Origin of the sequence: Brevundimonas sp. NPDC090276, from assembly GCF_044772165.1 — a bacterium.
Taxonomy (GTDB): Bacteria; Pseudomonadota; Alphaproteobacteria; order Caulobacterales; family Caulobacteraceae; genus Brevundimonas.
This window is the reverse complement of the sequence record NZ_JBIVYK010000001.1, coordinates 668387-724193: the sequence shown is the minus strand read 5'-3', so window position 1 is coordinate 724193 and position 55807 is coordinate 668387. Positions and strand designations below refer to the sequence as shown.

53 protein-coding genes and 1 pseudogene (2 of these 54 cut by a window edge) are annotated in these 55807 nt (G+C 67.7%); 24 read left to right on the top strand and 30 right to left on the bottom strand.

Features of this window, described 5'->3' with window-relative positions; all coding sequences use genetic code 11:
* Positions 1–294, top strand: the final stretch of a protein-coding gene (locus ACIQTU_RS03430) for a hypothetical protein (RefSeq protein ID WP_400542338.1). The gene continues 753 nt to the left of window position 1, outside the view; the window shows 294 of its 1047 coding nt (coding positions 754–1047); its start codon lies off the left edge, out of view; it ends in the stop codon at positions 292–294.
* Between the two features lie 19 nt (positions 295–313).
* Here ACIQTU_RS03430 and ACIQTU_RS03425 read toward each other — a convergent pair whose 3' ends face one another.
* The 5 genes from ACIQTU_RS03425 to ACIQTU_RS03405 form a co-directional block, all read right to left on the bottom strand.
* Positions 314–793, bottom strand: coding sequence for a hypothetical protein (locus tag ACIQTU_RS03425; RefSeq protein ID WP_400542335.1), 480 nt, complete (start codon positions 791–793; stop codon positions 314–316).
* 70 nt (positions 794–863) lie between these two features.
* On the bottom strand, positions 864–2042 hold the full coding sequence (locus ACIQTU_RS03420) for a cell wall hydrolase (RefSeq protein WP_400542332.1): 1179 nt from the start codon (positions 2040–2042) through the stop codon (positions 864–866).
* Between the two features lie 100 nt (positions 2043–2142).
* Positions 2143–2622: a Dps family protein gene (locus tag ACIQTU_RS03415; RefSeq protein WP_400542329.1), complete on the bottom strand. Its 480-nt coding sequence runs from the start codon at positions 2620–2622 to the stop codon at positions 2143–2145.
* A gap of 225 nt (positions 2623–2847) precedes the next feature.
* Positions 2848–3210: a DUF6481 family protein gene (locus tag ACIQTU_RS03410; RefSeq protein ID WP_400542326.1), complete on the bottom strand. Its 363-nt coding sequence runs from the start codon at positions 3208–3210 to the stop codon at positions 2848–2850.
* Positions 3211–3444: 234 nt separating this feature from the next.
* A complete protein-coding gene (locus ACIQTU_RS03405; RefSeq protein ID WP_400542323.1) occupies positions 3445–3645 on the bottom strand; it encodes a hypothetical protein in 201 nt (66 codons plus the stop codon).
* 428 nt (positions 3646–4073) lie between these two features.
* Here ACIQTU_RS03405 and ACIQTU_RS03400 point away from each other — a divergent pair, with 428 nt between their 5' ends.
* Entirely contained in the window at positions 4074–5033 is a 960-nt protein-coding gene (locus ACIQTU_RS03400) for a cell wall hydrolase (RefSeq protein ID WP_400542320.1), read from the top strand.
* 21 nt (positions 5034–5054) lie between these two features.
* On the opposite strand, the gene ACIQTU_RS03395 is transcribed toward ACIQTU_RS03400, so the two are convergent.
* The gene (locus ACIQTU_RS03395) at positions 5055–5264 is read right to left on the bottom strand and encodes a hypothetical protein (protein ID WP_400542317.1); all 210 of its coding nucleotides are present in this window, start codon (positions 5262–5264) and stop codon (positions 5055–5057) included.
* Between the two features lie 108 nt (positions 5265–5372).
* Here ACIQTU_RS03395 and ACIQTU_RS03390 point away from each other — a divergent pair, with 108 nt between their 5' ends.
* On the top strand, positions 5373–6536 hold the full coding sequence (locus ACIQTU_RS03390) for an acyltransferase family protein (RefSeq protein WP_400542314.1): 1164 nt from the start codon (positions 5373–5375) through the stop codon (positions 6534–6536).
* Here the strand turns inward: ACIQTU_RS03390 and nadC are convergent.
* The 5 genes from nadC to ACIQTU_RS03365 form a co-directional block, all read right to left on the bottom strand.
* Positions 6490–7302, bottom strand: coding sequence for a carboxylating nicotinate-nucleotide diphosphorylase (nadC, locus tag ACIQTU_RS03385; RefSeq protein ID WP_400543753.1), 813 nt, complete (start codon positions 7300–7302; stop codon positions 6490–6492). The genes ACIQTU_RS03390 and nadC overlap by 47 nt on opposite strands.
* A 62-nt stretch (positions 7303–7364) precedes the next feature.
* Entirely contained in the window at positions 7365–8912 is a 1548-nt protein-coding gene (locus ACIQTU_RS03380) for an L-aspartate oxidase (protein WP_400542311.1), read from the bottom strand.
* A gap of 4 nt (positions 8913–8916) precedes the next feature.
* Positions 8917–9810, bottom strand: coding sequence for a metalloprotease (locus ACIQTU_RS03375; protein ID WP_400542308.1), 894 nt, complete (start codon positions 9808–9810; stop codon positions 8917–8919).
* Between the two features lie 12 nt (positions 9811–9822).
* Positions 9823–10902 (bottom strand): quinolinate synthase NadA, encoded by a 1080-nt coding sequence (nadA, locus tag ACIQTU_RS03370; protein ID WP_400542305.1) that lies wholly within the window; start codon positions 10900–10902, stop codon positions 9823–9825.
* Positions 10903–11019: 117 nt separating this feature from the next.
* Positions 11020–11355 (bottom strand): GIY-YIG nuclease family protein, encoded by a 336-nt coding sequence (locus ACIQTU_RS03365; RefSeq protein ID WP_400542302.1) that lies wholly within the window; start codon positions 11353–11355, stop codon positions 11020–11022.
* Positions 11356–11519: 164 nt separating this feature from the next.
* Between ACIQTU_RS03365 and ilvA the strand changes: the two genes are divergently transcribed.
* Entirely contained in the window at positions 11520–13037 is a 1518-nt protein-coding gene (gene ilvA, locus ACIQTU_RS03360) for a threonine ammonia-lyase, biosynthetic (RefSeq protein ID WP_400542299.1), read from the top strand.
* 3 nt (positions 13038–13040) lie between these two features.
* Here ilvA and ACIQTU_RS03355 read toward each other — a convergent pair whose 3' ends face one another.
* From ACIQTU_RS03355 to ACIQTU_RS03330, 6 genes are all read right to left on the bottom strand, one after another.
* A complete protein-coding gene (locus ACIQTU_RS03355; RefSeq protein ID WP_400542296.1) occupies positions 13041–13442 on the bottom strand; it encodes a host attachment family protein in 402 nt (133 codons plus the stop codon).
* A 37-nt stretch (positions 13443–13479) separates the two neighbouring features.
* Positions 13480–14031 carry a methylated-DNA--[protein]-cysteine S-methyltransferase gene (locus ACIQTU_RS03350; RefSeq protein ID WP_400542293.1) on the bottom strand — a complete coding sequence of 184 codons (552 nt, stop codon included), beginning with the start codon at positions 14029–14031 and terminating at the stop codon, positions 13480–13482.
* The gene (locus tag ACIQTU_RS03345; RefSeq protein ID WP_400542291.1) at positions 14012–15118 is read right to left on the bottom strand and encodes a bifunctional transcriptional activator/DNA repair enzyme AdaA; all 1107 of its coding nucleotides are present in this window, start codon (positions 15116–15118) and stop codon (positions 14012–14014) included. The genes ACIQTU_RS03350 and ACIQTU_RS03345 overlap by 20 nt, the downstream gene beginning before the upstream one ends.
* A gap of 75 nt (positions 15119–15193) precedes the next feature.
* Positions 15194–16321 (bottom strand): hypothetical protein, encoded by a 1128-nt coding sequence (locus ACIQTU_RS03340; protein ID WP_400542288.1) that lies wholly within the window; start codon positions 16319–16321, stop codon positions 15194–15196.
* Positions 16322–16344: 23 nt separating this feature from the next.
* The gene (locus ACIQTU_RS03335; protein WP_369831550.1) at positions 16345–16644 is read right to left on the bottom strand and encodes a PadR family transcriptional regulator; all 300 of its coding nucleotides are present in this window, start codon (positions 16642–16644) and stop codon (positions 16345–16347) included.
* A gap of 328 nt (positions 16645–16972) precedes the next feature.
* A complete protein-coding gene (locus ACIQTU_RS03330; protein ID WP_400542285.1) occupies positions 16973–17497 on the bottom strand; it encodes a helix-turn-helix domain-containing protein in 525 nt (174 codons plus the stop codon).
* Between the two features lie 294 nt (positions 17498–17791).
* Between ACIQTU_RS03330 and ACIQTU_RS03325 the strand changes: the two genes are divergently transcribed.
* Genes ACIQTU_RS03325 through ACIQTU_RS03315 form a run of 3 tightly spaced genes read left to right on the top strand, consistent with a single transcriptional unit; the run spans position 17792 to position 21607 of the window.
* On the top strand, positions 17792–19540 hold the full coding sequence (locus tag ACIQTU_RS03325; protein WP_400542283.1) for a hypothetical protein: 1749 nt from the start codon (positions 17792–17794) through the stop codon (positions 19538–19540).
* Between the two features lie 28 nt (positions 19541–19568).
* Positions 19569–20630: an SDR family NAD(P)-dependent oxidoreductase gene (locus ACIQTU_RS03320; protein WP_400542280.1), complete on the top strand. Its 1062-nt coding sequence runs from the start codon at positions 19569–19571 to the stop codon at positions 20628–20630.
* Between the two features lie 11 nt (positions 20631–20641).
* On the top strand, positions 20642–21607 hold the full coding sequence (locus ACIQTU_RS03315; protein ID WP_400542277.1) for an SDR family NAD(P)-dependent oxidoreductase: 966 nt from the start codon (positions 20642–20644) through the stop codon (positions 21605–21607).
* Positions 21608–21876: 269 nt separating this feature from the next.
* Here the strand turns inward: ACIQTU_RS03315 and ACIQTU_RS03310 are convergent.
* The 4 genes and pseudogenes from ACIQTU_RS03310 to ACIQTU_RS03295 all read right to left on the bottom strand — a co-directional run.
* Positions 21877–22359, bottom strand: a pseudogene (locus tag ACIQTU_RS03310) (TetR/AcrR family transcriptional regulator); the annotation flags it as partial.
* Positions 22360–22516: 157 nt separating this feature from the next.
* Positions 22517–24082, bottom strand: coding sequence for a DHA2 family efflux MFS transporter permease subunit (locus ACIQTU_RS03305; protein ID WP_400542274.1), 1566 nt, complete (start codon positions 24080–24082; stop codon positions 22517–22519).
* 11 nt (positions 24083–24093) lie between these two features.
* Complete coding sequence (locus ACIQTU_RS03300; protein ID WP_400542271.1) at positions 24094–25236, bottom strand: HlyD family efflux transporter periplasmic adaptor subunit; 1143 nt, start codon at positions 25234–25236, stop codon at positions 24094–24096.
* Between the two features lie 13 nt (positions 25237–25249).
* Positions 25250–26689, bottom strand: coding sequence for an efflux transporter outer membrane subunit (locus ACIQTU_RS03295; RefSeq protein WP_400542268.1), 1440 nt, complete (start codon positions 26687–26689; stop codon positions 25250–25252).
* Between the two features lie 113 nt (positions 26690–26802).
* On the opposite strand from ACIQTU_RS03295, the gene ACIQTU_RS03290 reads away from it, so the two are divergent.
* From ACIQTU_RS03290 to ACIQTU_RS03265, 6 genes are all read left to right on the top strand, one after another.
* Positions 26803–27405: a TetR/AcrR family transcriptional regulator gene (locus ACIQTU_RS03290; protein ID WP_400542265.1), complete on the top strand. Its 603-nt coding sequence runs from the start codon at positions 26803–26805 to the stop codon at positions 27403–27405.
* Positions 27406–27534: 129 nt separating this feature from the next.
* Positions 27535–27753: an oxidoreductase gene (locus tag ACIQTU_RS03285; RefSeq protein WP_400542262.1), complete on the top strand. Its 219-nt coding sequence runs from the start codon at positions 27535–27537 to the stop codon at positions 27751–27753.
* A 95-nt stretch (positions 27754–27848) separates the two neighbouring features.
* Positions 27849–29138 (top strand): M20 family metallopeptidase, encoded by a 1290-nt coding sequence (locus tag ACIQTU_RS03280; protein ID WP_400542259.1) that lies wholly within the window; start codon positions 27849–27851, stop codon positions 29136–29138.
* A complete protein-coding gene (locus ACIQTU_RS03275) occupies positions 29135–29782 on the top strand; it encodes a trimeric intracellular cation channel family protein (RefSeq protein WP_400542256.1) in 648 nt (215 codons plus the stop codon). Before ACIQTU_RS03280 ends, ACIQTU_RS03275 begins: the two co-directional genes overlap by 4 nt.
* Before the next feature lie 242 nt (positions 29783–30024).
* Complete coding sequence (locus ACIQTU_RS03270; RefSeq protein ID WP_400542253.1) at positions 30025–32676, top strand: M14 family metallopeptidase; 2652 nt, start codon at positions 30025–30027, stop codon at positions 32674–32676.
* A gap of 13 nt (positions 32677–32689) precedes the next feature.
* Complete coding sequence (locus ACIQTU_RS03265; RefSeq protein WP_400542250.1) at positions 32690–32905, top strand: hypothetical protein; 216 nt, start codon at positions 32690–32692, stop codon at positions 32903–32905.
* Positions 32906–32909: 4 nt separating this feature from the next.
* Here the strand turns inward: ACIQTU_RS03265 and ACIQTU_RS03260 are convergent, their stop codons facing one another.
* From ACIQTU_RS03260 to nhaA, 7 genes are all read right to left on the bottom strand, one after another.
* Positions 32910–34505, bottom strand: coding sequence for a hypothetical protein (locus ACIQTU_RS03260; RefSeq protein ID WP_400542247.1), 1596 nt, complete (start codon positions 34503–34505; stop codon positions 32910–32912).
* 64 nt (positions 34506–34569) lie between these two features.
* Complete coding sequence (locus tag ACIQTU_RS03255) at positions 34570–35814, bottom strand: dicarboxylate/amino acid:cation symporter (RefSeq protein WP_400542244.1); 1245 nt, start codon at positions 35812–35814, stop codon at positions 34570–34572.
* A gap of 74 nt (positions 35815–35888) precedes the next feature.
* On the bottom strand, positions 35889–36818 hold the full coding sequence (locus ACIQTU_RS03250) for a DUF6999 family protein (protein WP_400542241.1): 930 nt from the start codon (positions 36816–36818) through the stop codon (positions 35889–35891).
* Positions 36815–37555 (bottom strand): iron-containing redox enzyme family protein, encoded by a 741-nt coding sequence (locus tag ACIQTU_RS03245; protein ID WP_400542238.1) that lies wholly within the window; start codon positions 37553–37555, stop codon positions 36815–36817. The genes ACIQTU_RS03250 and ACIQTU_RS03245 overlap by 4 nt, the downstream gene beginning before the upstream one ends.
* On the bottom strand, positions 37495–38631 hold the full coding sequence (locus ACIQTU_RS03240) for a beta-ketoacyl-ACP synthase III (RefSeq protein ID WP_400542235.1): 1137 nt from the start codon (positions 38629–38631) through the stop codon (positions 37495–37497). Before ACIQTU_RS03240 ends, ACIQTU_RS03245 begins: the two co-directional genes overlap by 61 nt.
* Before the next feature lie 126 nt (positions 38632–38757).
* Complete coding sequence (locus ACIQTU_RS03235) at positions 38758–41358, bottom strand: TonB-dependent receptor (RefSeq protein WP_400542232.1); 2601 nt, start codon at positions 41356–41358, stop codon at positions 38758–38760.
* Positions 41359–41589: 231 nt separating this feature from the next.
* Positions 41590–42801 (bottom strand): Na+/H+ antiporter NhaA, encoded by a 1212-nt coding sequence (nhaA, locus tag ACIQTU_RS03230; protein ID WP_400542229.1) that lies wholly within the window; start codon positions 42799–42801, stop codon positions 41590–41592.
* Positions 42802–43010: 209 nt separating this feature from the next.
* Between nhaA and ACIQTU_RS03225 the strand changes: the two genes are divergently transcribed.
* The 5 genes from ACIQTU_RS03225 (at position 43011) to ACIQTU_RS03205 (ending at position 48777) form a co-directional block, all read left to right on the top strand.
* The gene (locus tag ACIQTU_RS03225) at positions 43011–44468 is read left to right on the top strand and encodes a protein adenylyltransferase SelO family protein (RefSeq protein ID WP_400542226.1); all 1458 of its coding nucleotides are present in this window, start codon (positions 43011–43013) and stop codon (positions 44466–44468) included.
* Between the two features lie 215 nt (positions 44469–44683).
* Positions 44684–45094: a DoxX family protein gene (locus tag ACIQTU_RS03220; RefSeq protein ID WP_400542223.1), complete on the top strand. Its 411-nt coding sequence runs from the start codon at positions 44684–44686 to the stop codon at positions 45092–45094.
* A gap of 149 nt (positions 45095–45243) precedes the next feature.
* On the top strand, positions 45244–45729 hold the full coding sequence (locus ACIQTU_RS03215) for a MerR family DNA-binding transcriptional regulator (RefSeq protein WP_313103457.1): 486 nt from the start codon (positions 45244–45246) through the stop codon (positions 45727–45729).
* A 2-nt stretch (positions 45730–45731) separates the two neighbouring features.
* Positions 45732–47513, top strand: coding sequence for an acyl-CoA dehydrogenase C-terminal domain-containing protein (locus tag ACIQTU_RS03210; RefSeq protein ID WP_400542219.1), 1782 nt, complete (start codon positions 45732–45734; stop codon positions 47511–47513).
* A gap of 100 nt (positions 47514–47613) precedes the next feature.
* Positions 47614–48777, top strand: a complete 1164-nt coding sequence (locus ACIQTU_RS03205) for an acyl-CoA dehydrogenase family protein (protein ID WP_400542216.1) — start codon at positions 47614–47616, stop codon at positions 48775–48777.
* Between the two features lie 8 nt (positions 48778–48785).
* Here ACIQTU_RS03205 and ACIQTU_RS03200 read toward each other — a convergent pair whose 3' ends face one another.
* Positions 48786–49310, bottom strand: coding sequence for a hypothetical protein (locus ACIQTU_RS03200; RefSeq protein ID WP_400542213.1), 525 nt, complete (start codon positions 49308–49310; stop codon positions 48786–48788).
* A gap of 118 nt (positions 49311–49428) precedes the next feature.
* Here ACIQTU_RS03200 and ACIQTU_RS03195 point away from each other — a divergent pair, with 118 nt between their 5' ends.
* From ACIQTU_RS03195 to ACIQTU_RS03180, 4 genes are all read left to right on the top strand, one after another.
* Positions 49429–50316, top strand: coding sequence for a bestrophin family protein (locus tag ACIQTU_RS03195; RefSeq protein WP_400542210.1), 888 nt, complete (start codon positions 49429–49431; stop codon positions 50314–50316).
* A 43-nt stretch (positions 50317–50359) separates the two neighbouring features.
* Complete coding sequence (locus ACIQTU_RS03190) at positions 50360–51079, top strand: 16S rRNA (uracil(1498)-N(3))-methyltransferase (RefSeq protein WP_400542207.1); 720 nt, start codon at positions 50360–50362, stop codon at positions 51077–51079.
* A 70-nt stretch (positions 51080–51149) separates the two neighbouring features.
* Entirely contained in the window at positions 51150–52511 is a 1362-nt protein-coding gene (locus ACIQTU_RS03185) for a glutamate--cysteine ligase (protein WP_400542204.1), read from the top strand.
* A gap of 69 nt (positions 52512–52580) precedes the next feature.
* Positions 52581–54161, top strand: coding sequence for an ATP-binding protein (locus ACIQTU_RS03180; RefSeq protein ID WP_400542201.1), 1581 nt, complete (start codon positions 52581–52583; stop codon positions 54159–54161).
* On the opposite strand, the gene ACIQTU_RS03175 is transcribed toward ACIQTU_RS03180, so the two are convergent.
* Complete coding sequence (locus ACIQTU_RS03175; RefSeq protein WP_400542198.1) at positions 54158–54949, bottom strand: TSUP family transporter; 792 nt, start codon at positions 54947–54949, stop codon at positions 54158–54160. The genes ACIQTU_RS03180 and ACIQTU_RS03175 overlap by 4 nt on opposite strands.
* A 135-nt stretch (positions 54950–55084) precedes the next feature.
* Here ACIQTU_RS03175 and ACIQTU_RS03170 point away from each other — a divergent pair, with 135 nt between their 5' ends.
* Positions 55085–55297 carry a hypothetical protein gene (locus ACIQTU_RS03170; protein ID WP_400542195.1) on the top strand — a complete coding sequence of 71 codons (213 nt, stop codon included), beginning with the start codon at positions 55085–55087 and terminating at the stop codon, positions 55295–55297.
* A 47-nt stretch (positions 55298–55344) separates the two neighbouring features.
* Positions 55345–55807: the 5' portion of a DUF72 domain-containing protein gene (locus ACIQTU_RS03165; RefSeq protein WP_400542192.1), read on the top strand. The gene runs 287 nt beyond the window's last position; only the first 463 of its 750 coding nucleotides appear in the window; the start codon lies at positions 55345–55347; its stop codon lies beyond the right edge, outside the window.

The following is a 55807-nucleotide window of genomic DNA, read 5'->3' as shown; positions in this document are numbered from 1 at the left end:
CCCGAGGTTGTCTCGTCCAGCGGCGGCGTCGGCGTGGGCGTCAGCTTCACCCCCGCAGGCGCCGGCGCCCGCCCGGCGGCGCTGGAACGCGTCTTCTACATCCAGAGCCGGGTCTTCGCCGACTATCTGATCCAGACCTCCGGCCGCCCGACCATCCTCGCCGACATCGCTGCGGCCCTGGCGGACGGTCGCAGCTTCGAGGCCTGGCTGGCGAACGAGGGCGCGGCGCGCGGCTTGCCGCCCTCGCTCGCGGACTTGCAGAGGGGCTGGATCGACTACGCGCGCCGGCTCTGAAACCAGCGAGCACTCGGTTTCAGGGAAGGGGATGCTCCCAGCAATCGAGCAGTCCGTTCACCATGCCGGAGCCCCATGCCGCGTAGGCGTCTGAGCCGGAAACAGACACGTCCGCGCCGCTGAAGGTCTTGTAGGAGACCGTAACGCCCCAGCCGCCGAGCGCAATGACGTTCAGCGGCAGGGGTTCGTCGCGGACAATGGTGGCGACCGGCGTCGGGGTGATGGGCGGCAATTCGCGAAATGCCAGAGCCGCCGTCTTCAAGGCCGGACAGCCATCCGATGTGATTTCTTCCTGCCCACGCGAGGAGGTCCGTACCGCATGCCAGGTCAGCGACTGCCACGCCTCTCTTGTAAGGGGCGCTCCGAGGGGCCGTGCGAGAGAAATCGCGATCGTCTGATGTGACGCTGCGCCCGGCTGACCTATCGCGACGGTCGCCAGCGCAGCTCTGTCTTCGATCTCCGGCGGAACCATACCCAGGATCAAACTGGCGACAAGCATGTTGTTCCCCCCGCAAGACGCTCTAGGCCGATTTGAGATACAGCGTCCGTCACCTTCACGGCGAGGTCAATCAGGCCGCCGGCTTGCCGACTTCCTCGACGGCCATGGCGGTGACGCCCGGCGGGGGCGGCGTCACAGCAGCGGTCGGCGCCTCGTAGGCCTTCAGCCGCTCGTTGATGGCGGCGATCTCTTCCTTGCTGGCCTGACGGCGGCCGCCCAGGCTGGCGATGCCGACGACGCGGGTCTGGCCGTCGATCTCGACGGTACGCAGCTGGTTCGGGGCAGCGCCGGCCAGGGCCTCTTCGACGCTGTCGGCGGCCAGCAGGATGCGGGGCTGGGCGAAGCGGGCCTCGTCGATGAGCGGCTCGCGGCCCGCCGACCTCTGGACGAAGGCGGCGCTTTCGCCGGGCGCGCCCTTCCAGCGATAGAAGATGTGCGCCCCGACCTGGGTGATCTTGGCCACCGTCGGCGCCCACCAGGGATGGACGTAGTCGGCATGATAATGGGTCGCCGTGCCCACCCGCGTCGCCACATGGCCGGCCAGGGCGCGCTCGGCCACGCGGGCGGCGCGATTCCAGGCCCAGGGAATAGGCGCGCGGCTCAGCGCGCCGTCGCAAGTGAAGCTGAACTGACAGCCGGTGGTCCGCTCGGCGCCCTGATAGACGACGCCGCAGACCGTGGCGGGATAGTTGGGGTCGCGCACCCGGTTCAGCACGACCTGGGCCACGCCCTCCTGCCCCTCGGTCGGCTCCAGCGCCGCCTCGTAATAGACTGCCTGGGTCAGGCAGCGCAGGGCGCGCTTACGATCCGCCTCGGTGGCGGGGCGCAGGTCGAAGGGCCTGGCGGGCTGCAAGGCGCCGAAGGCGTTGGGCATGGCCGCGTTCAACTGCTGAGCGGCGAGGCCCGAGACGCCGGCGTCCAGTGACGGCTTGCCGCCCAGGCTCAGGCTCTCCCACCCCGGCGTCAGACCGTACAGTTCGGGTTGGTTCAGCGCCGGATCGAAGCGCTGCGCGATCGCCAGCTGGCCGGGATCCAGCCGCGCCATGATCAGCTTCAGTCCGTTCGGGGTCAGATCGCCGCCGGTGGCGCGCGCCACCGCCTCGGCGGTGCGGTCCAGATCGGGACGCACGCTGGAGCTGGCCGACATGGCCAGGCCCATGACCGCCAGACTGACGGCCACGGCCATGGGCGCCACGGCGAGAGCCTGGCGTCCGGTCGTCTTCAGCTGCGGCAGTCGGCCTTTCAGCATCCAGCGTCCCATGTGCGGCGCTGGCGAGCGCCGGAGGGTGATCGAAGTGACCGCCCAATCCGGCGCTTTTCAGGCCCGAAGATTACCGTTCCGTGAGGGGTCAGCGATCACCCAGGCTGGAACGCAGCATCCAGGCGGCCTTTTCGTGGGCGGCCAGACGCTGGGTCATCAGATCGACGCTGGCCTCGTCGCCCACCTTGTCGGCGGCGTCCAGGGCGGCGCGGGCCGTGGCGATCAGCACGCCGTGGTCCTTGATCAGTTCCTTGAGCATGGCGCTCGCATCTTTCTCGGGATCGCCGTCCTTGATCGAGGTCAGATTGGCGAAGGCCGAAGCGCTCTGCGGGGCCAGTTCGCCCAGGGCGCGGATGCGCTCGGCGATATCGTCCAGCGCGGCCCAGATTTCATTGTATTGCTGCTCCAGCAGCTTGTGCAGGCTGAAGAACTCCGGCCCGCGGACGTTCCAGTGATAGCCGTGCGTCTTCTGATAGACGGCGAAGCTGTCGGCGAGGACCTTGGACAGTTCGCGGGCGACCTCGTCGCGTTCCTGGGGTTTCAGGCCGGTGTCGATGGCGGCGGTCATGTCTGCTCCTGATGCGTGACGTACGAAAGATCCAGCTCTGCAGTTAGGTCTTTTCGCACGCCAGCCAAGGGGCGGCGACGACCCGTCGCACATGAATCTTCGCTGCCGTAACGCTGAAGTCGCCGGGGCGTTGCAGGTCTGAACCCGCCATCCGCCGCTTCGGAGCACATACGGCGGAACCCGGCGTTACGCCCGGCCCCGCCGTCGGATCGGTCAGTTCAGAGCTTAGCGCTGGCGCGCCTTGCGGGCGGCGTAGCGGGCGTCGCGCGCGGCCTTCTGCTCTTCCTTGGTCAGTTGCTTGCGCTCCTTGCGGGCGGCGCGCTTGGCGGCGTCGACCTCGTCCTGGGCGGCCATTTCGGCGGCCAGGCGGGCGGCTTCCTTCTCGGCCTTCTCGCGGCGGATCTCGGCCTTCTCCAGCTCGAATTGCTGGCGCTGGGCTTCCTTCTCGGCGGCGCGCTTCTCAGCCAGCTTCTCGAACTCGGGATCCTGGACCGTCGGCTTGGGCTTGAACTTGGCCAGCAGGGCCTTCTTGGCGTCTTGCTGGGCGGAGATACGATCGTTGAAGCCGGTTTGTTTGAGGTCTCGCATGCGTAGAGGCGGTCTTCCTTGAAACTCTGATGAGGGGCGACGCCGATCAGTGGCGGCCCGGCGGGCGTGCGGATGCGCGAACGGCCCGGCGCGCTGCCAAAGCGGAATCTGGCGCAGAAATCAAGCTCTGCCGCCGCTTCGGACCCTCAAACACGCAATTTAGGGCCGAGATCGCGTCCGAACCGACAAATGGGGCTCGCGGCGCCGTCGGCAAGCGACGCCGCAGACAGCCGATCAGTGCGGCTTCTTGTCGATATGGCCGACCGCCGCCCCCGCGGCCCCGCCGACCGCCGCCCCGACCGGCCCGGCCACCACGGCGCCGGCGATGGCGCCGGTCGCGGCCTTCTGCTCGATCGTGTGTCCGCACGCGGAAAGTCCCAGGGCCGAGACCCCCAAGGCGAGAACGACGGCGGCGCGGATCGGGGAACGGGTCATCAGGCAGGGAACTCCTTGAAATGGTTGAGCTTGCAACGCTGCCGAGACCAAAAAGTTCCCACCTTGCACTCGCGCCAACCAGGCAAGTAACGACTTCATAGCCAATAGCGTTTCCACCGAAAACGGCTCCGGTTCGAAATCATCACCCCGTAATCGAATACAGAATTCGCAAGATGTTCTCAAGCAATGACCACCACTCCTCATAGACTGGAAATTCCTCGTCTATAGGGGCGCGACGAATTGCTGCGCCGCAACAGCAATTGGCGAATCAACCACATTGAGGCCATAAACGAATGGCTTAAGGCCCGCCTTCCGGAGGTCGGCCGTTCGTCGATCTCTGGTCCGGAGCGGGTTCGCGACGCGTCATGTCGCCCGGTTCCGTTGAGTAAAGGGGCGGCATCCTCGCCCTGCTGAACAGGACTACGCTTTTGAGTTCCTCCTCGCAGACGCGTGCGCTGATGCACGCCGCCCAATCCATTCGCCTGCGCCCCAAGACGGCGGCTGCGGCGTTCGGCGGCGTCGTCAGCCTTGCCGTCGGTGGAGCCTATCTGGGCGGCGTCGCCGCCCAGGCTTCAACCGTTCGCGCCCAAGCTGAACGCCTGCAAGGCGCCGGCTCCGAGGGCTATACCCAGGAAGCCATGGCCGCCGCGGCCGGCGGCCTGGACGCCAGCGCCCTGGCCATCGCCGATCGTCACGACCCCTACGCTGTCGCCGGCGCCGCCCAGCGCGACCGCCAGGCGGAGCTGCTGACCGCCCGCCTCGAAGACTCCCAGAACGGTCTGCGCCGCGCCGACCTGAGCAATCCCGCCGCCAAGCCCTTCCGCATGAGCAGCGCCCTGGATCAGTCGCGCGATCTCGATTGCCTGACCAAGGCCGCCTATTACGAAGCGCGCGGCGAAGGCACGGACGGCATGAAGGCCGTGGCCCAGGTGGTGCTGAACCGCGCCCGCCACCCCTCCTTCCCCAACACCGTCTGCGCCGTGGTCTTCCAGGGTTCGAACCGCAGCACCGGCTGCCAGTTCAGCTTCACCTGCAACGGCGCCATGCGCGGCGCGGTCAACCGCACCGCCTGGAACCGGGCCCGCGACGTGGCCTCCAAGGCCCTGTCGGGTCAGGTCTACGCCCCGGTCGGCAACGCCACCCATTTCCATACCACCGGCGTCTCGCCGAGCTGGCGTCACAGCCTGGTCAAGGTGAACCAGGTCGGCAACCACCTGTTCTACCGCTTCGGCGGGCGCTCGGGTTCCAGCGAGTCCTTCCGCTACACGCCGCGCCCCTCGACCGGTTCAGAGGCCCCGCGCATGGTCCAGGCCAGCCTCAAAGCCGAAACCTCCAGCGGCCCGGTGCCCTACAACCAACTCGCCGCGCAAACCGCCGTCGCCGGCTAACCGTCCAGCCGCGGACCAAGGCTAGCGGTCCTGCGTCTTCCACTGCGGCGTCATATTCTGCTTCAGGTTGCCGTAGCGGCCCTGTTGACCCGTGTTGACGTCCGCGTCGCCCGGTTGCCCCGACTGGGCGCCGGTGGCCAGGTCGCGACGATCCGCCATGTCCTGAACGGAGCGCGCGCCGTGGTCGGCGAAGCTGCGCTGCTCCTTGGGCACGGACGGGGACTTGGCCATGGCGGGCTCCTTTCACCGAAATGAAACGAGCCTCGACGCAAGGATGTTCCCGGCCCGTTTCTTGCTGCGAGCCGGACCGAACGCCCCAGACGTCCCGGAAGCCGCCGCATGACCCAGACCTCCGCCGCCCCCTCCCCCGCCTCCAAGACCCGCGGCGGCGCGCTGGACGCCCTGCGCTTTGTCGCCGCCCTGTTCGTGGTGGTGTTCCATTTCGGGGACACCGCGCCCATTGCGCTGCGGACCGTGCACGGCTTTCTGGAGCGCGGCTATCTGGCCACCGACTTCTTCCTGATCCTGTCGGGCTTTGTCCTGGCCAAGGCCTATGGCGCCGGCGTCGCCAGCGGCAAGGTGTCCTTGCAGCGATTTTGGCTGAAACGGCTGGCGCGCTGTTACCCCACCCACATCATCACCCTGGCCATTCTGGTCGTCATGGTGCTGGTCGCCGGCGCTTTGGGGATGCCCCCCACCAACGAGGGGCGCTTCGACCTGTCCGGCCTGCCCGCCCAGATCTTCCTGCTGCACGCCTTCGGGCTGGGCGACGACCAGTGGAACGTACCCAGCTGGACCATCTCGACCCTGCTGATCTGCTACGCCTTTTTCCCCATGCTGTGGCGCGCCATGCTGAGGATCACCAGCGTCTGGATCTGCCTGGGCCTGGCCGTCGCCATCGTCGTCGGCTCGAACGCCCTCAGCCTGGCCCTGCTGGGCCAGCAACAGTTCAACCTGGGCGGCCAATGGTGCCTGTTCCGCGCCGCGCCCCTCTTCCTGGCCGGACTGGTGCTGGCGCGGGCGGTTCAGACCGGACGCTGGACGACCGGATCGGCGCGTCTGGTCGGTTTCGGCGGGGGCGCCGCCCTGCTGGCCAACGCCTGGTGGGTCGGGCCGGACCTGATCAACATCCTGGCCATCTGCACCATCATCATCGGCTGCGGCGCCTCGCCGGTGACCAAGCCCATCCCCGGCGCCGAATGGGGGGCCAAGGTCAGCTTCTGCCTGTTCATGGTCCACACCATCACCGGGGCGATCTGGTTCGACGTGGTCGAGCCCCTGGCCGCTCGCCTGCACCCGGCGGTCGAGAGCGTGGCCTGGGAGGCCTGGGCCATGTGGCTCGGCGCCCTGGCCTTCACCGTGATCGCCTCGGACCTCTACAACCGCTTCATCGACGAGCCGATCCAGAACTGGATCGGTCGCAAATGGTTCGCCCGTCCGGTCAGCCCCCCAGCCGTCAGCGAGCGTCCAGACCCACGTCCAGCTGCGGAACAGAGTGCGTAAGGGCGCCGACCGAGATCACGTCCACCCCGGTCGCCGCGATCCCCGCCGCCGTCGTCAGATTGACCCCGCCTGAAGCCTCCAGCACCACCGAGCCGAAGGCGCTGGCTCTCACCCGGCGCACGGCCTCGGCCATGTCGTCGAGGCTGAAGTTGTCCAGCATGATGACGTCGGGGCGTTCCGGCAGGACCTCGTCCAGCTGGGCCAGGCTGTCGACCTCGACCTCGACCTTCATCAGGTGGGGTGCAAAGGCCCTGGCGCGGCGCACCGCCTCGCCCGCTCCGCCGCAGACGGCGACGTGGTTGTCCTTGATCAGGATGGCGTCATCCAGACCGAAACGATGGTTCAGCCCGCCGCCGCAGGCCACCGCGTGCTTCTCCAGCGCGCGCAGGCCGGGCGTCGTCTTGCGGGTGTCGGCGATACGGGCGCTGGTTCCCGCCACGGCCTGCACATAGGCCCGCGTCAGCGTGGCGATGCCGCACATCCGACCCAACAGGTTCAGCGCCGTCCGTTCCGCCGCCAGCAGGGCGCGGGCGTCAGCTTCGGCCTCGACCAGCACGGCTCCCGCCTCGAAGGCCTCGCCGTCGGCGACCTTGATGGTCACCTTGGCCTGCGGGTCCATCGCGTGGACCGCGATCCGCACCACCGCGCCGCCGGCCATCACCCCGGCCTGACGGGCCGAAAAGATGGCGCTGAAACGGGCGCCCTCGGGGATGCAGGCCTGAGCCGTCACATCGCCCGTACGACCCAGGTCCTCGGCCAGGGCCATCCGCACGACAGGTTCGATCAACAGGTCCGGCAGGGTACGGGTCACGCAGGCGTCCTTTGAAGTCAGATGGTGGCGGCGAGCGCGGCGATGACCGCCGCCTCGTCATCGTCGGTGCGGACGGGCGTCAGCCGCATCCGCGTATGCTCCGCCGTCGGCAGGCTGTCGGGATAGTCGGAGCGGAAATGCCCGCCCCGGCTCTCGCGCCGGTTCAGCGCGCCCTCGGCGATCAACCGCGCGGCGGTCAGGACCACGGCGTCGGGATGGGCCTTGGCCAGCCGGTCGATGACGGCGATCAGGGCGCTCAGCCCCTCCTCGTCGCGCACCACGCCTGCGAACCGGGTCATGGCGGCGCGCAGCTCGGCCATGGCTTCAGACGGCAGGTCCTTCGAGGCTCGCGCGGGTCTCAGCGCGACCTTGGGCGGCTGAACTTCCCTTGCCGCCGCTCGGCCCGCCCGCCGACCGAAAGCGCCCGCTTCCAGCAGCGAGTTGGAGGCCAGACGGTTGGCCCCGTGCACCCCGGTCGCCGCGCACTCGCCGATGGCGTAGAGGCCGGGCACGCTTGTCCGCCCCTCGTCGTCGGCGGCGATGCCGCCCATGTGGTAGTGGGCCGCCGCCGCTACCGGGATGGGGCTGACGCGCGGGTCCAGCCCGGCGCGCATGCAGGCGGCGAACACCGCCGGAAACTCGTGCGGGAAGGCCTCGCCCACCGCCTTGGTCGCGTCCAGAAACGCCCCGCGCCCGTCGGCGCGCGCCGCATGCACCACCCGCGCCACGATGTCCCGAGGGGCCAGATCGGCGTCGGCGTCTTCGCCCAGCAGATAGGCGCCGCTCCCGTCGATCAGCCGCGCCCCCTCGCCGCGCAGGGCCTCGGTCGCCAGCGGAGCCGGGTCGAGTCCGACGTCGATGGCGGTCGGGTGGAACTGCACGAACTCCGGGTCGAGGATTTCAGCCCCCGCCAGCCAGGCCAGGGCCAGACCCTCGCCGCGCAGGGCCGAGGGGTTGGTCGTCACCTCATAGAGGCCGCCGACGCCACCGGTGGCCAGCACCACGGCGGGGGCGAAGACCTCGTCCACCCGCCCGCCAGATCGCTCGATCAGAGCGCCGCGCACCCGACCGTTCACGTCCTGGATCAGGCCGCGCAACCGCCCGTCTTCCCAAATTTCGATATGTCTGGAGGCCCGCGCCGCTGCCACCACCGCCGACAGGATGGCCCGCCCGGCGCCGTCGCCGCCGACCCGCGCCACGCGCGGCAGGCTGTGCGCCGCCTCCAGGCTGACGGAGAAACCGCCCACCTCGTCCCGATCGAAGGGCGCGCCCAGCGAGGCCAGCCACTCCACCGTCTCGCGCCCGCGCTCGGTCAGGGCGCGCGCCGCCTCGGGTTCGACCAGACCGGCGCCTGCGCCCTCGGTGTCTTTCGCGTGCAGGACCGCGCTGTCCCTGGGCGACAGGGCCGCCGCTAGCCCGCCCTGGGCCCAGGCCGAGGAACAGGCGTTCAGCAGGGGTTCCGGCGTCACCACCAGAGCCTTCGCCGGTGCCGCCTCCAGCGCGGCCGACAGGCCCGCCAGTCCGCCGCCGATGATCAGCGGCCCGTCATGCCGGATGCGCGCCATGCCTCTAGCGGCCTCCCACGCCGATGAATCTCAGGCCCATCTCGAGGGCCGGTTCCACCGCCCCGCCGGTCAGGGGCAGCAGGGCGCCGATGGCCGCCGCCGCACAGATCGCCGCCGTCGCCAGATAGAGCGCCAAACTGCGCCCCGCCTCAGGCCAGCTCAGCCGCCCCCAGGCCGCGCGCCAGACGCCGCGCTTCATGTGGCCAAAAATCGCGATGGCGAGAAAAATGGCCAGAGGCCAGCGTCCCGTCGACAGGCCCCACCAGACGGCCAGACCGCCGACGGCCAGAAGCGCCACCTGCTCCAGTCGCGGATGCACCCGCGTCAGCACCGGCCCCAGCGCCTTGGACCCATCCAGCGGCGGGGCGGGCAGCAGGTTCACCAGATTGATCATGGCGATGAAGAAGGCCGCCATCAGCCACTCGGGCGACCGCAACCACAGACCCGCCGCCACAAAGGGGATCATGGCGATCAGGCCGAAGGCCGGTCCCGCCAGCGAAACCAGTACGCCGTGCCATTCGCTCTTCGGCTCGCGCTGCCCCTTGGCCATGCCGCCGAGGAAGGGAATGATGTAGATGCGCGCCGGCCCCATGCCGAGGCGGTTCATAGCCAGCACGTGTCCGTATTCATGCACGAACAGGCCGAACAGGACGCCCCCCGCCACCACCACGCTACCCGTGACCCACCACAGGAAGCCCGCCATCAGCAGGGTCGATGCGATGGCCCAGCCCGGATGCTGGCCCTTGTCCTCCAGCGGCGCGGCCTTCACCGCACGCACGGGTTCGGGCCCCGCCTGTTCGGGCGGCAGATCCCAGGGACCAGGACGACGAGTGGTGTGGTCAGTATCGCTCATGGCGTCGAACTGGGCGCGCGGCGAGCAGCCCGCAACGGGCCGCATCGCCGCAGGACCTCAGATCAGCTCCACATCGACGTGGTGCTTGGCCTTGATCAGGTCATAGCGCGCCGGGACGGCCGGCGGCGGCAGGTCGATCATCCGCTGCACGGCCAGACGGCCGCGCTCGGCCATGTCGGGCTCTACCGTCACCTCGAACTTCATGTCGCGCAGGCAGTCGCGGATGTTCTCCAGGGTGATGCGCTTCATATGCGGGCACAGGTTGCACGGGCCGATGAAGTCGACGCCGGGCACGTCGCCCTTGACGTTCGAGGCCATCGAGCACTCGGTGATCATCACCACCTGCTTCGGCTTGCGGTCGACCACATAGTCGATCATCGCCGCCGTCGAGCCGGCGAAGTCCGACGCCGCCAGCACCTCTTCGGGGCATTCCGGGTGGGCCAGAATCTCCGCGCCCGGATAGGCGGCGCGCATCTCGGCGATGTCGTCGGCGGTGAAGCGCTCATGCACCTCGCAGCGGCCCTTCCAGGCGATGATGCCCACGGTCGTCTGCGCCGCGACGTTGCGCGCCAGGAACTCGTCGGGGATCAGGATCACCTTGTCGACGCCCCATTCCTTCGCCGCCCATTCCACCACCTGAACGGCGTTGGCGCTGGTGCAGCAGATGTCGGTCTCGGCCTTCACGTCGGCGGTGGTGTTGACATAGGTGACGACCGGCAGACCGGGGTAGCGCTGCTTGATCAAGCGCACGTCCGCCCCCGTGATCGACGAGGCCAGCGAGCAGCCCGCGCGCAGGTCGGGGATCAGCACCGTCTTGTCGGGCGACAGGATCTTCGACGTCTCGGCCATGAAGTGCACGCCCGCCTGGACGATGACCTTGGCGTTCGAGCGCGCGGCCTCCTTGGCCAGACCCAGGCTATCGCCGACATAGTCGCCGACCCCGTGAAAGATCTCGGGCGTCATGTAGTTGTGAGCCAGAATGACGGCGTCGCGCGTCTTCTTCAGCGCATTGATCTCGCTGATCAGCTTGGCCTGTTCCGGCCACTCCAGCGGCGTCACCAGACCCTTGACCTTCTCCCAGACGGGAGCGGTCTCTTCCGCCAGTTCCTTCGACAGACCGAAAGCGCCGTCCGCCATCGCCTCTACTCCCTTGCGGCCGTCTGCGCGGCCCCGACTTATGCTCAAAGTTAGCATAAGCAGGCGCAATGTAGGCTGTTCCGCACACGGCGCAAGGGAAAAGGGCGTGAACGCCGCCTACAGCAGTTCTGCCTCCAGCCGTGCGGCCCACAGGGCGGCGCGCTTCTTCAGCTCATCCTTGCGGGCCATGTCGGACAGGTCGGGGGCCAGTCGGTCCAGTTGCTCGAAGCGGAAGCTGTCGGCGCCGTGGGCGGTCCATTCGGCCTGAAGCGACTTGAAGGGACTGCTGCCCAGCTTAAGCGCGAACCACAGGCCGTTCTGCTGGGTGTCTATGTGGCGGCTCTGTCCGACCCAGGCGCGGCCGCTGGCGGAACAGATGACGGCGAACACCCCGGCGATGGTTTCCCGGTCCTTGTAGTCGGCGATCATCGCCTTGCGGTCTGTGGACGTCATGGACGCCTCCTATTGTTTTACCCGGATCAAATAGCTCAAATTATTACCCGGGTAAATATAAACGATCCACGCGCCCGCCTGCGCAAAACCCTTTCCCCAGACCCGACTCCTGGCCTAGACGAGAGGTTGATTGATCCTTCCTGTCGCGTCGCTTCGAGAATTTCGTGCAAGACACCGTCCGCCGCATCCTGACCGCCCGCGTCTATGACGTGGCCGAAGAAACCCCTCTGGACCCGCTGAAGCGGCTGTCGGCGCGACTGGAACGCCCGGCCCTGCTCAAGCGTGAGGACCTGCAGCCGGTCTTCTCGTTCAAGATTCGCGGCGCCTACAACCGCATCGCAAGCCTGAGCGAGGCCGAACTGGCGCGCGGAGTCATCTGCGCATCGGCGGGCAATCACGCGCAGGGGGTGGCTCTGGCGGCGGCGAAACGCGGCGCGGCCTCGACCATCGTCATGCCGACCACCACGCCGGGCATCAAGGTGGCGGCGGTCAAGGCTCTGGGCGGCCATGTCGTGCTGCACGGCGAGAGCTTTGACGACGCCTACGCCCACGCACGAAAGCTGGAACAGGAGACGGGCGCCACCTTCGTCCACCCCTTCGACGACCCTGATGTGATCGCAGGTCAGGGCACGGTGGGGCTGGAAATCCTGCGCCAGCACCCCGATCCCGTCGACGCCGTCTTCGTCCCGATCGGCGGCGGCGGTCTGGCGGCGGGCGTGGCCGCCATCGTCCGCTTCCTGCGCCCGGAGACGAAGATCATCGGCGTCGAACCCGCCGACGCCCCGACAATGAAGAGCGCGCTGGACGCCGGCCATGTAGTGACCCTGGATCAGGTCGGCCTGTTTGCCGACGGGGTGGCGGTGCGCCGGGCGGGCGACGAGACCTTCCGCCTGTGCCGCGACCTGCTGGACGAGATCGTCCTGGTCGACACGGATGCGATCTGTGCGGCGGTGAAGGACATCTTCGACGACGTGCGCGCCGTGGCCGAGCCCTCGGGCGCCGTCGCTCTGGCCGGCCTCAAGGCCTGGGCCGCACGCCATCCCGGCGGCGGCGCCCTGGTCGCGATCAACTCGGGCGCCAATGTCAACTTCGACCGCCTGCGCCACGTGGCCGAGCGCGCCGAGATCGGCGAGGGCGCCGAGGCCCTGCTGGCCGTGGCCATGCCCGACCGCCGCGAAGACTATCACCGCTTCCTGCAGAGCCTCGACGGCCGCTCGGTGACCGAGTTCAACTACCGCTGGTCCGGCGACGGCACCGCCCAGATTTTCGTCGGCGTCTCGCTGAAGAACGGCGCCGAGGAACGCCACGCCCTGATCGAACGCCTCCGCGCGGACGGCTACGCCGTCGAGGACATGAGCGACAACGAAACGGCCAAGCTGCATGTCCGCTACATGGTCGGCGGGCGCACCATCGGCCTGCCGCACGAGCGGCTGCTGCGCTTTGAGTTCCCCGAACGCCCCGGCGCCTTCCTGCGTTTCCTCAACAGCCTGCAGCCCGCCTGGACCCTGACCCTGTTCCACTATCGCAACCACGGCGACGACGTGGGGCGCGTGCTGGCCGGGATCAGCGTCCCGCCGGATCAGGCGGCGGCCCTGACCGCCGCGCTGGACGGTCTGGGCTATCCCTATGTCGACGAGACCGACAATCCGGCCTGCCGCCTCTTCCTCGACGGGGCGGCTTAGGCCTCAAGCCTTGCTGATGGCCTCGGCCACAGCTTCGGGCGGGCGGCCGGTCAGGTCCTTGGGGATTTCGCCCACCAGGCGTTCCTCCAGCGCCTTGTGCCAGTGCTTGCGCAACTGACCCAGGGTCTTGGGCGCGGCGACCACCGCCAAGGCCTCCAGCTTGTTGGTCAGAGCCATGTGATTCAGCGCCTCGGCCACGCCCATGGCGAAGCCGTCCTCGGCCTGGGTGTCGTTGTCGGGGTTGGCCTCGCTGGAGCGACGTCCCGGGGCGCCCGACAGGCGTTCGGGGATGACAGGGGCCTCGACCAGCTTCAGCTGAATGTCCAGCAGATGGCCGGTGTTGCGGAACAGGCTCAGTTTCGCGCCGTCGACGACAGCGACGAAAGCCCCATTGGGCAGGTTCATCATCATGGCTCCGGGAGCGCGCCGGTGGAGTGACGCCCTAGTCTAGCGCAAAGGCGCCCTGCTCCGTTCCCGCCCCGGCCTTTTCATGGGCCAGCAGCCAGCGCTTGCGCTCCAGCCCGCCCGCATAGCCGGTCAGGGTTCCGTTGGCCCCGACCACGCGGTGGCAGGGCACGATGACGCCGACCGGATTGGCCCCGTTGGCCAGACCCACGGCGCGCACGGCGCTGGGTTTACCGATGGCGCTGGCCAGTTGACCGTAGGACCAGGTCTCGCCCGCCGGAATGGTGCGCAGGGCCGCCCAGACCGAACGCTGGAAGTCGGTGCCGCCGGTCCTGACCGGCAGATCGTCCAACGCCGTGGCGTCGCCGCCGAAATAGGCGGCGATGGCGGACCGCACCGCCTCCGGCGCGCGGCCCTCAGTCAACACGACCTCGCCGTAGTGACGGGCCAGCAGCTTTCGCATCCGTGGCTCATAGTCCGCGAAGTCGAAGGCCCGGACCGCACCGTCGCCGTCGGTGACCAGCAGGACCTCGCCCACCGGGGAGGCGATGCGGTCGAGGGTGAAGGTTTCAGGCTGCGTCTTTTTCATCGTCGCTCTCCGTGATCTGCGCGCCGTCGATCCCCGCTTCCTGCAGGTGCAGCGCGCCATAGGCCCGCCAGGGCCGCCAGTGCTCGGCCCGAACCGCGAGCCGTTCGTCTTCAAGTCGGTCGCTGGCCATGTCGGCGGCCTCGTCGATCCAGTCGCCGGGCAGGCGCAGGCCGGGCCGCGCCCGCAGCAGAGGCGCCAGCACAGCGTCCGCCGAAAGGTCGCGCTGGATCGCGTCGGGGTCAGCCGACAGGTCGAACACCCGCCGCACCCGCGCCAGGACGCCGGGCAGGGCCTTCAGGTCCGTGGCTGCGACCGAGACCGCCAGCCGGTCGCCGGCCTCGAACCGGGCCGAGACCTCGCCGGTCGCGCCGTCCACCTCGGGCGTCAGGTCGCGCCGCCAGACCCCGCCCTCGACCATGTCGCCGCGCGTCTTCAGCGCCTCCAGCATGGCCTCGACCTCATAGGGCGCCCGGTAGGGCAGGCTTAGTCGCACGCCGCCGTCGCCCGGCTTCTCGGCCCGGCGTCGCAGGGTCGAGGGCGGGCGTCCGTACAGGTCCTGAAATGTCTCATTGAAGCGCCGCACGCTGCCGAAGCCCGAGGCCAGGGCCACCTCGGCCATGGCCAGATCGGTCTGGTGGATCAGAGCCTTGGCCAGCAGCACCCGTCGCGTCTGGGCCACGCTGACCGGGGCCGCGCCCAGATGCTGGCGGAACAGGCGGCGCAGGTGCCGCTCGCCCACTCCCAGCCGCGCGGCCAGAGCATCCACGTCGCCCTCATCCAGAGCGCCCGCCTCGATCAGCCCCAGCGCCCGACTGACGGTGTTGGAGGTGCCGCGCCAGGCCCCCATGTCCGGCGCCGTCTCGGGCCGACAGCGCAGACAGGCCCGGAACCCGGCCTCTTCCGCCGCCGCCGCCGAAGCGACGAAGGTCATGTTCTCGCGCCTGGGCGTTCTTGCAGGGCAAACCGGGCGGCAATAGATCCCCGTCGTCTTCACGCAGGTGAAGAACCGCCCGTCAAAGCGGGGGTCGCGCGTCAGGACGGCGCGGTAGCAGGCCTCCTGATCCAGACTGTCGCGGCCGATTTCCATGCCCGCACAATGGTCCCTCGACGCCGCCCTGTCTCGCGGTTTTCGGACATGACGGCGCCAGGGCCGCAAAGGGGCTTAGTCTCGGAGCGTCGCCATCCGCCACATCTGCCGCATGATGTCGAGCACCAGAGCCAGCATCATCACCACCAGGACCCAGCTCAGCACCGTCGACAGGGTCATGGCCGTATCGAACACCCCGCGCCCGGCGTCATTGACGGCGCGCAGGGCCTCGAAGCTGACATTGGTCGGACCGCCTTCCACGCGAGCGACCTGATCGCCCTGAGTCAGGGTGAACCAGTGACGGGCCTCGAACAGGCGCCAGCCGATCCACAGCCCGCCCATGGAGACAGGGATCTTGAGGAAGGCGCGCAGCCGCGCCGCCTGGGGCTGGATCAGGCCCAGGGCGTCCACCGCCGTCCCCGCCACGGCCCAGGCCAGGATGGGAGCGAACAGGGCGCTCCAGATCGGGGCGGCGGTCACCGCCACCTCGCCGCTGCGCAGACCGAACTGGCTCAGCCCCGGAACATGCAGGACGCCGATCCACCACAGGACGAAGACCGTGCCCGCGATCAGCGACCACAGGGCCTCAGAGGCCTCGCGCCCCTCCAGACGCCCCGCCCAGTTCCTGACCTCGGGCGGACGAGCCGGCTTGCCCTTGCCCTGGCCCGAACTCGACATGGCCGCGCCCCACTTGGCCGGGTCCGCCAGGCCATAGGCGGGCAGGTCGCCGACCCGCCATTTCGTCAGCCAGGCCGGCTTCAACCCGTAGTGCTCCATGATCGCCCCGGCCAGGGTCAGGGCCCCGAGCAAGGTCAGGGCCCCGGTGAAGAAGCCGTGGAAGCCCTGGGCGATGGCCTGGCCGAAATCGGTTGGGTCGCCCACCACGCGCAGCATCAGCACCAGCAGCTGAAGCCCGGCGACGACGATCAGTCCCGCCTTGGCCCCGAACAGCCAATAGGGAAACAACTCGGGCCCGATCAGACTGTCCGGCCCCTTGCGATAGCGGGCGGCGACGACCAGCGGATGGCCGATCTCGTGCAGGATCGCCTCCTTCTCGTCGTCGGTCAGGGCGCGGCCCAGCTCCTCCTCGCGCGCCTCGACGCGGCTCAGGATCAGGTCGCGCAGTTCGGCGACGATGTCCTCGCGATCCTCGGTCGACAACTGGGCCGCCACGGCCTCCAGATAGCGTTCGATCACGTCCATTTTCGCCTCCCTCCCCCGAGAGTTCACAGCATTCGATCCAGCGAGGCGTTGATGCCGCGCCATTCCTCGGTCAGGGCGGCCAGCAGGGCCTCGCCCTGCGGCGACAGCACGTAGAAGCGCTTTTTCCGCTTCTCCTCCTCGCGCCATTCGCTGGTCAGCAGCCCCTGCCCCTCCAGCCGACGCAGCAGCGGGTAGAGGGTGGATTCCTCCATCTCCAGCCCGTCCGCCGCCAGGGCCTGACGCAGGGTGTAGCCGTAACGTTCAGTCCGCAGGCAGGCGAGCACCGCCAGCACCAAGGACCCCCGCCGCAACTCCAGCCGCATCGCCTCGAACAGCGCCCTATCCACGCCCGCCTCGCTTAACCTGTCGCCACATAGTGTATGACACACAGTGTATGAAGCATACTATACGATCCTGTCAACGACCGCCGATATCAGAATTTGCCAGGACCACTTGGTGCCGGCTCAACCACTTAAGAACGGCGCAAATTAAGAATTATTCGCAACAGTCGACAAGAAGGTGTTCGCGACTGGCTCGAACCCTAAAAGAGCACCACCTTGACCCAACGCGCACCGCGGGCTGCACGGTGGGGTCAGATCCACCGCTTTTACCTCTAAGCGGCGGTTGAGAAGGTCCGCTTGGCCTACTCATTTATTTCTGGATGTTGGCGCCTCTGACGACTTCGTCGAGTTGGCAATACAGCCGCGCCGCGCGTTGCAGGGAGCGTCTGTCGAGCGGCATGATGTCTTGCCTGACCTTGGCCTCGTCGCCTGCAAGCGTCAGAACCCAGTAGCCGTCCTGGCGCTCGATCCAGCCGCGCTCGGCCATGGCGACGAGCTTGCGGCGAACGGTTTCGCGAGGGATGCCGGTGACGTCCGCCAGGCGGCAAGCGGTCATGCCCCGGCGTTCTGCCGGCGTGTCCTTCAGGTCGCCGCCGCTGTCGCGGGCTGCAGTGGTCGCCTGCAGGGAAACCTGTCCGATATTGGCCAGGATGACCGGGGCATGCATGTCGCCGTTGAAGGTGCGACTGACGTCCGCCAGATGCTCTGCCAGGAACTCGACCAACCGGTACTGGTAGCCGAGGTAGTCCGCCTCGAAAATCTCCGCCACTTCCGATGCTGCGGGTCTGCGGTTTCTGGCTGTCTTCGCCCCTGGGCGTGCGGGGTTGTCATACATCCAGAACTCCACTGCATTCATGCGGCAAGATAACATTACAATCGCTCTATCAATGCACTAACTCGCCGCTGGATCCGCTGCTGCCCAAAATGGGCGCCCGGAGCGTTGTCGTCTGCGGTGATGCGCCAATAGTCTGAATGACGTTCCGCCAATGCGGCGGGCGTTGATTTGACTGTGTCTGGCGTTATGGCCGCGCATGATTGCGGCTTCTGCATCATGATCTGTTTCTCATCTGATGATGATGGAAACGGGTCGTTGATCTGTTCAGGCATTGCATAAAGGGCAAGTGACCTGATGATCTCCTCACGCCAGTCGGCGGCGCGTACCCGTCTCGCTATCGGCGCCTCTGTCGCCCTGCTCGGCGCCGGGGGCTTCCATTCAGTTCAGGCCCAGTCGGGCGGCGGCGACGGCGTGACCGGGGCACGGATCGGCGCGGTCGAGGTCGTGGCGGTCAATCCGTCGGCCGATACGGCGGTGAACGGACGCGCGACGGACTGCGTGCGGCGGGCGGTGAACCTGTTTCCGGGCGATGTCTATTCGGAGGACCGCCTGTCGTTCGCCCTGGGCGCGGCGCGGCGCTGCGGCATGGTGGCGAATGTCGCGCGGGACCTGGAGTTTGGGGCCGACGGCCTGACGATCCGGCTGAACGTGACCCTGGGGCCTGCAGCCGAGCGGATGGACCGAGGCGTCTTCCTTCAGGGCGGCGTCGACGACTTCCCGCTTCTGTACGACCGCAACGGGGTCGTGGTGAAGGCCAAGCTGGAAAGCACGGCCATGTACTACGCCAATAACAATGCCTGGTACGGCCAGCCCGACGCCATGCTGAACGGCAATCCGCTAGTGCAGGGCAGTCCCGCGGGGCGTGGGTATGACGACTGGGTCGAGGGCTTCGTCCACTATGGCCTATACGGCATCGCGCCAGTGACGGACGAGCTCTATGTCTACGGCGGCCTGAGCGCGATCACCTCCGGATCATCGGGCCAGGAACTGTTCACTGACAGGACCCGCAGCCATACGGGGGTCGAGGACGCCTATGTCGGCCTGGTCGCTGGACGGACAACGGCTGCGGGCGACCGCTATGTGCTGAACCTGTCCGCCGGTCGACAGAAGTTCACCCTGGCCAACGCCTTCCTGATCGCCAATACGGCCGCCAACGGACATGACCGCGCGGCCTTGCAAGCCAACGCCCGCTGGGCCGCCGATATGGTCGGCCTGGCCCAGTTCAGCGTCAACAACACCAAGCTGGAGGTCTTCTACGTCGATCCCGACGAACTGCCCGTGCTGGACAGCAAGACGCGCATCGCCGGGCTGAATGCGGAGTTCGCGCCCGTCGCGGGCCTGATGCTCGGCGCCAGCTATCTGTTCGTGCCGCAGTCGAACGCCGCCTATTTCGGCCCGGCCGGCACGCCGATCGGCACGCGCGAAGGCCTGCGTCTGTACGACCTGCGCTTCACCTACCGACCGCGTCCGGCGGGCGCGTCCGGGCCCTTCTTCGGCGGCGAGTTGGCGCTACAGACCCATGACGACATCAGCATGCGAGCCACCGCCGGCTATGGCGAAGTCGGCTATGATTTCGCCGGGACGAAATGGCGGCCCTCGATCAGCTACCGCCTGTCGCACTTCTCGGGCGATGATCCCTCGACCAGCCGTTACGAGCGCTGGGATCCCCTGCTGTCGGGCGGCACCGGCGAACAGTGGGTCCAGGGCGCCAACCACTTCAAGGTGGTGCAGGATTCCAACGTCACCGCTCACCGTATCCAGCTGCGGCTGCGGCCTTCGCCGAAGTTCGAGATCGTGCCCCAGCTGTGGGCCTTCCGCGCCGACACCTTGAACAACATCGGCGGCAATCCCGCGCTCAGCGTCATGACCGACCGCGAGTACGGCTACGAGGCCAATGTGACCGGCAAGTGGTTCGCCTCGCGCAACGTCTATGTCCACGGCCACGTCGCCTACACCCGACCCGGCGACGCCGTTGAGGCGGCCCTGAACGGGCAGGCGCGCGACTGGCTGAGCGTCATGGCCTTCGTCCGCTACGCCTTCTGATTTCCCCTTTCGAAACGGAGACATGCCGATGCTTGACCGTCGAAACATGCTGAAGACCCTCGGGGCCGGAGCTACCGGCGGGCTGACCCTGACCGGATCGGCCGAGGCGGAAGCGGCGCCCGCCGCCGCCCAGGCGTCCGAGGCCCTGGGGCCCTACGCCCGTCCCTGGAGCCCGCCCAACGACAAGGACCCGCGCGCCCAGAACATCGTGGCCGTTTCCGACGACTACTTCGTGCCCGGCCGCTTCGCGGGCAAGACGGTGATCGTCACCGGCTGCGCGCGCGGCATGGGTCGGATGGCCGCGATCCGCCTGGCGCGCGAGGGCGCCAATGTCGTGGGCGTGGACTGGCTGGCGGACGAGGGGCGGGCGGTGATCGACGGCATCCGCCGCGACGGCGGCAAGGCGGTCTTCGTGTCCGGCGACGTGTCGGAAAACGCGGTCTGCGATCGCATGGTGACGACCGCGGTCGAGCAATACGGGGGTCTGGACGCGGCCTTGAACAACGCGGGGGTGATGGACGCCATCTATCCCGGCGATCCGATCGACTACGACAAGCAGAAGAGCCTGATCATGGCGCGCATTGATCAGGCCTCCGACGACTATTGGGACGTGGTGATGCGGGTCAACGCCACCGGCGTCTTCCGCTGCCTGCGCGCCGAGCTGCGTCAGATGATGAAGCAGGACCGCGGCGGGGCCATCGTCAACGTCGCCTCGGTCGCGGGTCTGCGCGGCTTTGGCGGCACGCCTTCCTATGTCGCCAGCAAGCACGCGGTGAACGGCCTGACCAAGAACGCGGCCATCGACTACGCCCCCTACGGCATCCGGGTGAACTCGGTCTGCATGGCGAACACCGCCACCCCCATGGTCGAGCGCGCCATGCAGATCCTGCGCGAGCGCGCCCGCGCGACCGGCGAGGGCGGCGGCATCGGCATGATCAAGACCAAGAGCCTGCTGCAGTATTCCGATCAGCAAGGGCGAGATTCGACCCCGGCCGAGCAGGTGGCCGTGATGCTGTTCCTGCTGTCGCCCGAGTCTTCGAACCTGACGGGCGCCAACTACGCCACCGACGGCGGCTTCACCGCCTACTGAGGATAAAAGCTATGAACAGACGCGATATTCTGCTGGCCGGGGCCCTGTCCGCCGCCAGCGCGACGACGGCTGCAGCGGCGAGCGCGCGTGAAGCGGCGCCCGACGACCATTTCCCCGGCCGGTTTCGGGGCAAGACCCTGATCGTCACCGGCTGTGCGCGCGGCATGGGGGCGGGCGCGGCGATCCGGGCCGCCAAGGAAGGCGCCAATGTCGTCGGCGTCGACTGGTTGGGCGATCTGGGGCGCGAGACCGTCGCCCGGATCGTCGCCGACCGTGGCCGCGCCGTCTTTGTGGAGGGCGATGTGGGCGATCCCGCGACGTGCGAGCGCATGGTCCGCACGGCGGTCGAGACCTATGGCGGCGTCGATCTGGCGCTCAACAACGCGGGCGTGATGGACGGGGTTTTTTCCGGCGCGGCCATCGACTACGACCGTCAGAAGCCGCTGATCTTCGCGCCCTTGCACGAGGCGACCAACGAATACTGGGACAAGGTGATCCGCACCAACGCCACGGGTGTCTTCAACAGCCTGCGCGCCGAACTGAAGCAGATGATGGCCCAGGGCCGGGGCGGGGCGATCGTCAACGTCGGCTCCATCGCCGGGATGACCGGCCTGGCCGGCAATCCGGCCTATGTGGCCAGCAAACACGCGGTGAACGGCCTGACCCGGAACGCCGCCGTCGACTATGCGCCCCACAAGATACGCGTGAACTCGGTGAACATGGCGGCGACTGACACCCCGATGGTCGAGCGCGCCGGGCAACTGGTCGCCGCCGCGATGCGCGCCAACCCCACGCCTCCGGGCATGGCCAACATGGGGAGGGCCAAGACCCAGTCCCTGCAAGCCTACGCTGATCCCGAGCACAAGCCCGCGACCGTGGTGGAACAGGTGGCCATGATGCTCTTCCTGCTGTCCGACGAAGCCAGCAATTTCACCGGCGCCGTCTACGCGACGGACGGCGGCTGGACGGCATACTAACGATGGACCGGGGCGGACCTGCTCCAGCAGCGAGGTCCGCTTTTTCGGCTCGCGGATTGCGCCGTTCTTAGGTGGTTCTTGGAGAGATTGGGCCGATTATTCTCAGCCAGTCAGCTCCAGGGGCCTGAAGGAATGACTGCGTTGAGCCCAGGAGCCTAGCTGCTGGGTCATAGGTGAGAGGTTCGGAGTTTGACGTTGGCTAAAGCGCCGGTTTTCCAAGGATTTTGATGTCCCAGCGGGTTGACTTGAAGACGGTTTGAAAAAGGACCCTAAGGGCGGGTTTCCTCTGTGCTGAGCGCCAGAAACAGCGTTTTCGACAGCCGGCTCCGGTAACGGGACAACGCCGCTTCATCGAGGGCGCCCCAGAGGTCCTTGGTAAAAGCCACGCCGATGATCACGGCCACCGCCACTTCCACCCGGTCACCGTCGATCCCTTCCAGCGCGCGCTGAAGCGGAGCGACAAAGGAGGCCATGATGCTCTCCCGCTCCGCCTTGGAGACGACCGGCGACGAAAGCGCGCGCGCCACCACCATGACCCCGTGCAGCCCGCCGGGACGAAAAGGATCCGTCAGCAGGGTCGCGATCTGACGGCTCACGGCCTCGGGCGTGCCGGGCGTGAGAATGTCGGGCTCGATCGAGTAGGACAGCGCCGCTGCGAAGAGTTTGGCCTTCGAACCGAAATAGCGGCTGACCAGGGCATGATCCACGCAAACGTCCGAGGCGACGCTTCGCAGACTGGCGCCGTCAAAGCCTTCACGTGCGAACCGGACCTAGGCCGCCCGCAGAATGGCGTGCCGGGTCGCGCTCGCATTGCGCTTGTGAGACGAAGAGTCGCTCTTAACGACCATCACTCTGTCGGGGTTCTGACGCGTTCGCCGCATCAGACCCCCCCCCTGTCCAGGCGCAAAGCTAGTGCCCCCCGGTCGTGTCTATCGGTCCCTGCGGCTTGGGCGCCAGCCAGATGAAGACGGCCGACAACATGAACAGAATGGCGATGGCGCCGAACATGTTCAGGGTCGCCAGCGTCAGGCTCTGGCTCTCCACCAGACGTGAAAGGCTGAACACGGCCGCCTCATGCGAAGCGCCTCCCGCCGTCATCTCGCGGATGACGTGGTCGCCGTTGGTCATGGCCCCGGCCAGTTCGGTCTGGTTCTCGCGCTGGGCGTTGCTCCATCCTGTCTGGACGACCGAAGTGGCGATGGCGCCCGCCAGGGTCCGCATGAAGTTCGACAGGCCAGCGGCATTGGCCATTTCGTGCGGCTCGACGCTGGCCAGGGCCAGGCCGGAAACCGGAATGAAGAACATCACCATGAAGATGCCGGACAATATGGTGGGCCACATCATCTGCAGGAAGGTGACGTCGGGCGAGAAGGCCATCCGCCAGACGTGCAGCAGTCCCAGCCCCATCAAGCCGATGAAGACGACCATCCGTGGGTCGAGCCCCTTCTCCAGCGACTTGCCGACGGCCGGAGCGCAGAACATCGCCAGGATGCCCATGACCCCGGTGGCGTAGCCGGCCCAGGTCGCGGTGTAGCCCATGTTCTGCTGCAGCCAGAGCGGCAGGATGACCACTGAGCCGAAGAAGGCGGCGAAGCCGAAGCTGTAGGTCAACGACGACACGGTGAACCCGCGATGCCGAAAGATCCTCAGGTCGACGATCGGGTTCTTCGCCGTCAGCTCCCAGATAACGAAGGCTGCGAAGGCGACGGCCGCGATCACGGCCAGAAGCTGAACCTCATGCGAGGCGAACCAGTCCAGATTCCGACCCTCGTCGATCATAATCTGGAAGGCGGCGACCCAGAGGACCAGGAGCCCCAGGCCGACATAGTCGATCGTCGCCTTCTCCAGCCTGTCCTTCACGCCTCGCAAAAGGATCCAGCACATGACCCCGCCGATCGCGGCGACGGGCACCTTGATGAAGAAGATCCATTGCCAGCCGACCGTGTCGGAGATGATCCCGCCCAGGATGGGTCCCGCGATCGGGCCGATGATGGTGGTCATGGCCCACAGGACGTTGGCCAGCATCGCCTTGTCCCGGGGGAAGACGTAGATCAGCATCATCAGCGACAGAGGCATGATGGGGCCGCCCGCCAGACCGAGCAGCACCCGTCCCGCGATCAACTGACCGAACGAGAAGGCCAGGCCGCACAGCAGTGACAGGATTCCGAAGGCGAAGTAGCAAATCAGAAAGACCCGCTTGGCCCCGAACCTCTTCGTGAGCCAGCCGGTCAGGGGCACGGTGATGGCTTCCGCCACGGCGTAGGCGGTGATCACCCAGGTGCCCTGGGTCGCTGAAACGCCCAACGCCCCCGCGATGGTGGGCACCGAGACGTTGGCGATGGTCGTGTCCAGCACGACCAGAAAGTTGGACATGCCGATGGCCAGGGCGGCGATCAGCAGCGCCACCCCGGTCAGCGGTTTGGGCTCCGCCGGGGCCTGGGTCCCGGCAGAGGCGTCGATGGCGGCGCTGGACATGGTTCCTGCCCTTATTTGGAGACGTCGATGGCGACGTCCATGGACAGCCCCACGCGCAGCGGGTGTTCCTGAAGCTGCTTCGGGTCCAGGGCGATGCGGACCGGCAGGCGCTGGACCACCTTGATCCAGTTGCCGGTCGCGTTCTGGGCCGGAACCACGGCGAAGGCCGCACCCGTGCCGCCCGAGAAACCGACGACGCGGCCCGTATACTCGACCTTGCCGCCGTAAAGATCGGCCTTCAGCGTGACGGGCTGCCCCGGCCGCACCTGGGCCAGTTGCACCTCCTTGAAGTTGGCGTCGACATAGGCGGCCTGGATCGGCACCACCATCATCAGCGGCAGACCCGGCTGGACCCGCTGCCCGACCTGGACCTGGCGACGCGAGATCACCCCGTCCAGCGGCGCGCGAATGACGGTACGCTCCAGGTCCAGTCGGGCCTGATCACGCGCCGCGCGCGCCGCCAGGACGTCGGGGTGGGTGTCGATGGTCGTGCCGTCGATCATGGCCGTGGAGGCCTGACGCGAGCTGACAGCGGCGTTGCGGTTGGCGGAGGCCAAGGCCTGGGCCGCTTCGGCGGCCTGGACTTCGGAACGGGCCGCCACCACGGCGTCGCGCGCCTGGGTCAGTTCCTCGCCCGAGACCGAACCCGACGCCGCCAGGGCCTCGCGGCGTTGCAGGTCGATGCGAGCCTTGTCCAGACCCGACCGCGCGGCGGTCAGTCGGGCGGAGGCCGAGGCCTGATCAGCGGCGCGGGCGGCGACCTGGGCGCCAAGGCCGGCGTCGGTCGCGACCAGGCCGCGCACCCGGCGCTCGGCCGCGGCGAGCCCAGCCTCCGCACGGACCAGGGCCAGGCGAGCGTCGCTGTCGTCGAGCACCACCAGGACCTCGCCCTTCCTGACCGCCTGGGCGTCGGCGACACGGACTTCCCTGACCGGACCGCCGACCAGGGGCGTGACCTGGGCCACGTCAGCGCCGACATAGGCGTTGTCGGTCGTCACCGTCTTGCCGCCGAAGACGGCGCCATAGGCCATGGAACCGCCGCCGATCGCGACGATGGCGACGCCCAAAGCCAGGAAGGCCTTCTTGCGGGCAACGCCGCGCCTGGCGTCCGCCTTCGGATCGGCGGCGATTTCAGTTTCATTCTGTTCTGTCATGGTCATCTTCCGATCAGGATTGGAAGCCGCCGCCCAGAGCGCGCACAAGCGCGACGTCCAGGGCGAAGGCTTGGGTGTCGAGCAGGGCCGAGGCGCGGCGCGAGGCGATCAGGGCGTCTTCGGCCGTCAGCACGTCAAGGTAGGTCGCCAGCCCCCCCTCGTAGCGGTTGCGGGCGACGATCCAGGCCGCCTCGGCGGCCACCTCCGCCTCGCGGGTGCGAGCCAGTCGAGCGGCCAGGGCGGTCTTCGACGCCAGGGCGTCGGCGACGTCGCGCAGCGCCTGAACCACGGTCTCGTCATAAGCGCCGACGGCGTCGTCGTAGCCGGCCTCGGCCCCGCGATACTGCGCCCGCAGACGCCCGCCCTCGAAGATCGGCAGGCTGACAGCCAGACCGGCGGCGCCCATCTGGGCGTCCGCCTCGGCGAAGTTCTTCAGGTTCAGCGACTGGAGACCATACAGGCCGACCAGGTTGACGTTCGGATAGAAGGCCGTCCTCGCGACCTTGATCCGCTTGGCGGCGGCCTCGGCGCGCAGACGGGCGGCGACCACGTCGGGACGGCGGCCAAGCAGTTCGGCCGGAAGCGTCGCCGGCGCGCCGCGCGTCGCCAGGGCGGCGATGTCCGGCTTGCCGACGCCGAGGCCGCGATCAGGGCCCTGGCCCATCAGGGCGGCGATCGCATGCCGGGTCAGGGCCAGGCTTTCCCGCGCCCGCGCCAGTTCGGCCTCGGCCGCCGCCTTGCCAGACATCGCCCGCTGCACGGCGCCCGCGTTCTCAAGGCCGCTGTCGTGGCGGTGCGTCATCAACTCCAGCGTCTGGGTGCGGACCGTCACCGCATCCTGCGCCGCTTCAAGTTCCGCGAAGCGAGCGCCCAGTTCGGCGTAGGCGGAGGCGATGGTCGTCGACAGGACCAGGCGCACGGCCGACGCTTCGACCCGGGCGGCCTCGGCTTCCGAGGTCGCGGCGGCCAGCGCGGCGCGATTTTGGCCCCAGAAGTCCAGGGTCCAGTTGAAATCCAGGGCGGCGCGGCCGTTGTCGTCCCAGCCCTGCGGGACCGGCAGGCCCAGATTATAGCTCTGGCGCGCCGCCTGCACCGCGCCGCTGGCCGAGACCGACGGGGCCAGACGCGCCCCGACCTGGCGGGCCGCCGCCTCGGCCTGACGCAGGCGCGCATCGGCGATGCGCAGCGTGGGAGCCGAGGCCACGGCCTCTTCGATCAGGACCGTCAGTTGCGGGTCGCCGTAGCCGGCCCACCAGTCGGCGGCGGGCCAGGCGCTGTCGGCGACGGCGATCGACTGATCGAAGTCATAGGCGGAAAGATCGGACGGATCCGGTCCCACCGAGGATTTCGGCAGGGCCGCGCAGGCGCCGAGCGCCAGCAGGCAGGCGGAAATCAGCAAGGGCTTCGACGCCGCGACCGCCCGCGCTGATGAATAGAGACGCGGGGCGTTCATTTTCTGGGAGACTCCATAACTGGACCGATCAGTCCATTATGAAAGCGCCTTGGTTTCGTCAAGCTAAAAGTGTACTGATTGGTCCAGTTATGATCGACCCACCGGAGGACGCCATGAGGGTGAAAACCGACGAAAAGCGCCAGGAGATCATGGACGCCGCGAGCGCCGTCTTCGGCGAAATGGGCTATGAAAAAGCCGGCATGGCGGCCATCGCCCGCCGCGCCGGAGCCTCGAAACAGACCCTCTACAGCTACTTCGAGTCCAAGGAGGATCTGTTCTCCGCCGTCATGATCGAAGCCATGGAAAGCCAGGCCGACGCCCTGTTCGGTCTGCTGGACGGCAAGGCCGAGGACCTTGAAGCCACGCTGGAGGCCTTCGGCCGCGCCTACATCGATTTCGTGACCTCGCCCGAGGTGCTGAACCTGACGCGGGTCGCGGTGACCGAAGGGGCCCAGGGCGTCCTGGGCCCTCGCCTCTACTCACGCGGACCCATGCGCGGCTGGGCGGCCATCGCCGCCAATCTGGAGCGCTGGGGCCGCGAGGGCCGTCTCGTCGTGGATGACCCCGAGGTCGCCGCCCTGCATCTCAAGGGCCTGCTCGAGGCCGGCCTGGTCGAACCCCGGCTCTACGGCGCGGCCGCCGCCGTTTCGAGGGACCAAGCCGCCCGTCAGGGCGTCAGGGTCTTCCTCGCCGGCTACCGGCCGCCGATCGGCTAAAGCGCCCCCTCCTCCGGAACGCACCTGCGCTTTCCAGATGTCTTGAACTTGTCGTCGTTGGCACGGCGCCCCTGTCGTCGAACGCGCCCATCAGGCGCTCCAACGCGCCCAGGACCGTCAGGAGCCACGATGGATCCCTTCTACTGCCTCATCCACACGCCTGAAGCGATCACGCCGGAGCTGTGCGTCCTGGCCGCCCGCACCGAAACGGCGACCTTCCCCGAACTTCGCCGCATCGCACAGGAATGGCCCAGGCTTGAGCGCCTGGAGCTCTATCGCGGCGACGCCCGGATCGGCAGCTTCTCCTTGAACGAACTGGTTGCTCCGGCGTTGAGACAGGCCGCCTGAGCGAGCCTTTCCGCTCGCTCTTACGCGACGCCATTGCGCCAGAATCTGCCGAGTTTCGCGACGCTGAACGGACCCCAGAGCTTGAGGATCGTCCCATGACCGAGCCGAAAACAGCCGCCGAAACCATCCTGATCGACCTGCCCGGGATTCTGCCCTCGCTCGAAATCGCCTACAAGGATGTCCACGCCCATCCCGAACTGTCGATGCAGGAGACGCGAACGGCCGCCCTGGCCGCCGCGCATCTGACCGCGCATGCCTATGAGGTGACGAGCAGCGTCGGCGGCACCGGCGTGGTCGGTCTGCTGCGCAACGGCGAGGGCCCGACCGTCATGCTGCGCGCCGACATGGACGCCCTGCCGATTCAGGAGGCGACTGGACTGGAGTACGCCAGCACGGACTCGGCGACGGATTCTTCGGGGGCGACAACGCCGGTCGCCCACGCCTGCGGCCACGACATGCACGTCGCCTGGCTCATGGGCGCCAGCGCCCTGTTCGCCGGCGCGCGCGACGCCTGGAAGGGAACCCTCCTGATCGTCTTCCAGCCGGGCGAAGAGACGGCCCAGGGCGCCCGGGCGATGATCGACGACGGCCTGCTGACGCGGTTTCCCAAGCCCGACGTGATCCTGGGCCAGCACGTCATGGTCGGGCCGTCCGGCACGATCGCCGGCAGCGCCGGTCCGATCACCTCGGCGGCCGACAGCCTGCAGATCCGCCTGTTCGGACGCGGCGCGCACGGCTCCATGCCCCAGGCCAGCATCGACCCCGTCGTCATGGCCGCCGCGACCGTCCTGCGTCTGCAGACCATCGTCTCGCGCGAGGTCGGGGCGACCGAGGCGGCCGTGCTCACGGTCGGCGTCCTCCAGGCCGGAACCAAGGAGAACGTCATCCCCGACGAGGCCCTGATCAAGCTGAACGTGCGGACCTTCGACGACGGGGTGCGCGCGCGGGTGCTGGCGGCCATCGAGCGGATCGTCAACGCCGAAGCCCAGGCCTCGGGCGCGCCGCGCCCCCCCGAAATCACGCCCCTGGACCGCTACCCGCTCAATGTGAACGACGAAGCGTCGAGCGACCGGGTCGCCGCGGCCCTGCGCGCGCATTTTTCGACCGATCGCGTGCGCCATGTCGGCCCGGCCCCCGCCAGCGAAGACTTCGGCTGTTTCGGAACCGAATGGGAAGCCCCCTCGGTCTTCTGGTTCGTCGGTGGCACCGATCCGGTCGTGTACGAGAGGGCCAAGGAGGCGGGCCGCCTCAATGAACTGCCGGTCAACCACAGTCCGAAATTCGCCCCTGTTCTGCATCCGACGCTCGAAACCGGGGTCGAGGCCATGGTCGTGGCCGCCCTGGCCTGGCTCAGCCGTGACGCCGGGGCGCCGGCCCGTCCATGACCGACCTCGAGGCGTCCGCGGAAGTCCAGCGCGCGCTTGTGCTCGTGCTCGACCTGTGCGGGACCTTCGCCTTCGCCATCAGCGGCGCCCTGGCGGGCGTGCGTCGACGCCTCGACGTGTTCGGCGTCCTCGTGCTGTCGTTCGTCGCCTCCAGCTTCGGGGGGATAGGCCGGGATGTCCTGATCGGCGCCACGCCACCCGCCGCCCTGGTGGACTGGCGCTATCTGGCCGTCTCTCTGGCGGCCGGCCTGGTCACCTTCTTCTGGTGGCCTCTCATCGAACGCCTGCAGACGCCGGTGCGGCTTCTGGACGCCGTCGGCCTGGCCTTCTTCGCCGTCGCAGGGGCGGAAAAGGCCCTGGCCTTCGGGCTGAATCCGGTGATGGCCGTGCTGCTCGGCATGCTCACCGGCATAGGCGGCGGGATGGTCCGCGACATTCTCCTGGCGGAAATCCCCGGCGTCCTCCGTTCCGACCTCTACGCCGTCGCCGCCCTGCTCGGCGCCGCCATGGTGGTCGGCGGCCATCTGCTGCACCTGCCGGTCGTCGCGACCGCCCTTGTCGCCGGCCTCGCCTGCTTCGCCCTGCGCATGGTCGCGATCCGCCGCGGCTGGGGCCTGCCGGTCGCCGGAGTCGGCAAGAACTGATGGCGAGAGGCTCGCCGAACCGGCTCGGCTCAATCTCCCGCGCCTGCGCCCAACTGGCCCGTCTGGGCTTCGATCCCGCCGCCCTGCCCTGCATCATGCGGACAGCCGTGGCGGCGCGCCTCGACCTCAGGTCGGTGCGTGATCCTGAATCTGCACTTCCGCCACGGCGTCAGGCCGATCGACAAGCCTTTCCTTCCTCGCAAAACGACGGTTAAGCTGTCCGCCAGTAGGGGGAAGTTCTCATGTCACGTCGTCGTATCGCCGCGCGTCCGCTGCTCGCGCTCAGCCTGGTTCTGGCCGCCGCCGCCAGCCCCGTTCTGGCCCAGCAGAGCCCGCCGACCCAGGACGCCGTCCTGGGCCATGCGCCAGGCACGCGCATCACGCGCCCGGCCGAGGTGCGCCGCTACTTCGAGGCCCTGCGCGCCTCGGCGCCCGACCGTATGGTCATGGGCGACTACGGCACGACCTGGGAAGGCCGCCCGCTGTTCTGGGCCGCCGTCGGCTCGCCCCGCAACATCGCCCGCCTGGAAGAGATCAAGGCCGCGACGCGGGCGCTGGGCGATCCGCGCCGCACCTCGCCGGAGCAAGCCCGCGCCCTCATCAACGACACCCCCGTCATCGTCTGGATGGCCTATTCGGTGCATGGCAACGAGATCAGCCCCGCCGACGCCGCCATGGCCGCCGCGCGCCGCCTGATGGACGCCGCCGACGCCGAGGCCCAGGGCTGGATGCAGAACGCCGTGGTCGTCTTCGTCCCGACCCAGAACCCCGACGGGCGCGACCGCTTCATCGACACCTTCGAGGCCGGTCTGGGCGCCCAGCCCAATCCCGACCCCCTGTCGGCCGAACGCTCCGAGCCCTGGCCCTCGGGCCGCTATAACCACAACCTGTTCGACCTGAACCGCGACTGGTTCATCCAGTCCCAGCCGGAGACGCAAGGCCACGCCGCCCTGATCCGCGACTGGCGGCCCCAGGTCCTGGTCGACTCCCACGAGATGGGCACGGACTCGAGCTTCTTCTTCCCGCCCGAGGCCAATCCGCTGAACCCGTGGATCTTCCCCCAGATCCTCGACGCCCGCGAACGCTTCGGCCGCAACAACGGGGCGCGCTTCGATCAGGCCGGGCTGGCCTATTTCACGCGCGAGACCTTCGACGCCTTCTATCCCGGCTACGGCGACGGCTGGCCCGCCTATTTCGGCGCGGTCTCCATGACCTATGAGCAGGGCTCGTCGCGCGGCCTGATGGCGCGGCGTCGCACCGGCGAGGTCATCACCTACGCCGACACGGTCAAGGGCCACCTGACCGCCAGCCTGTCGACCATCGAGACGGCCGCCCGCGACCGCGAGAAGCTGCTGAACGACTTCTACGCCTTCCACCGCGACGGGATCGCGGGCGGACGGGGCGCTTATGTCATCTCGCGCTCCGGCGCCGCCGACCCGGCCGCCGCCGACAAGCTGGCGGGCCTGCTGGTGCGCTCCGGCATCGAGGTCGGGCGGGCTGCAGCCTCATTCTCGGCCTGCGGTCAGACCTATCGCGCTGGCGACTATGTGGTGAACCTGTCCCAGCCCCAACGCCGCATGGCCGAGGTGTTGCTGGCCAAGGACGTGCCGCTGGATCCCAAATTCCTGGCCGAACAGGAGGCCCGCCGCGCCCGCGGTCTGGGCGACGAAATCTATGACCTGACCGGCTGGTCCATGCCCCTGCTGTTCAACGTCCCGACCCAGAAGTGCGCCGGCGCGCCCTCGGTCCAGACCACGGCGGTCGGCCCTGAACTGATCCGCCCGGTCGCGGTGGCGGGTTCGGATGCGGCCTATGGCTATGCGGTCAATCCGGGCACGGCGGGGATGCGCTTCCTGACCGCCGCCCTGAAGGAGAACCTGCCGGTTCGTTCGATCGAGGAAGCCTTCACCCTGGACGGCAAGGCCTATGCGGGCGGTGCCTTCATCGTGCCGCGCAGCGGCAGCCCCGCCGACCTGGACGACCGCGTGCGGCGCATCGCCGCCGCCAGCGGCGCCGAGGTCACGGCCCTGGCCACCTCCTGGGTGTCCAGCGGCCCCAATGTCGGTTCTGACGAGGCCCGGACCATCAAGGCCCCGCGCGTCGCCATGGCCTGGGACGACCCGACCGACGCCGAGTCCGCCGGCTCGATCCGCCATATCCTCGAACGCGAATACGGCTGGCCGGTCACCGCGGTCCGCACCCGCCGCCTCGGCTCGGCCGACCTGTCGCGCTATCAGGTGCTGATCCTGCCCTCGGGCGGCAACTACGAGAAGATCCTGGGCGCGGACGGCGTCGCGTCGCTGCGCGCCTGGGTCCAGTCGGGCGGCGTCCTGATCGGCGTCGGTTCGGCCAGCCGCCTGCTGACGGACCCCGACGCCAAGCTGCTGGACAGCCGCCGCGAAACCGCCGTCGCCCCCGAGGGCGACAAGGCTGAAGGGGGTTCAGGCGCCACCGTCCCCGGCGTCGAAATCCCCTCCGAGGCCGACTATCTGGACCGCACCAACCACCACGGCTCGCCCGATTCCGTGGCCGGGGTCCTGGCCCACGCCGTGGTGGATCAGGAGCACTGGCTGGGCGCGGGCGTCGCGCGCGACCTCAGCGTCATGGTGCGCGGCTCGGACATCTACACCCCCCTGACCCGTGAGCAGGGGACCAATGTGGTGCGTCTGGCCGGCCCGGACAGCGTCCTGGCCTCGGGACAGCTCTGGGCCGAGAACCGCCGCCAGTTGGCCTACAAGCCGGTGGCCATGGCGTCGGAACTGGGCCGCGGCCAGGTCGTCGCCTTCACCCAGGACGTGACCATGCGCGCGTTCCTCGAAGGGCTGAAGCCGCTGTTCCTCAACGCCGTCTTCCGTGGCCCGGCCCACACCTCGGGCGGCAACGGCGAAGACTGATGGAGAGCCGCTGATGAATCACGGCCCCGCCGCGCCCCATCCGCCCGCCGATGAAGGCGACTGGACCCTGCTGCAAAGCCGGCTCGACCGCAGCTTCTGGCAATGGGACCGACGCCTTGGTCCGGACACCCCCGTCCTGACCCGCTTCGTCATCCTGCGTCCGCCCGAACGCCTCGACTACGACGACTTCGACGAGGCCGAAGCCATGTTCGAGGCGATGGAGGGCTAGGCGCCTAGGCCGCGCGCGTCGCAAGCGGAGGCGCGGCCGTGACGGCCTGGACCTCAGGCGTGACCAGCGGCGCCTTGCAAGCCGCTTCGATCACCTTGCCGTCCTGCGTCCTGTATCGCACCGGGAGCGACTCGGCGCAGCGCGCCTGAACGGCATGGAACATGGCGGTGGCATCGCCAAGAGGATCATGCCCCTCGATCGCGGCCAGCAAAGGGTCGCCAGACAACGGCCCGCACTTGTCGCCCGTGTCGAGCTTGATCCCCTCTTCGACGCGATAGAAGCCGGTTCCGCCCCCGGCGCAGTTCTCGTCGTTCAGATGGAACAGAACCGCCATCCGATAGTCGTCCGCCTCGGGCCTGTCTTCCAATGCTACGCCCAGCGCCGTCAGCCTTGCGTCGAGGCTCGCCCAGCGCGTCGCCCCTGCTCCGTCCAGCAACACGCCGACCGCGCTGTCGGGCTGCAACAACGCTCGAAAGTCAGTGACGCCATAGCCGCCGCCGACGCGCGCAGCGTCGAGCAAGGCTTTCCACAAGTCTAGAATGTCGCGCGCGCCGCCCGACGCCCGGCGCGCCTCCAGGTCTGCGATCCACTGCACCACGACGCCGCAGTGGTAGATTGACGCCCCCGAACGCAGTCGGCGGGGATCATAGTCTGCGTCGCCCAGCGCCTTGCGACAGCCGTTCAACCGTTGCGTCAGCGAGGCGCGCGCCTGATCCTCGTCAATCACCCCGCTCGAAACTGCGGCGACCAGGGCGCCGTATTCGGCCCCGCCCTCGTGCAGCCAGGGAGCCGTATCGCCATCCTTCAACTCCACCCCGTGCCCGTTCCACAGGTGCAGACTTTCGTGCCACACGAAGGTGCCGAGCGGCACGGCCACGTCTGGCGGCGGCGAGGCCCAAATATCGCCGTGGAAACGCAGCGAAATGAGGCCAGTGTCGGTCACATCCCCACGGAAGCCGGTCGGCCCCGGGCTGTCGGTCGAAATGATCAGCGTCGGTTCGTTCGGCAAGTCATGGCCCAGCCGCGCACCATAGAATTTCTGTGCGGCGAAGAAGCCGTCGCGCAGCAGGGCGGTCAGGGCTGGCGGCGTCGAAGGACTGGTCACCACCGCCGCGCCGTCGCGACGCAGCAGCGCCTGCTCCGGTCCCAGGTAGACGTAACCCTTCTCGGCCTCCGTCGTCGGCACGGCGACCTCGCTCGCGACAGGCCGCGCCGTCAGCGTGGCGTCCATGCCCTTCAATTTGAGGGCCGGACCATAGAGGACGTGACCAGCCCCGGCCTTCGACAGGCCCATATAGACGCGCTCCACCTCGGCGGCGTCGGGAACGATCCTGATTTCAAAATTCCGGAAAGGCTCGACGCCTTCGACCGCGCCGTCCTTCAGTGTCAGGCCCGGCGTTGTCACCGTCCAAAGGTCGCGGATCACGCTGTCGGCCAGAAAGACCACCCGCGTCGTCGGCTCGGCCAGGCGCCATGTCACGATCACGCCGCCGGGCGCGGTGCGCGCCTCGATGATCGCAGCCTGTTGGGCCAGAACAGGCGCCGGTGCGGCGCAAGCCAATGCAAGGGCCGACCACGCGCCCCAACGTCTCTTGTTCATGATCTCTTCCCTCCGTCATCGGAAGGAAGCTGGGCTTTAATGGCGAAATTTCGTCAACCGCAGGTCAATCAACCTCTGACTCCTCTCCGCCCTGCACTATCCGCGCCACGGCCATGTCGGCGGTGACATTGCCCAGGGTGCGGAAGATGTCAGGAATGACCTCGACCGCCAGCAACAGAGGCAGCATCTCCAGGGGCACGCCCATGGCGATGCAGATGGGGGCGATGGAGGCGAAGAAGCTGGCCTGACCGGGCAGGCCCACGGTGCCGATCGAGATCAGCACCGCCGTCAGCATGGCGGCGAACAACTGGCCCGCCGAGGGTTCGATGCCGAACAGATGGGCGCAATAGATGGCCACGCCCAGGTTGGCGACCGGGCTGGTGATGCGGAACACCGCCACAGCCAGCGGCAGCACAAGGCCCGCCGTGGCCCGCTTGACCCCCAGCATGTCCACCGAGCGTTCGACCATGACCGGCAGGCTGGCGAGGGACGACTGGGTCGAGAAAGCCACCACCTGGGCGGGCGCCGCCGCGCGGGCGAAGCGCCCCAGGCTGACCCGACCGAAGATGACCGCCAGCGGATAGAAGATCAGGCCGATGCCGATGCAGGCGAGCGAGATCAGGGCCACATAGTGCAGCAGCACGCCCGCCGCGCTGGCGCCCGCCATCAGCCCCACCCCGATCGACAGGGCGAAGACGCCCAGCGGCGCCGCCAGCAGCACCCAGCGGACGATGGTGATCATGGTCTCGCCGACCGCCTCGAAGAAGGTGATCAGCGGGACGCGCAGCCGGTCCGGCAGACCCGAGGCCGCGAAGCCGAAGAAGACGGCGAAGACCACCATGCCCAGGATGGCGTCTTCGGCCGCCGCGCGGATCGGGTTGGCCGGAGCGATGGTTTTCAGGAACTCGCTGAACGGCGCGCCGGCGCTCAGGCCTTCCGCGCCCTCGGGCTTGATGGCCAGCAACAGGCGCGCCCCCTCGGGGTCGATGGGCCACAGGGCGTGCAGGCCATAGGCCGCCCCCACGGCGTAGATCGTGGCGAAGACGATCAGCCCGCCGAACCAGGCCACGGCCCGCATCGCCAGCCGCCCCGTCCGCGCGGCGTCCGCGATAGAGGCGATGCCGGTCACCAGCAGGCTGAACACCAGGGGGATGATCGTCATCCTCAGGGCGTTGAGCCACAGCTGGCCCAGGGCCTGGATGAAGTCCGCCGTGGCGTGACCGCCCGGCAGGCCCCACTTCTGCGCCGCCGCCCCGGCCACAAGGCCCAGCACAAGCGACAGCAGCACCAGGGTGCTGAGGGAGGTCAAAAAGGAACGCGCCGTTTTCATAACGGCGACGCTATCAGCGCCCGTGAAACACGCCAGAGGAAATCAGCGGCGTTCTAATGCGGCGTGCCCGAATTGGCCGGGTCCAGCGGCAGGCCTGCCGCCTGACGCCCCTTCATCACCCGCAACCAGCCGTGCATGGCCTCCGAATCCAGCCCGTGCATCATCAGCCGATAGCCCGCCTGCAGCGTCGACAGGGCCACCAGCGGATGGCCGTTCTTGACGAAGGCCATGTGGTAGCTCGTGCCCAGGATGCGGGCGATATAGATGGCCATCACCTCGTCCAGTTGCAGCGAACTGGACGCCCGCACGAAGTCGTCGCGCGGCAGCATCAGGGCGTAGATGGGGGTGTAGAACTCCACCGCCGTCTGCACGTCGACGAAGTTGTGCCACTTGCGCGGAAACGCCTCGAACGGCGGGAATTCATCCGAGATCATCGAGAAGTCGATGCGTTCCGGCGGCGTCAGCTCGCGCCCCTCGGCCCGCAGGACGGTGTTCAGTTCGATGACGAAGTTGAAGATGTTCAGGTCGTGCTGAAGAAACAGATCCGGCTCGATGTCCTTCAACCGCGTCGGCGTCAGCGGCCACTTCGTCACCTTGTCGCCCACGCCCGCGTTCTCACGCACGAAGGCGGTCAGCTCGGACCCGACGTGAAAGTGGCGCAGGATCACCCGGTTGGCCTCGGGTGTGGCGAAGGTCCGCAGGCCCCAATGGATGGTCTTGTGCAGCAGGCCGTTCAGGTTGGGATGCTTGGGCGAGATGACCCGCAGCACCTTCACCAGGCAGAAGAAGACGAAGACCAGAGGCCGCGCCACCGGGAAGAACCAGCGCCGCGACCGCGACCGCGCCCCCAGCAACAGATCGCGCTTGGCCCCGTCGTCGATCGGCAGGCTGTGGTCCAGATAGAGGGCCATCCACGGATCGGGGTCTTTCGGATCGAACCGTGCCGGGTCGAACGGGTCCTCATGCGGCTTGAAATACCTCACGCCGCGATCTCCTCGATCTGCAGGGCGTAGAGACGGGCGGTGACCTTGGCCGTGACGACAATGCGTTCGGCGACGAAGGGGTCGGGCAGGACCATGCCCAGCATCTCCTCGAACTCCTTCATGTGCTCGGCGTCGTTGTCGCCGTGATAGAGCAGGAAGCGCACCGCCTCGTCGGGCAGGGCCAGCCGCTCCTGCACCTTCAGGCCCCAGGGCCGCGCCTTGATCGAGCCCAGCCCCTCGATGACGAACATGGCGCCCAGCAGGCCGAACGGGTCAGGCTTGGACGCCTCATGGAACATCCAGGCCGACAGGGCCTCGGACCCCACGTTCTTCGGCGCCGACTGGATGTCCTCCAAGGCCCCGCCCGAGGCCACGAAGTCGGCCTCCAGCAGGCGAAAGTCGCGATGCTCGGTCACCGCGTGGCGCATCAGGGTCGAGCGCAGCTCCAGATGATCCTCACCGATGTTGGACGCCGCCCGGCTCATCCATAAAGCCCCGTCCTTCACCTGCTGGCGCAGGTTGATCAGGAAGGCGTGGTAGTCCCCGATCTCGAACCGTCCGCGCGTCAGCTTGCGGATCAGGGGCGTCGCCTCCAGCCGCTGCTCGAAGTCGGCGAAGACGACCGCCAGCTTTCTCAGAGTGTCGGCGACAGCCGCCTCGGCCTCACGTTCCGCCATCAGACAATCTCCAGCATCATGAAGCCGATCATCGCCCGCCCGCTCTCGGGCACGATGCACAGCACCCTGTCTCCGCGCCGTCCGCGTCCCGATTTCAGGAAGGCGTCCAGCATGACCCAGATCGAGGCCGAGCCGACATTGCCGCTGTCGGGCAAGGTCGTGAACCACTTCTCCTCGGGGATCATGGCCGCGGTGCTTTGCAGCAGGCCGACGATCTCCTGACGCAATGACCGCGCCGAATAATGGCACAGCAGGTGGTCGACCTGATCGGGGACGATCCGCCCGGCGTCCACCTTCTCCAGCCAGACGCCGATCCAGGCGCGGATGACGATCTTCAGCAGGTCGAAGTCCTGCACCAGGGCTACCGCCCCCGCCGCATGGGCGGCCACAGGGCCTGCGTGGCTCCAGGCGCTGGTCATGTCGGCGCGCGCCTGCGGCGTTGATCCGGCCCACATGCAGGGATCGAAGCGCCCGGCCAGCGAGGTCATGTCGACCCACTCGACCTTGAGGCTCAGGCCGTCGGGTTTCGGCCTCGGCTCCATCACCACGGCGCCCGCCCCGTCCGACAGGGTGAAGCGCAGGAAGTCCGCCTCGATCCGCGCCCGGCCCTTGGCGTCCACCAGGGCCGTGTCCTCATAGAAATGCGGCCGGAACCAGCGGGAAGAGAACTCGCCCGCGCAGGCGGCGGCCACATCCGCCTCGCCCGCACGCACGCTCAGCCACGCCCCCTTGGCCGCCATCAGGGCGCTGGCGCAGACCGACTGATAGCTGAACGCCTCCAGAGGCCCCGCCGCCAGCTCAGCTTGAACCGCGCTGGCGTGGCCGGGCACCAGATAGTCGCCCTGGGTCGTGGCGGCGCCCAGATGCTGTAGGTCGCCCAGACTCAGGCCCGCCTCGTCCAGGGCCGCTCGCACCGCCTCGGCGCACATGGCGGCGTTGGACTGCAGCGGCGTCCCGTCCGGCGTCAGGGCGTAGTGCCGCCCCTCGATGCCGTTCCAGCGCAGGGCGCGCCGGCCCACGGCGGAAGGCCGCCCGCCGATGCGGCCGATGAAGTCCTCCATCCGGTCATTGCCGACCCGCTCGCCCGGCAGGACGGCGCCGGTCCCGGTGATGAAGACGTCACGAAGCATACTCATGGCGCGGACCTTGGCCGTAGGGTCGGTCCGGCGCAAGCGCGGAAGCGCCGGTTGCTGAACACGAAAAAAGGCGGACCGGATGGCTCCGGCCCGCCCTTCAATATCGTCAGCCAGTAGGCCGGTGGATCAGTATTTGACGCGCAGGGTCGCGCCGTAGGTACGCGGCTGGCCCATGAAGGCGTTGTAGGTCTGGGTGTCCAGCGTCGGGTTGAAGTAGGTCCCGTTCGGCTGAACCGTCGACTGGAAGGCGGAGCCTTGCAGCGGGGCGTTGATGGCCACCTGCTTGTACTCTTCGTCCGTCAGGTTCTGCGCCCAGATGTCCAGCGCCCAGCGATCGTCTTCCGTGCCCAGGGTGATGCGGCCGTTCACCAGGGTGAAGGCGTCCTGCATCTTGTAGGGGAGCAGGTCAGAGCCGGTGTTGTACTCGGTCGAGTACTTGGCCGACAGATTGAAGCCGACCTTGAGGCCCGCGCCGATCGAACGGTCGAAGGCGACCGATCCGGTGGCCGACCATTCCGGAGCGAAGGAAGCTCGCGCGCCCGGCAGCAGCGACAACTGCGGGAAGTTGCCCGGGTTGGTCATATCGGCGGCGGTGAAGTGGCCGTACTTGGTGTCGGTGTAGGTCAGGCCGCTGGTGAACGACAGGCCCTCGATCGGGGTGAACCAGACGAAGTCGGCGTCGAAGCCCTGCGACTTCAGCTCGGGAATGGATTCGACCACGAAGGCCGTGCCCAGGAAGGTGTTGAGCTGGAAGTCCTCGAACGTCTGATGGAAGTAGGTCAGGTTCAGCAGGACCGTGCGGTTGAACAGGGTGTTCTTCAGACCCAGCTCATAGCTGTCGACGGTTTCAGCCGGGAAGTAGAGCGAAGCCGTCGGCGTGACGCCGTTTTGAACCCGATCCAGGTTATAGCCGAACGACTTGTAGCCGTGGGCGTAGGAGCCGTAGGCCATGACGCTGTCGTTGAAACGATAGCTGGCCTTGATCGTCCCGGTGAAATCGCCGCCGGTGTTCTCTTCCGAGAGACGGCGGTTGTCGTACAGGGGGTTGGCCCAGGGCAGGCAGATGTTGCCGATCAGGCGCGGGCCGATGGCCGCGCCGAACACGCCCTGAATGGCGGCGGCGTTGGCCAGGGTGCCGCCGCAGGCGGCGCCATTCGTGCCGACATTGTCCTGGACCGCCAGCAGACTCTTGTGATCCTGCGTGTAGCGAAGACCCAGAGTCAGATCCAACTTGTCGGTCAGGTGCACCGTGTTGTTGGTGAAGAAGGCGAAGGACTCGGTGCTCTGGCTATAGTGATCGCGCACCCCCTCGCCGACGCCGAACCCTGGTCCGGTCGCCGCGGTCGGGCCCGAGGGGCTCATCCCGCCGGTGGCGAGACAGCCGCCAAGGCCTGCGGCGGACTGGCCCGGCCGGCTGAAACAGCCAATGACGTTCGGGCTGACCGGCAAGGCCGGATTGGCCGCATTCAGCTGCGACGACAGCAGCAGCGACAGGAAGGGCGTGTAGGCGGCCCCGTACCAGTAGCTGTCGGCCCGGCTGATCTCTTCCTTGGTGAAGAAGGCTCCGAACAGCCAATCGAGACGATCCGTCGCTCCGGCCAGACGGAACTCTTGGGTCAGGTTCTCCAGCTGGAAGCCGTAGTTCCCGTCATTATTCCGATAGAGCAGGTCCGCGGTGGTGTAGTCGAGGTCCATGCCGTTGACCCCCTCCCAGTTCCGCCAGGAGCTGATCGAGGTGAAGGTGGCGTTCCACGACGGAATGTCGATATTGGCCTCGGCCGAGAAGCCCATGTCTTCCATCGTCTGACCAGTGCCGCGGTTGGCGTAGGCCGTGCGCGAGAAGGGCAGCGGACCAAAGCCGGGCGCCGGCGCAGCCTGCTGGCCGCCCACCGCGGTGATGGCGCCATAGGTCGGACCCGTGCGGATCTGGGTCGAGACGCAGCAGTATTCGTCGCGCTTGGAGTAGTCGGCGATCAGGCGGACCGAGACTTCGTCCGAGGGCAGGATCAGCAGTTGGCCGCGAGCGGTCCAGAAGTTCTGGTTCTGATCGTCTTTTTCAGTGCGCGGACCCGCGCCGGTGACCACGTCATAGAAGCCGTCACGCTCGCGCTTGGCGACGTAGAGGCGGCCGGCGATCTGGTCGGTGATCGGGCCGGTGACCGAGCCCGCCACGCCCCAGGCGTTGAAATTGCCGTAGGTGGCCTCACCGCTGAAGCCCGGCGTGAAGGAGGGCGCCTCGGTGATGATGTTGATGACGCCCGCCGAGGTGTTCTTGCCGAACAGGGTGCCCTGCGGCCCCTTCAGCACCTCGATGCGGCTCAACTCGCCCAGGTCGCCGAAGCCGACGCCGTTGCGCGAGCGATAGACGCCGTCGATGACCACGCCGACCGAGCTTTCCAGGCCGGGGTTGTCGCCGACCGTGCCGACGCCGCGAATACGGGCCGTGGTCGAGGCTTCCGACTGGGTCGACGTGACCGTCATGCCCGGCGTCAGGATCTGCAGGTCCTTGATGTCGCGCACGCCGGCGCCGTTCAGGGCTTCCTGAGACAGGGTCGTGACCACGATCGGCACGTCCTGCAGGTTCTGTTCACGCTTCTGGGCGGTGACGATGATGTCGTCGATCGTGGTCGGCCCTTCCTGGGCCGAGGCGGCGCCGGCGAAGCCGAAGGCGACCGCGCCGACAACGGCGACGGACGCAGTGCAGCGAAGGATAGTGTTGAAACGCATAAGGCGGCTCCCCGGCTCTATGCCCGGTCGCCCGCGGCGACCGTGGCGATTCCTGTCCCAGTCGATCCACGCTCATTGAACGTCGTGAATTCGCATTTCCTAGGCGTAAGCCAGGGTCGTGACAGCGACAAGCAGGCGTGAGACGCGGGAACGGCGATTTCGTCCAACATCGCTCTATATGTGGCGAGAAAGCGACAAAATCCGATGACGCAAGGTCAATATTACCAGCGTTTACTTCAGTTTTCGTGCGACAGCGGCGTCTTCGCGTTGCTGTTGATGCCGCCCGGCCAGGTTGAGAATCACCGCCGCCGCCAGCGCCGAAAGCACCGAGCCGCCGATCACGCCCAGCTTGACCTCGATCTGCTCGGGTGAATCCACCGCGCCGGGGAAGGCCAGGACGCCGATGAACAGGCTCATGGTGAAGCCGATGCCGCACAGCAGACTGACGCCGTACAGTTGCAGCCAGCTGGCGCCGGAGGGCTTGTCGCCGACCTTCAATTTGGCCGCCAGCCAGGCGGCGCCGAAGACGCCCAGCTGCTTGCCGATGAAGAGGCCCAGAGCGATGGCGATCACCAGCGGAGCGAAGGCCTGCTCCAGGGACAGGCCGGCGAATGAGACGCCCGCCTTGGCGAAGGCGAACAGCGGCAGGACCAGGAAGGCGACGTAGGGGTGCAGGTCGTGCATCGCCTCCTTCAGCGGGCTCTGCGAGGTCTCGGGACGCGGCTCGACCGGCACGATCATGGCGAAGGCCACCGCCGTCAGCGAGGTCGACAGACCGGACAGGACGGTCAGATACCAGACCGCCCCGAAGCCCAGCACCCAGAAAGGCCCGGCCAGACGGCGGCGACCCAGCAGGGCGAAGGCCGCGAGCAGACCCGCCACGCCCAGCAGCGGCAGCCACTGCACCCCCTGGCTGAACAGGACGGCGATCAGGGCGATGGCCCCCAGGTCGTCGACGATGGCCAGGGTCAGCAGGAAGACCCGCAACGACGACGGCAGCTTCTTGCCCACCACCGCGAAGACGGCCAGGGCGAAGGCGATGTCGGTGGCCAGCGGAATGGGCCAGCCCTGCGACGGTCCGCCCAGAATCTGAGCCACGATCAGGTAGATGACGCCCGGAACCGCCATCCCGCCCACGGCGGCGATGATCGGCAGGGCCAGCTTCTTGGGATTGCTCAGCTCGCCCTTGAGGATCTCGTATTTGATCTCCAGCCCGACCACGAGGAAGAAGACCGCCATCAGGCCTTCCTTGATCCAGTTCGAGATCGTCTCCTCCAGCCGCAGCGGCCCGACCTGAAGCACGTGGACGCTCTTCAGCCAGGCGAAGTAGTCGCCGGCCCAGGGCGAGTTGGCCACGATCAGGGCGGCCAGGGCGGCCAGGCCCAGGGCGGCGCCCGAACCGGCTTCGGTCTTGAGGAAGGCGAGGGTGGATTTTCTGGCCACGGCGGTCTCCGAAATCAAAAGGACTGTCGTGGCGTCAGGTTATCGACGGACGCCGGACCGGATTCACTCTGATGGAGCGCCAGCCTGGCCCCGACGCGCATGGGCGACGCGGGACCTGATCTCTGCGGTTGAAAATACGCAAGCCGACCGGAGGTTCAACCCCGGCTTCGCGGTTGCGAAACGGGTTGCGAACGCGCATCTGCCGCTTCATGCCCGTCTCCCCCGCCTATCGTCCCGACCCGCGCTTCTTCGATCTGGGCCCCGAGTTCGGCGATCCGGTGCAGGCCGCGGACTTCCCCCAGACCCTCCTGCGAGTGCGCAACGACCGCGCGGCGGCGACCGTGGGGCTGGAGACGCTGACGGATACGGAATGGCTGAGCCACTTTGGCCGCTTCGCCCCCCTGCCCGGCCAGCCCGGCCCGGTCGCCATGCGCTATCACGGCCACCAGTTCCGCACCTACAACCCCGACATCGGCGACGGCCGCGGGTTTCTGGCGGCGCAGATGCGAGAAACCCCTCAAGCAGCCTCCCTCCGCGAGGAAGGCGATAGGGCAAGCAAAACTGGTCGGCTTCTCGACCTGGGGACCAAGGGTTCAGGCCAGACCCCATGGTCGCGGCACGCGGACGGACGGCTGACGCTGAAAGGCGGGATGCGCGAGGTCCTTGCCGCCGCCATGCTGGAAACCCTTGGGGCGCCGACCTGCCGCATCCTGTCGCTGGTCGAGACCGGCGAGGCGCTGGAACGCCACGACGAGCCCTCGCCCACCCGCTCGGCGGTCATGGTGCGGCTGTCGCACAGCCACATCCGTTTCGGGACCTTCCAGCGCGCCGCCTATTATGGCCGCAAGGACCAGATCGAGGTCCTGCTGGAGCACGCCCGCAGCCTCTATCATCCCTCGGTCGCGCCGGGCGACGCGCCCGGCTTCCTCGCCGCCGTGGTCGAGGCCTCGGCCCGGCTGACGGCGAAATGGATTTCAGCCGGCTTCGTCCACGGCGTGCTGAACACCGACAATCTGAACGTGACCGGCGAGAGCTTCGACTACGGTCCGTGGCGCTTCCTGCCCCACTATGACCCGGCCTTCACCGCAGCCTATTTCGACACCTCGGGCCTCTACGCCTTCGCCCGCCAGCCCGAGGCCGTGTTCTGGAACCTGACCCAGTTGGCCGGTTGTCTGAAGCTGATCGCAGAGCCCCAGGTCGCGGCCCTGACCGAGGCGCTGAACGGCTTCGGTCCCGCCTATATCCGTCATCTACGCGCGGCCTTCCTCAACCGTCTCGGCGTCAAGAGCCTGAGCGAGGCCGCCGACCAACGCCTGCTGGACGCGGCCCTGGCCCTGCTGCGCGACAAGGGCGAGGCCCTGCGCTGGGAACCGCTCTTCTTCGACTGGTTCGGCGGCTTCAGCTCCGGCGCGCGGGCGCTGGGCGGCGTGCGCGGCAAGACCTATCAGGGTGAAGCCTTCGACGCCTTCCGCTTCGCCCTGCTGGAACACGAGCCTGACCGTCCCGAGCGGCTGGAGCACCCGATGTTCGCCAAGCCGGAGCCCGAAGAAATGCTGATCGACGAGGTCGAGGCCATCTGGTCGGCCATCGACCAGGGCGACGACTGGGCGCCGCTGCACGCCAAACTGGCTCGGCTGGACGCGGCGCGAAGCGCCTGGGCGCTTTAAGTCATCAGTTGATGTCATCAGGCGTTGACAGGCCGCTTCGCGCGGCCTAATGCCGTTTGACGATCACCGTCGGATTACGGGGAATTGTGGTTTCAGCCACGCCGCCGCCGCAGGTCGCGCCTACCCCGGTTCACAGATTGTTACAGTTCCTTGACGTCGGAGCCCCGCAATCTGATCTAGCAACTGTTACCAATTCAACCTCCCCGGTTTCGGCCATGACCTCCACCACCTTGACCCCCCGCTCCCGCGCAAAAGCCGATTATCTGAACCTGACCCTGTGGACCTTCCAGGGCTGGATCGCGATGTTCTACATCGCCGCCGGCTATGCCAAACTGACCGAGTCGATGGAAAATCTGACCGTGCTGATGCACTGGCCCGCCATGGCCAGCGCCAGCTTCGTGCGCGGCCTCGGCGTGGTCGAGATCGTCCTGGCGGCGATGATGCTGACCCCTCTGATCTCCTGGCGCTTCGGACGTCCCCTGCTGCTGACCGCCAGCGTCGGCCTGCTGGCGCTGCAGAGCATCATGCTGATCCTGCACGCCACGGAACTGAACATCGGCCTGGCCCTGACCAACCTCTTCCTGATCGCCATCACGGCGCCAGTGTTCTGGTTCCGCCGCCACTAGACCACCCCGACAGTTTCCTCCCCGGATCGGCCGCGGCGGGTGCAAGCTCGCCGCGGCCGATTTGCGTTGGCGCGCCCCGCTGTTCACAACTTGTCGAGGGGCTGCGCGAAAAGCTTCCCTTTACGTCCGCGTCAAGTTATGTGTGACGCATGGCGACCGCTGACGATCACCGCACCTATTCCATCCGGCACCTGTGCCGTGAGTTCGGCGCGACCGCACGCGCCCTGCGCTTCTATGAGGACAAGGGCCTGCTGACGCCGGCTCGCAAGGGCCAGACGCGGGTCTATGACAGCCGCGATCGCGCCCGGCTGAAGCTGATCCTGCGAGGGCGCCGCATCGGCTTCACCTTGCAGGAGATCCAGGAAATGCTGGATCTGTATGACCGCAAGGATCACAACGTCCATCAGATGGCCGTGGCCCTGCGCCGTCACCGCGCCCAGGTCGAGGCGTTGAAGCAACAACTCGAAGACATCGAGGGCGCCATCCAGACGGCCGAAGAGGCCTGCGCCTGGATGGAGTCCAAGCTGGGCGAGCATCGTCCCGACCTTCTGCCGGGGGCGGACGAATACGCCAACCTGCTGAGCGAACGGCTCAACCCCGACAATCAATTCCAGCCCTTCAAAGCGAGAGCCTGATCATGGCCTACAAGGCGCCTGTCCGCGACCTGTCCTTCGTCCTGCACGACGTGCTGGAGGTCGAACGCTACGCCAACCACTTCGCCGACGCCGACCTGTCGCGCGACCTGATCGACCAGATCATCGAGGAAGGCGGCAAGTTCGCCGAGGAGGTCATCGCTCCGATCAACCGTCCGGGCGATCAGGAAGGCTGCCATATCGAGGGCGACGTCGTCACCGGGCCGAAAGGCTGGAAGGAAGCCTATCATCAGATGGTCGAGGCCGGCTGGACCAGCCTGGCCTTCGGCACGGAATACGGCGGTCAGGGCCTGCCCTCGATCGTGTCGATGGCGGTGGGTCAGTTCACGGCGGCGGCCTCGGCGGCCTTCTCCATGTATCCGGGCCTGACGGCGGGCGCCTATCACGGCATCGAAGCCTCGGCCTCGGACGAACTGAAGCAGACCTACCTGCCCAAGATGGCGACCGGCGAGTGGACCGGCACCATGAACCTGACCGAGCCGCAGTGCGGCACCGACCTGGGCATGGTCCGCACCAAGGCCGTGCCGAACGGCGACGGCTCCTATTCCATCACCGGTCAGAAGATCTGGATCTCGGCGGGCGAGCACGACTTCGCCGACAACATCATCCACACCGTGCTGGCCCGCGTCGAAGGCGCGGTTCCGGGCATCAAGGGCCTGTCGCTCTTCGTCGTGCCCAAGTTCCTCGTGAACGAAGACGGCTCCATCGGCGAGCGCAACGGCGTGTCGTGCGCCGGCCTCGAGCACAAGATGGGCATCCACGGCAACGCCACCTGCGTCATGGCCTATGAGAACGCCAAGGGCTGGCTGATCGGCGAAGAAGGCCGCGGCATGAACAACATGTTCGTGGTCATGAACGAGGCCCGCCTCGGCACCGGCCTGCAGGGCCTGGCCATCGGCGACGCCGCCTACCAGGCCGCCGTCGAGTTCGCCAACGACCGCCTGCAGGGCCGCGCCCTGACCGGCGCCAAGAACCCGGACGGCCCGGCCGACCCCATCATGGTCCACCCCGACGTGCGCCGGATGCTGCTGGAGTCCAAAGCCTTCGTCGAAGGCGGTCGCGCCTTCATCCTGTGGACCGCCCTGCAAGCCGACCTGCAGAAGTCCTCGGACGAGGCCACGGCGACCAAGGCCAAGGACTACATGGGCCTGATCACGCCTGTGCTGAAAGCCTATCTGACCGACAAGGGCTTCCATGTCGCCTCGCTGGCCATGCAGGTCCACGGCGGCTCGGGCTATACCGAGCACTTCCCCGCCTCGCAGTATCTGCGCGATGCGCGCATCACCATGATCTATGAGGGCACCAACGGCATTCAGGCCCTGGACCTGGTGGGCCGCAAGCTGCCGTCCAACGGCGGCCGCGCCATCATGAGCTGGTTCGCCGACATCGACGCCTTCGTCGCTGAGAACGGCGCCGACGAGGCCATCAAGCCCTTCGTCGACGGCCTGGCCGACACCAAGAAGAAGCTGCAGGAGGCCACCATGTGGCTGATGCAGAACGGCATGGCCAACCCGGACAACGCCGCCGCCGCCTCGACCGACTACCTGCACATCTTCGGCCTGACGGCCCTGGCCTATATGTGGGCGCAGATGGCCAAGTCGGCCTCGGCCAAGATCGCCGCCGGCGACGCCGATCCCTACTACGTCACCAAGCTGCAGACCGGGCAGTACTTCGTCGAGCGCATCCTGCCCGACGCGGGCGCTCACCTGGCCAAGCTGAAGACCGGCGCCGAGGTGCTGATGCAGATGCCCGCCGAGGCGTTCTGATCCACGACCGACCCACAGGGCCTCTCTCGCCGGCGCGAGGGAGGCCTTTCTTTTTCATCTGCAAGCTGGCCGTCAGAGCCGGCGCACGAGGGGACCGCTCATGAACGTGCTCAACACGCCCGAACCTGATTTCATGCAGGACGAGGACATCGTCCTCTTCTCCGACAGCGTCGCCAAATGGGTCGACGAACACGCCCCGCCCGAGAAGTTCCAGCAGTGGATCGCCGCCTCTTCGGTGCCGCGCCAGTTGTGGAACGACGCGGGCGACGCCGGCCTGCTGGGCCTCAGCCTGCCCGAGGAAGACGGCGGCTTCGGCGGCGACTATCGCCACGAGGTCGTGCTGATGCGCCAGCTGGGCTGGAAGGGCGCGGACCACTTCGGCATCTCGCTGCACAACGCCATCGTCATGCCCTACATCTGGCACTACGGCACGGCCGAGCAGAAGGCGCGCTGGCTGCCGCGACTGCAATCAGGCGAACTGGTCGGCGCCATCGCCATGACCGAGCCGGGCGCCGGCTCCGACCTGCAGGGCGTCAAGACCACCGCCGTCAAGCAAGGCGACCACTATGTCCTGAACGGCTCCAAGACCTTCATCACCAACGGCCAGCTGGCCAACTTCATCATCGTCGTCGCCAAGACCGACCCTGCCGAAGGCGCCAAGGGCACTTCGCTGATCGTGGTCGAAACCGATGGCGCCGAAGGCTTCGAGCGCGGCCGCAACCTGCACAAGATCGGCATGGAGGCCAACGACACCTCCGAGCTCTTCTTCAACGATGTAAAAGTGCCGCTGGAAAACGCCATCGGCGGCGGCGAGGGCCAGGGCTTCGTTCAGTTGATGCAGCAACTGCCGCAGGAACGCCTGAACATCGCCGTTCAGGGCGTGGCCGCGGCCGAGCGGGGCCTTGAGGCGACGCTGGACTACGTCAAGCAGCGCAAGGCCTTCGGCAAGCGGGTGATCGACTTCCAGAACACCCAGTTCAAGCTGGCCGAGGTCAAAACGAAACTGACGGTGGCCAAGGTCTTCGTCGACCACTGCATCGGTCTGCACCTGAAGGGCCAGTTGGACGCCGCCACGGCCTCCATGGCCAAGTACTGGGTCACCGACATCCAGGGCGAAACCATCGACGAGATGCTGCAGTTCTTCGGCGGCTACGGCTACATGAACGAGTATCCGATCGCCCAGCTCTACAAGGACGCCCGCGTCCAGCGCATCTACGGCGGCACCAACGAGATCATGAAGCTGCTGATCGCGCGCACGCTTTAGGTTTGAATTTAGTGGCTCTCCGCCGATGGGCGGGGAGCCTCCCCCGTCTCCCAGCAGGAGTTCAGACCGAGGCGAAGGCGATCAGCCCATTCGTAGAGCGACTGCGGAAGAGGGGTGATGGACACGTTCGCGTCCTCGAACGTCCTCCAACTCATGCGATAATCCCACCCGTCCTTGCGCGTGGGCGGGATAGGGATGGTCGCCGCGTTTTCATAGTCCAGACTGAAGTCCGGCCCGCCGTTTGCCGGGGCCGGAAAGCCCCGGAGCACGACCTTCAGTTGCGGACACCGATCGCTATTGATCAAGGATGTCGCGCCGTCCGCCATAAACTCGCGCCTGGCGACCCAGACCAATCGCCGCGCCTCTCCTGAGCCTTTCAGCTCCCTCGTCACCGTCAGCAACTCAACCTGACTTTCGCCACCGCCCGGCAGGTCGGACCAGACTTCCAGCATCAAAACCGGCGAAGCCTTCGCAACCATCGGTCCAGCAACAAGCATCGCAACCGATGCACTCAGCAACAGTAGTGTGCGCATCCCTCTCGCCCCTTGCTCAGCGTCCATCATGACAGGCTGACCGTCGAAGTCACTTGAGTTGGGCATGGCGCTCCAAGCCGTCCTTGGACCGCGCGGAGCCCGGCGGTAAGGAAGGCGCATGATCGTCCGCTCCCGCCCCGGCCCGCTGCAAATCCTGTTCGCCATCAACGGGTCCATCCTGCCGCGCGTGGTCGGGCGGCTGGCCCTGACCGCCGTCATCACCGTGGCGGCGGTCATGCTGCACCGAGAACGGCCCGATCTGCCGGTGCATCTGGCGGCGGCGCCCTTCGCCCTGATCGGGCTGGCGCTGTCGATCTTCATGAGCTTCCGCAACAACGCCTGCTATGACCGCTGGTGGGAGGCGCGAAAGCTGTGGGGCGAGCTGATCATCGCCGTCCGCTCCTTCATCCGCCAGACAACCCTGCTGCCGGCTGAGCGCCGCGCGCCCATGCTGGACGGGCTCGGCGGCTTCGTCTTCGGCCTGGCCGCCCGCCTGCGCGACCGCGACGAGACGGGCGAGATCGCCCGCTGGACGCCCGTCGAGCCCGCGCCCCACGCCACCGACGCCGCCCTGACCGGCGTGGGCCGCCAGTGCGCCGAACTGGTGCGCGACGGCCTGATCGACCCGATCCGCTATTCGGTGCTGGAGTTGCGGTTGACCGAGATGAGCCATGTCCTGGCCGGCTGCGAACGCATCAAGACCACGCCCCTGCCCTTCGCCTATGCGCTTCTGCTGCACCGGACGGCCCACGCCTTCTGCCTGATGCTGCCCTTCGCCCTGGCGCCGGCCCTAGGCTGGTGGACCATGGCGGTGTCCCTGCTGGTTGCCTACACCTTCTTCGGTCTGGACGCCCTGGGCGACGAACTGGAAGACCCCTTCGGCGACGATCCCAACGACCTGCCGCTGGACGCCATGAGCCGGATGCTGGAGCGCGAACTGCGCCACGCCCAGGGACAGACCGGCCTGCCCCCCGCCTGGCCCGCCCAACGCGACCGGCTGACCTAGCTCAGCGCGTGACGCAGCCGCACGCGCCCGCTAAATCCCTGCCATGATCCGTTTGCACGTTCAGGGCGATCTCGCCCCCGGCCACGCCGTCGCTCCGACCCTCGACCAGTCGCGCTACCTGACCCAGGTGATGCGGCTGAAGGCGGGCGACGACCTGCTGGTCTTCAACGGCCGGGACGGCGAATGGCGCGCCAGCGTCGCCGAGGTGCTGAAGAAGGGCGTCATCCTGCGCGCCGAGGAGCAGGTGCGCGAACAGACCCACGGCCCCGATCTGGAGTTAATCGTCGCCGTGGTGAAGAAGGCGCGGATCGAAACCATCGTCGAGAAGGCGACCGAACTGGGCGCCGCGCGCGTGCGTCTGGTCCTGACCCATCGCACCAACGCCGACCGGCTGCGGCTGGACCGTCTGGACGCCATCGCCGAGGAAGCCGCCGAGCAGACCGGGCGGCTGGACGTGCCCCTGGTCGATGATCCGATCAAGCTGGACGCCCTGCTGGACGGCTGGGAGGCCTCGCGCCGCCTGATGTTCTGCGACGAGACCGGCGGCGCGCCCGCCGTCTCCGCCCTGACCGCTGCGGGCGGGGGCAAGTGGGCCATCCTGATCGGTCCCGAGGGCGGTTTTTCGCCCGAGGAAGGCGAGCGTCTGCGCGCCCTCCCCTTCACCACCGCCGTGTCGCTTGGTCCGCGCATCCTGCGCGCCGACACCGCCGCCATCGCCGCCCTGACCCTGTGGCAAGCGGCCATCGGCGACTGGGATCGATAGAAGTTTCTCGCCTTCCCTCTTGAGCGGGGCCGTATCCTCGCCCATCTAGCCGCGACAGCAGGGGTTACAGATGACCGACACGGCGCCGCTTTCCAGAGATCAACTGATCCACGCCATGTCGAAGGGCGAGAAGCCCAAGGACCAGTGGCGCATCGGCGCCGAGCACGAGAAGTTCGGCTTCGACAAGTCCACCCTGCGCCGCCCCACCTATGAGGGCGACAACGGCATCCTGGCCATGCTGACCGGCCTGCAACGCTTCGGCTGGTCGCCGGTCGAGGAAGCCGGCCACGTCATCGCCCTGGAGCGCAAGAACGCCGAGGGCTTCACCGCCTCGATCAGCCTGGAGCCGGGCGGCCAGTTCGAGCTGTCGGGCGCACCGCTGCAGACCATCCACGACATCTGTTCGGAGACCGGCCAGCACCTGATGGAGGTCAAGCAGGTCGCGGACCAGCTGAACCTCGGCTTCCTCGGCGCCGGTTTCGATCCCCTGTGGCGGCGCGAGGACGTGCCGGTCATGCCCAAGGGCCGCTACGGCATCATGCGCGCCTACATGCCGAAGAAGGGCTCGCTGGGCCTCGACATGATGCTGCGCACCTGCACCATCCAGGCCAATCTCGACTTCGATTCAGAAGCCGACATGGTCATGAAGTTCCGCACCTCGCTGGCGCTTCAGCCCATAGCCACGGCTCTGTTCGCCTGTTCGCCCTTCACCGAAGGCAAGCCCAACGGCTTCCTGTCGGCGCGCGCCAACGTCTGGACCGACACCGACCCCGACCGCACCGGCATGCTGGACTTCGTCTTCGCCGAGGGCTTCGGCTACGAGCGCTACGCCGACTATGCGCTGGACACCCCCATGTATTTCGCCAAGCGCGGCGAGACCTATGTGGATCTGTCGGGCCAGTCGTTCCGCAAGTTCATGACCGAGGGGCTGGACGCCCTGCCCGGCGAGCGCGCCACGGCCAAGGACTGGGCCGACCACCTGACCACCCTCTTCCCCGAAGTGCGCCTGAAACAGTATCTGGAGATGCGCGGCGCCGACGGCGGACCGTGGAGCCGCATCTGCGCCCTGCCCGCCCTGTGGGCCGGCATCCTATATGACGCGCCGTCGCTGGCCGCCGCCTGGGACCTGTGCAAGGACTGGGACATCGCCGACCACGAGCGCCTGCGCCGCGACGTCACCCGTCTGGGCCTCAAGGCAGAGGTGGCGGGCCGCAGCGTGCGCGACATCGCCGTCGATCTGGTCGAGATCGCCAAGCACGGTCTGAAGAACCGCGCCCGTTTCAGCGGCGGCATGGTCGATGAGCGCGGCTATCTATCGGAACTGGAAGACATCGCCGACAGCGGCGTGACCCCGGCCGATCGCCTGCTGGAGCTCTATCACGGCGAGTGGCAGGGCGACGTCAGCCGCATCTATCGCGACTTCGCCTACTGAGGCAGCGGACGAAAAGGCGGCCTTAACCGTCTTGGTCTAGGCATGGCGTCCAGTACGCAAGGATCGCCCATGACCACCGCCCAGGCCTCAGCTCTACCAGAGATGGGACAGCGCGACACGGCGGCCGATCTGGCGACCTTCTTCGACGTCTCGCTGGATCTGCTGGTCATCCGCGACCTGGCGGGCTTCATCGTCCGGGTCAGCGCCTCCTGGGCCGCGACCCTGGGCTATGATCCCGACGACCTGGTCGGGCGAGCCATCCTGAGTCTGGTCCACCCCGACGATCTGCCCGCCACCCTGGACAGCGTGGCCGAGGTCGAGAACCGCCGCCCCGACGCCCCGGTCAAGGGGCACATCAACCGCTACCGGCACCGCGACGGCCACTACGTCACCCTGGAATGGCGGGCGCAGAAGTTCGGCGACCGCATCTACGCCGTGGCCCGCGACGTCACCGCCAAGATCGCCGCCGAACAGGCCCTGATCGAGGCCAAGGCCGCCGCCGAAACCGCCAACCGCGCCAAGTCCGACTTCCTCGCCAACATGAGCCACGAAATCCGCACTCCCCTGAACGGCGTCATCGGCATCGTGGACGCCCTGTCCCGCACCGATCTGGCCCCCGAGCAGGCCGAGATGGTGGGGCTGATCAGCACCTCGGGCGTCACGCTGGAGCGGCTGGTCTCGGACATGCTGGACGTGTCGCGCATCGAGGCGGGCAAGCTGGAACTGGAACTTCGGCCCTTCGACCTGGACGAAGCCCTGGCCGCCCCGCTGGACACCCTGCGGATGCGCGCCGAGGACAAGGGCCTGGGCTTCCGCGTCGAGCGGGCCGAAAACGCACGCGGCGCCTTCATCGGCGACAGCGTCCGCATCAGCCAGATTCTGGGCAACCTGCTGTCCAACGCCGTCAAGTTCACCCATGAGGGCGCCGTCACCGTCCGTTTCGCCCTGTCCGAAGGCGACGGGGCCCCGACCCTGCTGAGCTTCGAGATCGAGGACACGGGCGTCGGCTTTGACGCCGATCACGCCGCCCAGTTGTTCCAGCGCTTCAGCCAGGCCGACGCCTCGATCACCCGGCGCTTCGGCGGCACGGGCCTGGGCCTGTCGATCTGTCGCTCGCTGACTGAGATGATGGGCGGGCGTATCGAGGGGACCTCGACGCCCGGCGTCGGCAGCCTTTTCCGCGTCGAACTGCCCCTGCCCCGCGACCGGAGCCTGAGGGACTATGACGCCCGCGACGCCGCCGCCGGAACGCAACCGTCACGCCTGCTGCGCGTGCTGCTGGCCGAGGACCACCCGGTCAATCAGCGCGTGGTTCAACTGATCCTGGCTGGCCATGTCGCCGAACTGGTCACCGTCGATGACGGCGCCCAGGCCGTCGCGGCCTGCGAAAGCGGAACGTTCGACGTGGTGCTGATGGACATGCAGATGCCGCGCATGGACGGGCTGAGCGCCACCCGCGCCATCCGCGCCATGGAGGCCGCACGACCGACAGCGCCGCGCACGCCGATCCTGATGCTGAGCGCCAACGCCATGACTGAGCACCGCGAGGCCGCCCGCGACGCCGGCGCCGACCTGCACCTGGCCAAGCCGGTCACAGCCCGCGACCTGCTGACCGCCCTGACGATGCTGGCGTCCGACCAGACGACCTAGCTGAACCAGCCGGTCACCATGACCCGCAGCGGGTTGGCCGGGTCGGACAACAGCCGCGCGGTGATGGCCAGGGAGATGATCACCAGCAGAGGCCGGATCAGGCGCGGCCCGAAGCGCATGGCCGCGTGCGAGCCCATCCGCCCGCCGATGAACTGACCCACGGCCATGATGCCCGCCAGCGCCCAGACCACATGGCCGCCGACCGCCAGCACGACGATGCCGACGACATTGCTCATCAGGTTCAGCGCCTTGGTGTGGGCCGTCGCCCGCGTCAGCCCCATGCCCAGCAGCATGACCAGGCTGAGGGCGAAGAAGGACCCGGTGCCGGGGCCGAAGAAGCCGTCATAGAAGCCGATCCCACCCGCGACAAAGGCGTAGGCCAGCGGCGTCAGCCGGGCGTGGGCGTCTTCATCCGAGGCCTTGGGGCCCAGCAGAAAATAGAGGGCGATGCCGATCAGCAGGACCGGCAGGACGATCATCAGCCAGCGCGTGTCCACCAGGGTCACGGCGAAGGCGCCCAGCCCGGCCCCGACAGCGACCAGGGCCAGAGGCCAGCGGATCAGTTTGAAATCCACCCGCCCCTTGCGCCAGAAGTTCCACAGGGCGCTGGCCGTGCCGACGCTGCCCTGCACCTTGTTGGTGGCGATGGCCGCGACCGGGTTCAGCCCCACCGACAGCAGGGCCGGCAGAGAGATCAGCCCCCCGCCGCCCGCGATGGCGTCGATGAAGCCGGCGATGACCGACGCCAGGCCCAGAAGGGCGATGATTTCAGGCGTCAGTTCCGACACGCGCAATACTCCTGCAACAGCGGCGCTATAGACCCGGTCGTCGCCTTGCGCCACCGCAGGGACAGCTTGACGGAAGGCGCCGTCGCGCAGTTCATGCGAGGTCGTCGGCTCGGCCGGTTTGCAGGGGAATGCTTGATGAAGAAGACCGTGGTCGTGGGCTTCCCCATGGGGATCGTCATCGGCGTCATCTTCGGCGCCCTGATCGACAACATGGCGATCGGCATCCTGCTGGGTCTGGCGCTCGGCTTCGGCGTCATCAAATTCGGCGGTGGCAAGAAATCGACCGACGAGGGCGACGCCGTGGCACCGAAGACAGATGATATAGACCCAGAAGCGCCCAAGCCCTGAACGAGAGGGACGGGACACCGCACGCGCGCATTCACGGAGGCTCGGCCATGACAGGTTCCATCCACATCGGCGTCGGCGGCTGGACCTTCGAGCCGTGGCGCGGGGTCTTCTATCCCGAGGGCCTGACGCAGAAGCGCGAGCTGGAGTTCGCCAGCCGAGCGCTGACCAGCATCGAGATCAACGGCACCTATTATTCGACCTTCAAGCCCGACAGCTGGATGAAGTGGCGCGACGAGACGCCCGACGGTTTCGTCTTCGCGGTCAAGGCCAGCCGCTTCTGCACCAATCGCAAGGTTCTGTCGGAGGGCGGCGAGAGCTTCGACCGCTTCCTGTCACAGGGGCTGACCCTGCTGGGCGACAAGCTGGGGCCGATCAACTGGCAGTTCATGGGCACCAAGAAGTTCGACGCCGAGGACTTCGAGGGCTTCCTCAAGCTGTTGCCTAAGGAGAAGGACGGCGTGCGGCTGCGGCACGCGCTTGAGGTCCGCAACCCGACCTTCGCCTGTCAGG

Excerpts from the sequence above, each read along its gene's own strand:
- ACIQTU_RS03325 (WP_400542283.1), top strand. The coding sequence starts at position 17,792 with ATGATCTCCTCACGCCAGTCGGCGGCGCGTACCCGTCTCGCTATCGGC.
- ACIQTU_RS03195 (WP_400542210.1), top strand. The coding sequence starts at position 49,429 with ATGATCGTCCGCTCCCGCCCCGGCCCGCTGCAAATCCTGTTCGCCATC.
- ACIQTU_RS03200 (WP_400542213.1), bottom strand. The coding sequence starts at position 49,310 with ATGCGCACACTACTGTTGCTGAGTGCATCGGTTGCGATGCTTGTTGCT.
- ACIQTU_RS03405 (WP_400542323.1), bottom strand. The coding sequence starts at position 3,645 with ATGACCCGTTCCCCGATCCGCGCCGCCGTCGTTCTCGCCTTGGGGGTC.
- ACIQTU_RS03280 (WP_400542259.1), top strand. The coding sequence starts at position 27,849 with ATGACCGAGCCGAAAACAGCCGCCGAAACCATCCTGATCGACCTGCCC.
- ACIQTU_RS03355 (WP_400542296.1), bottom strand. The coding sequence starts at position 13,442 with ATGAACCTGCCCAATGGGGCTTTCGTCGCTGTCGTCGACGGCGCGAAA.
- ACIQTU_RS03265 (WP_400542250.1), top strand. The coding sequence starts at position 32,690 with ATGAATCACGGCCCCGCCGCGCCCCATCCGCCCGCCGATGAAGGCGAC.
- ACIQTU_RS03205 (WP_400542216.1), top strand. The coding sequence starts at position 47,614 with ATGAACGTGCTCAACACGCCCGAACCTGATTTCATGCAGGACGAGGAC.
- ACIQTU_RS03285 (WP_400542262.1), top strand. The coding sequence starts at position 27,535 with ATGGATCCCTTCTACTGCCTCATCCACACGCCTGAAGCGATCACGCCG.
- ACIQTU_RS03335 (WP_369831550.1), bottom strand. The coding sequence starts at position 16,644 with ATGCGGCTGGAGTTGCGGCGGGGGTCCTTGGTGCTGGCGGTGCTCGCC.
- ACIQTU_RS03425 (WP_400542335.1), bottom strand. The coding sequence starts at position 793 with ATGCTTGTCGCCAGTTTGATCCTGGGTATGGTTCCGCCGGAGATCGAA.
- ACIQTU_RS03305 (WP_400542274.1), bottom strand. The coding sequence starts at position 24,082 with ATGTCCAGCGCCGCCATCGACGCCTCTGCCGGGACCCAGGCCCCGGCG.
- ACIQTU_RS03295 (WP_400542268.1), bottom strand. The coding sequence starts at position 26,689 with ATGAACGCCCCGCGTCTCTATTCATCAGCGCGGGCGGTCGCGGCGTCG.
- ACIQTU_RS03330 (WP_400542285.1), bottom strand. The coding sequence starts at position 17,497 with ATGTATGACAACCCCGCACGCCCAGGGGCGAAGACAGCCAGAAACCGC.
- ACIQTU_RS03270 (WP_400542253.1), top strand. The coding sequence starts at position 30,025 with ATGTCACGTCGTCGTATCGCCGCGCGTCCGCTGCTCGCGCTCAGCCTG.
- ACIQTU_RS03380 (WP_400542311.1), bottom strand. The coding sequence starts at position 8,912 with ATGGCGCGCATCCGGCATGACGGGCCGCTGATCATCGGCGGCGGACTG.
- ACIQTU_RS03350 (WP_400542293.1), bottom strand. The coding sequence starts at position 14,031 with ATGAAAAAGACGCAGCCTGAAACCTTCACCCTCGACCGCATCGCCTCC.
- ACIQTU_RS03240 (WP_400542235.1), bottom strand. The coding sequence starts at position 38,631 with ATGAGTATGCTTCGTGACGTCTTCATCACCGGGACCGGCGCCGTCCTG.
- ACIQTU_RS03345 (WP_400542291.1), bottom strand. The coding sequence starts at position 15,118 with ATGGAAATCGGCCGCGACAGTCTGGATCAGGAGGCCTGCTACCGCGCC.
- ACIQTU_RS03235 (WP_400542232.1), bottom strand. The coding sequence starts at position 41,358 with ATGCGTTTCAACACTATCCTTCGCTGCACTGCGTCCGTCGCCGTTGTC.
- nadC (WP_400543753.1), bottom strand. The coding sequence starts at position 7,302 with ATGGCCCTGGCCGAGGACCTGGGTCGTACGGGCGATGTGACGGCTCAG.
- ACIQTU_RS03300 (WP_400542271.1), bottom strand. The coding sequence starts at position 25,236 with ATGACAGAACAGAATGAAACTGAAATCGCCGCCGATCCGAAGGCGGAC.
- ACIQTU_RS03410 (WP_400542326.1), bottom strand. The coding sequence starts at position 3,210 with ATGCGAGACCTCAAACAAACCGGCTTCAACGATCGTATCTCCGCCCAG.
- ACIQTU_RS03170 (WP_400542195.1), top strand. The coding sequence starts at position 55,085 with ATGAAGAAGACCGTGGTCGTGGGCTTCCCCATGGGGATCGTCATCGGC.
- ACIQTU_RS03420 (WP_400542332.1), bottom strand. The coding sequence starts at position 2,042 with ATGCTGAAAGGCCGACTGCCGCAGCTGAAGACGACCGGACGCCAGGCT.
- ACIQTU_RS03180 (WP_400542201.1), top strand. The coding sequence starts at position 52,581 with ATGACCACCGCCCAGGCCTCAGCTCTACCAGAGATGGGACAGCGCGAC.
- ACIQTU_RS03365 (WP_400542302.1), bottom strand. The coding sequence starts at position 11,355 with ATGACGTCCACAGACCGCAAGGCGATGATCGCCGACTACAAGGACCGG.
- ACIQTU_RS03210 (WP_400542219.1), top strand. The coding sequence starts at position 45,732 with ATGGCCTACAAGGCGCCTGTCCGCGACCTGTCCTTCGTCCTGCACGAC.
- ACIQTU_RS03315 (WP_400542277.1), top strand. The coding sequence starts at position 20,642 with ATGAACAGACGCGATATTCTGCTGGCCGGGGCCCTGTCCGCCGCCAGC.
- ACIQTU_RS03185 (WP_400542204.1), top strand. The coding sequence starts at position 51,150 with ATGACCGACACGGCGCCGCTTTCCAGAGATCAACTGATCCACGCCATG.
- ACIQTU_RS03415 (WP_400542329.1), bottom strand. The coding sequence starts at position 2,622 with ATGACCGCCGCCATCGACACCGGCCTGAAACCCCAGGAACGCGACGAG.
- ACIQTU_RS03225 (WP_400542226.1), top strand. The coding sequence starts at position 43,011 with ATGCCCGTCTCCCCCGCCTATCGTCCCGACCCGCGCTTCTTCGATCTG.
- ACIQTU_RS03395 (WP_400542317.1), bottom strand. The coding sequence starts at position 5,264 with ATGGCCAAGTCCCCGTCCGTGCCCAAGGAGCAGCGCAGCTTCGCCGAC.
- ACIQTU_RS03190 (WP_400542207.1), top strand. The coding sequence starts at position 50,360 with ATGATCCGTTTGCACGTTCAGGGCGATCTCGCCCCCGGCCACGCCGTC.
- ACIQTU_RS03275 (WP_400542256.1), top strand. The coding sequence starts at position 29,135 with ATGACCGACCTCGAGGCGTCCGCGGAAGTCCAGCGCGCGCTTGTGCTC.
- ACIQTU_RS03260 (WP_400542247.1), bottom strand. The coding sequence starts at position 34,505 with ATGAACAAGAGACGTTGGGGCGCGTGGTCGGCCCTTGCATTGGCTTGC.
- ACIQTU_RS03375 (WP_400542308.1), bottom strand. The coding sequence starts at position 9,810 with ATGCGGCCCGTTGCGGGCTGCTCGCCGCGCGCCCAGTTCGACGCCATG.
- ACIQTU_RS03215 (WP_313103457.1), top strand. The coding sequence starts at position 45,244 with ATGGCGACCGCTGACGATCACCGCACCTATTCCATCCGGCACCTGTGC.
- ACIQTU_RS03320 (WP_400542280.1), top strand. The coding sequence starts at position 19,569 with ATGCTTGACCGTCGAAACATGCTGAAGACCCTCGGGGCCGGAGCTACC.
- nadA (WP_400542305.1), bottom strand. The coding sequence starts at position 10,902 with ATGGCGGACGGCGCTTTCGGTCTGTCGAAGGAACTGGCGGAAGAGACC.
- ACIQTU_RS03390 (WP_400542314.1), top strand. The coding sequence starts at position 5,373 with ATGACCCAGACCTCCGCCGCCCCCTCCCCCGCCTCCAAGACCCGCGGC.
- ACIQTU_RS03340 (WP_400542288.1), bottom strand. The coding sequence starts at position 16,321 with ATGGACGTGATCGAACGCTATCTGGAGGCCGTGGCGGCCCAGTTGTCG.
- ACIQTU_RS03220 (WP_400542223.1), top strand. The coding sequence starts at position 44,684 with ATGACCTCCACCACCTTGACCCCCCGCTCCCGCGCAAAAGCCGATTAT.
- ACIQTU_RS03290 (WP_400542265.1), top strand. The coding sequence starts at position 26,803 with ATGAGGGTGAAAACCGACGAAAAGCGCCAGGAGATCATGGACGCCGCG.